The sequence below is a fragment of the Edaphobacter sp. genome (assembly GCF_035532915.1).
Classification (GTDB): domain Bacteria; phylum Acidobacteriota; class Terriglobia; order Terriglobales; family Acidobacteriaceae; genus Edaphobacter.
Genome location: NZ_DATKQC010000198.1, coordinates 1 through 57,671, shown reverse-complemented (window position 1 = coordinate 57,671; position 57,671 = coordinate 1). Strand labels below are relative to the sequence as shown.

General features: G+C 59.8%; 49 protein-coding genes and 3 tRNA genes (1 of these 52 running past the window's edge). 27 read left to right on the top strand and 25 right to left on the bottom strand.

What is annotated here, in order from left to right:
• The 4 genes from VMU57_RS09795 to VMU57_RS09780 all read left to right on the top strand — a co-directional run.
• On the top strand, nt 1-446 hold the 3' portion of the coding sequence (locus VMU57_RS09795) for a glutathione peroxidase (protein ID WP_325382886.1). 124 nt of this gene lie to the left of the window's left edge; 446 of the gene's 570 nt are visible here — the last part of the coding sequence; its start codon lies beyond the left edge, outside the window; the stop codon is at nt 444-446.
• Nucleotides 447-531: 85 nt separating this feature from the next.
• Nucleotides 532-2,469, top strand: a complete 1,938-nt coding sequence (locus tag VMU57_RS09790) for a M61 family peptidase (RefSeq protein WP_325382884.1) — start codon at nt 532-534, stop codon at nt 2,467-2,469.
• Nucleotides 2,470-2,627: 158 nt separating this feature from the next.
• Nucleotides 2,628-3,737, top strand: a complete 1,110-nt coding sequence (locus tag VMU57_RS09785) for an alpha/beta fold hydrolase (protein ID WP_325382882.1) — start codon at nt 2,628-2,630, stop codon at nt 3,735-3,737.
• Nucleotides 3,738-3,761: 24 nt separating this feature from the next.
• On the top strand, nt 3,762-5,030 hold the full coding sequence (locus VMU57_RS09780; protein ID WP_325382881.1) for a cation:proton antiporter: 1,269 nt from the start codon (nt 3,762-3,764) through the stop codon (nt 5,028-5,030).
• 3 nt (nt 5,031-5,033) lie between these two features.
• Here the strand turns inward: VMU57_RS09780 and VMU57_RS09775 are convergent, their stop codons facing one another.
• A complete protein-coding gene (locus tag VMU57_RS09775; protein ID WP_325382879.1) occupies nt 5,034-5,930 on the bottom strand; it encodes a hypothetical protein in 897 nt (298 codons plus the stop codon).
• A gap of 40 nt (nt 5,931-5,970) precedes the next feature.
• On the opposite strand from VMU57_RS09775, the gene VMU57_RS09770 reads away from it, so the two are divergent.
• The 3 genes from VMU57_RS09770 to mnmA all read left to right on the top strand — a co-directional run bounded on the left by VMU57_RS09770 (nt 5,971) and on the right by mnmA (nt 9,015).
• The gene (locus tag VMU57_RS09770; protein WP_325382877.1) at nt 5,971-6,420 is read left to right on the top strand and encodes a c-type cytochrome; all 450 of its coding nucleotides are present in this window, start codon (nt 5,971-5,973) and stop codon (nt 6,418-6,420) included.
• A 483-nt stretch (nt 6,421-6,903) separates the two neighbouring features.
• The gene (locus VMU57_RS09765; RefSeq protein WP_325382875.1) at nt 6,904-7,749 is read left to right on the top strand and encodes an isocitrate lyase/phosphoenolpyruvate mutase family protein; all 846 of its coding nucleotides are present in this window, start codon (nt 6,904-6,906) and stop codon (nt 7,747-7,749) included.
• 141 nt (nt 7,750-7,890) lie between these two features.
• Complete coding sequence (mnmA, locus tag VMU57_RS09760) at nt 7,891-9,015, top strand: tRNA 2-thiouridine(34) synthase MnmA (protein WP_325382873.1); 1,125 nt, start codon at nt 7,891-7,893, stop codon at nt 9,013-9,015.
• A 12-nt stretch (nt 9,016-9,027) separates the two neighbouring features.
• Here mnmA and VMU57_RS09755 read toward each other — a convergent pair whose 3' ends face one another.
• Nucleotides 9,028-9,612, bottom strand: coding sequence for a hypothetical protein (locus tag VMU57_RS09755; RefSeq protein ID WP_325382871.1), 585 nt, complete (start codon nt 9,610-9,612; stop codon nt 9,028-9,030).
• 78 nt (nt 9,613-9,690) lie between these two features.
• Nucleotides 9,691-10,083 carry a YtxH domain-containing protein gene (locus VMU57_RS09750; protein WP_325382869.1) on the bottom strand — a complete coding sequence of 131 codons (393 nt, stop codon included), beginning with the start codon at nt 10,081-10,083 and terminating at the stop codon, nt 9,691-9,693.
• Nucleotides 10,084-10,451: 368 nt separating this feature from the next.
• Here VMU57_RS09750 and VMU57_RS09745 point away from each other — a divergent pair, with 368 nt between their 5' ends.
• From VMU57_RS09745 to VMU57_RS09700, 10 genes are all read left to right on the top strand, one after another.
• Nucleotides 10,452-11,570, top strand: coding sequence for a BON domain-containing protein (locus VMU57_RS09745; protein WP_325382867.1), 1,119 nt, complete (start codon nt 10,452-10,454; stop codon nt 11,568-11,570).
• 184 nt (nt 11,571-11,754) lie between these two features.
• Nucleotides 11,755-13,593, top strand: a complete 1,839-nt coding sequence (locus VMU57_RS09740; RefSeq protein WP_325382865.1) for a 1,4-alpha-glucan branching protein domain-containing protein — start codon at nt 11,755-11,757, stop codon at nt 13,591-13,593.
• A gap of 69 nt (nt 13,594-13,662) precedes the next feature.
• Entirely contained in the window at nt 13,663-14,574 is a 912-nt protein-coding gene (locus VMU57_RS09735) for a hypothetical protein (protein ID WP_325382863.1), read from the top strand.
• Nucleotides 14,571-15,233 carry a class I SAM-dependent methyltransferase gene (locus VMU57_RS09730; protein WP_325382861.1) on the top strand — a complete coding sequence of 221 codons (663 nt, stop codon included), beginning with the start codon at nt 14,571-14,573 and terminating at the stop codon, nt 15,231-15,233. Before VMU57_RS09735 ends, VMU57_RS09730 begins: the two co-directional genes overlap by 4 nt.
• Nucleotides 15,234-15,296: 63 nt before the next feature.
• Nucleotides 15,297-15,381: transfer RNA gene (locus tag VMU57_RS09725), tRNA-Leu, on the top strand.
• A 47-nt stretch (nt 15,382-15,428) separates the two neighbouring features.
• Nucleotides 15,429-15,752 carry a DUF3467 domain-containing protein gene (locus VMU57_RS09720; RefSeq protein WP_325382859.1) on the top strand — a complete coding sequence of 108 codons (324 nt, stop codon included), beginning with the start codon at nt 15,429-15,431 and terminating at the stop codon, nt 15,750-15,752.
• A gap of 4 nt (nt 15,753-15,756) precedes the next feature.
• Complete coding sequence (locus tag VMU57_RS09715) at nt 15,757-17,373, top strand: ArnT family glycosyltransferase (RefSeq protein WP_325382856.1); 1,617 nt, start codon at nt 15,757-15,759, stop codon at nt 17,371-17,373.
• A gap of 24 nt (nt 17,374-17,397) precedes the next feature.
• On the top strand, nt 17,398-19,086 hold the full coding sequence (locus tag VMU57_RS09710) for a tetratricopeptide repeat protein (protein ID WP_325382854.1): 1,689 nt from the start codon (nt 17,398-17,400) through the stop codon (nt 19,084-19,086).
• Nucleotides 19,083-20,402 (top strand): nodulation protein NfeD, encoded by a 1,320-nt coding sequence (locus VMU57_RS09705; RefSeq protein ID WP_325382852.1) that lies wholly within the window; start codon nt 19,083-19,085, stop codon nt 20,400-20,402. Before VMU57_RS09710 ends, VMU57_RS09705 begins: the two co-directional genes overlap by 4 nt.
• Nucleotides 20,403-20,495: 93 nt before the next feature.
• The gene (locus tag VMU57_RS09700; RefSeq protein WP_325382850.1) at nt 20,496-21,191 is read left to right on the top strand and encodes an outer membrane beta-barrel protein; all 696 of its coding nucleotides are present in this window, start codon (nt 20,496-20,498) and stop codon (nt 21,189-21,191) included.
• Between the two features lie 84 nt (nt 21,192-21,275).
• Here the strand turns inward: VMU57_RS09700 and nadB are convergent, their stop codons facing one another.
• The gene (gene nadB / locus VMU57_RS09695) at nt 21,276-22,838 is read right to left on the bottom strand and encodes an L-aspartate oxidase (RefSeq protein WP_325382848.1); all 1,563 of its coding nucleotides are present in this window, start codon (nt 22,836-22,838) and stop codon (nt 21,276-21,278) included.
• A 54-nt stretch (nt 22,839-22,892) separates the two neighbouring features.
• Here nadB and aroB point away from each other — a divergent pair, with 54 nt between their 5' ends.
• From aroB to VMU57_RS09675, 4 genes are all read left to right on the top strand, one after another.
• Nucleotides 22,893-24,029, top strand: a complete 1,137-nt coding sequence (gene aroB, locus VMU57_RS09690; RefSeq protein WP_325382846.1) for a 3-dehydroquinate synthase — start codon at nt 22,893-22,895, stop codon at nt 24,027-24,029.
• Nucleotides 24,029-24,862 (top strand): ubiquinone/menaquinone biosynthesis methyltransferase, encoded by an 834-nt coding sequence (locus VMU57_RS09685; protein WP_325382844.1) that lies wholly within the window; start codon nt 24,029-24,031, stop codon nt 24,860-24,862. Before aroB ends, VMU57_RS09685 begins: the two co-directional genes overlap by 1 nt.
• Nucleotides 24,863-25,357: 495 nt before the next feature.
• Nucleotides 25,358-26,815, top strand: coding sequence for a cation diffusion facilitator family transporter (locus VMU57_RS09680; protein ID WP_325382842.1), 1,458 nt, complete (start codon nt 25,358-25,360; stop codon nt 26,813-26,815).
• 19 nt (nt 26,816-26,834) lie between these two features.
• Complete coding sequence (locus VMU57_RS09675) at nt 26,835-27,647, top strand: PASTA domain-containing protein (protein WP_325382896.1); 813 nt, start codon at nt 26,835-26,837, stop codon at nt 27,645-27,647.
• Nucleotides 27,648-27,664: 17 nt separating this feature from the next.
• Here VMU57_RS09675 and VMU57_RS09670 read toward each other — a convergent pair whose 3' ends face one another.
• From VMU57_RS09670 to VMU57_RS09640, 7 genes are all read right to left on the bottom strand, one after another.
• Nucleotides 27,665-29,008, bottom strand: a complete 1,344-nt coding sequence (locus tag VMU57_RS09670) for an RsmB/NOP family class I SAM-dependent RNA methyltransferase (protein WP_325382840.1) — start codon at nt 29,006-29,008, stop codon at nt 27,665-27,667.
• On the bottom strand, nt 29,005-29,940 hold the full coding sequence (fmt, locus tag VMU57_RS09665) for a methionyl-tRNA formyltransferase (RefSeq protein ID WP_325382838.1): 936 nt from the start codon (nt 29,938-29,940) through the stop codon (nt 29,005-29,007). The genes VMU57_RS09670 and fmt overlap by 4 nt, the downstream gene beginning before the upstream one ends.
• A gap of 55 nt (nt 29,941-29,995) precedes the next feature.
• Nucleotides 29,996-30,547 (bottom strand): peptide deformylase, encoded by a 552-nt coding sequence (gene def, locus VMU57_RS09660; protein WP_325382836.1) that lies wholly within the window; start codon nt 30,545-30,547, stop codon nt 29,996-29,998.
• Complete coding sequence (gene aroC, locus VMU57_RS09655; protein WP_325382834.1) at nt 30,548-31,720, bottom strand: chorismate synthase; 1,173 nt, start codon at nt 31,718-31,720, stop codon at nt 30,548-30,550.
• A gap of 68 nt (nt 31,721-31,788) precedes the next feature.
• Nucleotides 31,789-33,099, bottom strand: coding sequence for a class I SAM-dependent methyltransferase (locus VMU57_RS09650; RefSeq protein WP_325382833.1), 1,311 nt, complete (start codon nt 33,097-33,099; stop codon nt 31,789-31,791).
• Between the two features lie 87 nt (nt 33,100-33,186).
• Nucleotides 33,187-34,164 (bottom strand): 3'-5' exoribonuclease YhaM family protein, encoded by a 978-nt coding sequence (locus VMU57_RS09645; RefSeq protein ID WP_325382832.1) that lies wholly within the window; start codon nt 34,162-34,164, stop codon nt 33,187-33,189.
• A gap of 88 nt (nt 34,165-34,252) precedes the next feature.
• The gene (locus VMU57_RS09640) at nt 34,253-36,109 is read right to left on the bottom strand and encodes a peptidylprolyl isomerase (RefSeq protein WP_325382830.1); all 1,857 of its coding nucleotides are present in this window, start codon (nt 36,107-36,109) and stop codon (nt 34,253-34,255) included.
• A gap of 265 nt (nt 36,110-36,374) precedes the next feature.
• Between VMU57_RS09640 and VMU57_RS09635 the strand changes: the two genes are divergently transcribed.
• Nucleotides 36,375-37,994 carry a S41 family peptidase gene (locus VMU57_RS09635; RefSeq protein ID WP_325382828.1) on the top strand — a complete coding sequence of 540 codons (1,620 nt, stop codon included), beginning with the start codon at nt 36,375-36,377 and terminating at the stop codon, nt 37,992-37,994.
• Between the two features lie 105 nt (nt 37,995-38,099).
• Here VMU57_RS09635 and VMU57_RS09630 read toward each other — a convergent pair.
• The 7 genes from VMU57_RS09630 to ispD form a co-directional block, all read right to left on the bottom strand.
• A tRNA-Gly gene (locus VMU57_RS09630) sits at nt 38,100-38,174 on the bottom strand.
• 724 nt (nt 38,175-38,898) lie between these two features.
• Nucleotides 38,899-38,974, bottom strand: a tRNA-Ala gene (locus VMU57_RS09625).
• 94 nt (nt 38,975-39,068) lie between these two features.
• A complete protein-coding gene (locus VMU57_RS09620) occupies nt 39,069-39,344 on the bottom strand; it encodes a hypothetical protein (RefSeq protein ID WP_325382826.1) in 276 nt (91 codons plus the stop codon).
• Complete coding sequence (locus tag VMU57_RS09615) at nt 39,341-41,233, bottom strand: M14 family metallopeptidase (RefSeq protein WP_325382824.1); 1,893 nt, start codon at nt 41,231-41,233, stop codon at nt 39,341-39,343. The genes VMU57_RS09620 and VMU57_RS09615 overlap by 4 nt, the downstream gene beginning before the upstream one ends.
• 58 nt (nt 41,234-41,291) lie before the next feature.
• Nucleotides 41,292-41,906, bottom strand: a complete 615-nt coding sequence (gene ispF, locus VMU57_RS09610) for a 2-C-methyl-D-erythritol 2,4-cyclodiphosphate synthase (RefSeq protein ID WP_325382822.1) — start codon at nt 41,904-41,906, stop codon at nt 41,292-41,294.
• Nucleotides 41,897-42,169, bottom strand: coding sequence for a GxxExxY protein (locus VMU57_RS09605; RefSeq protein ID WP_325382820.1), 273 nt, complete (start codon nt 42,167-42,169; stop codon nt 41,897-41,899). Before VMU57_RS09605 ends, ispF begins: the two co-directional genes overlap by 10 nt.
• The gene (gene ispD / locus VMU57_RS09600) at nt 42,166-42,894 is read right to left on the bottom strand and encodes a 2-C-methyl-D-erythritol 4-phosphate cytidylyltransferase (RefSeq protein WP_325382894.1); all 729 of its coding nucleotides are present in this window, start codon (nt 42,892-42,894) and stop codon (nt 42,166-42,168) included. Before ispD ends, VMU57_RS09605 begins: the two co-directional genes overlap by 4 nt.
• 119 nt (nt 42,895-43,013) lie before the next feature.
• Here ispD and VMU57_RS09595 point away from each other — a divergent pair, with 119 nt between their 5' ends.
• Together VMU57_RS09595 and VMU57_RS09590 are read left to right on the top strand one after the other, a co-directional pair.
• Nucleotides 43,014-44,750, top strand: a complete 1,737-nt coding sequence (locus VMU57_RS09595) for a MutS-related protein (RefSeq protein WP_325382818.1) — start codon at nt 43,014-43,016, stop codon at nt 44,748-44,750.
• 81 nt (nt 44,751-44,831) lie between these two features.
• Nucleotides 44,832-45,782, top strand: coding sequence for a catalase family peroxidase (locus VMU57_RS09590; RefSeq protein WP_325382816.1), 951 nt, complete (start codon nt 44,832-44,834; stop codon nt 45,780-45,782).
• 21 nt (nt 45,783-45,803) lie between these two features.
• Here VMU57_RS09590 and VMU57_RS09585 read toward each other — a convergent pair whose 3' ends face one another.
• The gene (locus tag VMU57_RS09585; protein ID WP_325382814.1) at nt 45,804-46,286 is read right to left on the bottom strand and encodes a GNAT family N-acetyltransferase; all 483 of its coding nucleotides are present in this window, start codon (nt 46,284-46,286) and stop codon (nt 45,804-45,806) included.
• A gap of 281 nt (nt 46,287-46,567) precedes the next feature.
• Between VMU57_RS09585 and VMU57_RS09580 the strand changes: the two genes are divergently transcribed.
• The 3 genes from VMU57_RS09580 (at nt 46,568) to VMU57_RS09575 (ending at nt 50,717) form a co-directional block, all read left to right on the top strand.
• The gene (locus VMU57_RS09580; protein ID WP_325382812.1) at nt 46,568-46,690 is read left to right on the top strand and encodes a hypothetical protein; all 123 of its coding nucleotides are present in this window, start codon (nt 46,568-46,570) and stop codon (nt 46,688-46,690) included.
• On the top strand, nt 46,669-46,977 hold the full coding sequence (locus VMU57_RS23015; protein ID WP_414648622.1) for a hypothetical protein: 309 nt from the start codon (nt 46,669-46,671) through the stop codon (nt 46,975-46,977). The genes VMU57_RS09580 and VMU57_RS23015 overlap by 22 nt, the downstream gene beginning before the upstream one ends.
• 221 nt (nt 46,978-47,198) lie before the next feature.
• Entirely contained in the window at nt 47,199-50,717 is a 3,519-nt protein-coding gene (locus VMU57_RS09575; protein ID WP_325382810.1) for a TonB-dependent receptor, read from the top strand.
• Nucleotides 50,718-51,196: 479 nt separating this feature from the next.
• Here the strand turns inward: VMU57_RS09575 and kdpC are convergent, their stop codons facing one another.
• From kdpC to VMU57_RS09550, 6 genes are all read right to left on the bottom strand, one after another.
• The gene (gene kdpC / locus VMU57_RS09570) at nt 51,197-51,757 is read right to left on the bottom strand and encodes a potassium-transporting ATPase subunit KdpC (RefSeq protein WP_325382808.1); all 561 of its coding nucleotides are present in this window, start codon (nt 51,755-51,757) and stop codon (nt 51,197-51,199) included.
• 8 nt (nt 51,758-51,765) lie between these two features.
• Complete coding sequence (gene kdpB / locus VMU57_RS09565; RefSeq protein WP_325382892.1) at nt 51,766-53,799, bottom strand: potassium-transporting ATPase subunit KdpB; 2,034 nt, start codon at nt 53,797-53,799, stop codon at nt 51,766-51,768.
• A gap of 20 nt (nt 53,800-53,819) precedes the next feature.
• Complete coding sequence (gene kdpA, locus VMU57_RS09560; protein ID WP_325382806.1) at nt 53,820-55,583, bottom strand: potassium-transporting ATPase subunit KdpA; 1,764 nt, start codon at nt 55,581-55,583, stop codon at nt 53,820-53,822.
• Nucleotides 55,583-55,669 (bottom strand): K(+)-transporting ATPase subunit F, encoded by an 87-nt coding sequence (kdpF, locus tag VMU57_RS23010; RefSeq protein WP_414648623.1) that lies wholly within the window; start codon nt 55,667-55,669, stop codon nt 55,583-55,585. Before kdpF ends, kdpA begins: the two co-directional genes overlap by 1 nt.
• Before the next feature lie 273 nt (nt 55,670-55,942).
• Entirely contained in the window at nt 55,943-56,662 is a 720-nt protein-coding gene (locus tag VMU57_RS09555; RefSeq protein WP_325382804.1) for a response regulator transcription factor, read from the bottom strand.
• Nucleotides 56,659-57,671 (bottom strand): histidine kinase (locus VMU57_RS09550; protein ID WP_325382802.1); only part of this gene is annotated, 1,013 nt, incomplete at its 5' end. The genes VMU57_RS09555 and VMU57_RS09550, both read right to left, overlap by 4 nt.

The window sequence follows — 57,671 nt, the reverse complement described above, 5'->3', positions numbered from 1 at the left end:
AATATGACGCACTCGAAAAGCTTTACACCCGCTTCAAGGACTCCGGCCTCGAAGTCCTCGGCTTTCCTGCCAACGACTTCGGCTCGCAGGAGCCCGGCACCAACGAGGAGATCCAGAGCTTCTGCCGCAGCACCTTCGGCGTCAACTTTCCCATGTTCTCCAAGATCGCCGTCACCGGCCCCGACACCCATCCCCTCTACAAGTCCCTCATCGAAGCCCAGCCCAAAGCCACCGGCGACGGCCGCGCCGCTATGCGCGAGAACCTCAATGGCTTCCTGGGCAAAAAGCACAACTCCACCACCAACCCCGAGCCCGGCATCCTCTGGAACTTCGAGAAGTTCCTCGTCGGCCGCAACGGCAGCGTTGTGGCTCGCTTCTCCCCCGAAGTCGTGCCCGACGACCCCGCAGTCGTCGCCGCCATCGAGTCCGCCCTCGCAAACTCGTAACTCGCAGTTGTAAGCTGGATGAGTCAAAGGATTCTCCGCGCTCATCCAGCTTTCCACTCCGATTTACTGACAGAGGGCCCCGATCTTGAACCTTCGCATCCTCCCCTTCGCGTTCTCCGTCCTCCTCGCCTTCCCCGCCCTCGCGCAAAAGCCTCCCATTCGGATCACCGCCGATCTCTCCGAGGCTCCCCGCAAGCTCTACCACGCCGAAGTAGAAATCCCCGTCACTCCCGGCCCCCTCACCCTCATCACGCCAGAGTGGATTCCCGGCGAACACCGCGCCACCGGCCCCGCCGAAGACATCACTGGAGTCGTCTTCACCGCCAACGGCCAAACTCTGCCCTGGCGTCGCGACGACACCAATCTCTACGAGTTCCACCTCATCATCCCCGCCGGAGTCACCACCCTCCACGCTCACCTCGACTGCATCGTCACCTCCCGCGTCACCTCCAAATTCGCCGTCCTCGAGTGGGAAAAGCTCCTTCTCTACCCCGCCAACACTCCCGTCGCCGACATCCCCGTCGAGCCCTCCGTCACCGTCCCCGCCGGCTGGGGCATCGGCACCGCGCTCACCCCCATCGGCACCGGCGCACCCGCCGCCCCCAACACCGGAGTCGATGAAGCCGACCACACCACCACCCCCGGCGCGACCACCACCCACTACGCGGCCAACACCGTCGAGCAGCTCGAAGACTCTCCCGTCATCACCGGCCAGTACTTCCACGAGTTTCCCCTCGCCCCCGAGATCACGCCCAGGCACTACCTCGACGTCGTCTCCGACCTCCCCGAAGACTCCCAGCTACGCCCCGAATTCCTCACCGAAGTCTCCAACCTCGTCCGCGAAGCCAGCGCCATGTACGGCTCGCACCACTATCACGTCTACCACTTTCTGCTCACCCTCTCCGACGCAACCGACGGCGAAGGCCTCGAGCACGGCCAGTCCTCCGACAACGGCGTCGACGAAAAGACCTTCTCCGACGCCGATCACCAACTCATCGACTCCGACCTCCTCTCCCACGAGTTCACCCACTCCTGGAACGGAAAATACCGTCGCCCCTTCAACCTCTACCAGACCGACTTCGCCACCATGCAGCAAGGCTCTCTGCTCTGGGTCTACGAAGGCATGACCCAATACCTCGGCAACGTCCTCGCCGCCCGCTCCGGCCTCAAATCGCAAGCGCAATACCGCGACCAACTCGCCATCTCCGCCGCCAACCTCGACTACAAACCCGGTCGCGTCTGGCGCAACACCGAAGACACCGCCATCGCCGCCAGCATCCTTCGCCACGGCAATCCCACATGGTCAAACTGGAAGCGTGGCCAGGACTACTACCAGGAAGGCGAACTCCTCTGGCTCGACGCCGACACCACCATCCGCAAACTCACGAACAACAAAAAATCACTCAACGACTTCGAGCGTATCTTCCTCGGCAAAGGCGGCAACACCGGCCCGCTCATCGTTCCCTATCACTTCGACGAATTAGTTCAGGACCTCAACCAGGTCGTCCCCTACGACTGGGCCACCTTCCTGCACACCCGCATCACCACCCTCTCCGCACACGCCAACCTTGAGGGCATCGAACAAGGCGGCTACAAGCTCGTCTACACCGACAAGCCCAGCAAATCCGAGACAACCATGTACTCCGCGAGTCGAAGCCATCCCGGCCCCGACGTCTGGTACTCCCTCGGCCTCCGCATCAAGAACGACGGCACCATCTACGACGTCCTCTGGGGAGGCCCCGCCGACAACGCCAAACTCTCCCCCGGCCAGAAGATCCTCGCCGTCGATGGCCGCATCTTCTCCCCCGAAGCCCTCAAGGTCGCCATCCAGCAAGCCAAGGGCAACACCACGCCGATCCACCTCATCCTGCAAACCGACCAGTTCGTCTCTCTCGCTAACATCGACTACCACGGCGGCGAACGCTACCCCTCCCTCCAGCGCGTCGAAGGCACCCCCGACTACCTCGACGACATCACCAAGCCTCTCACCAAACCCCAAACCGCACCGTCAAAATCCGAATAGCAAACCCATTGGGTGCCCCATGTCCCGATTCTGGGACATGGGTTTCTCCAAATGTTATCCACCCCAGGCCATGAAGCGCATTTCATTGCCCTCACGGTTTTTCTTGCCTTTACTCTTCCCTTCCGTTCCAATGGAACCCTCTGACTGAGGAACCCCTTATGCGCCTCGCAGCCGTTGCCCTCTTCCTCTTCTCGGCCCTTGCTGGCTCCGCGCAAACCATGTCAGCGCCCGCCGCGCAAACGCCTCCCGCCACCATCACATGGCCCACACAAGACGGCACTTACATCATCCAAAATTTCCGCTTCCGCACCGGCGAAACCCTCCCCGAGCTGAAGCTCCATTACCTCACCCTCGGGACACCGCACCGCAATCCTGCAGGACACGTCGACAACGCCATCCTCCTCCTCCACGGCACTGGCGGCGACGCCCACTCCCTCCTCGCCCCGCAGTTCTCCAACATCCTCTTCGGCCCCGGCCAGCCCCTCGACATCACGAAGTTCTACCTCATCCTTCCCGACGACATCGGCCACGGCCAGTCCAGCAAGCCCAGCGACGGCCTCCGCACCCGCTTCCCTCACTACGACTACGACGACATGGTCGCCAGCCAGCACACCATGCTCCTCGAAGGCCTCCACGTCAATCACCTCCGCCTCATCTTCGGGACCTCCATGGGCTGCATGCAGTCCTTCGTCTGGGGCGAGACCTACCCCGGCTTCTCCGACGCCCTCATGCCCATGGCCTGCCTTCCCACCGAGATCGCCGGACGCAACCGCATGATGCGCTACATGGCCATCGAGAACATCAAAAACGATCCCGCATGGAAGAACGGCGACTACACCACCGAACCCGTCGTCGGCCTCCGCGCCGCCAACGAGCTGCTCCTCGTCATGGGCTCCAGCCCACTGCAGATGCAGAAGGCCGTGCCCACCCGCGCCCAAGCCGAAGCCTACGCCGACCGCTCCCTCGCCCGCAGCACCGCCCGCACCGACGCCAACGACTTCATTTACTACCTCGACGCCTCGCGCAACTACGATCCCAGCGCCCGCCTCGGCACCATCACCGTTCCCGTCCTCTGGATCAACTCCGCCGACGACTTCATCAATCCACCCGAGCTCGGCATCGCAGAAAAGATGGTGAAGCTCATGCCCAACGCTAAGTTCATCCTCATCCCCATCTCCGACGCCACCCGTGGCCATGGAACCCACACCCAGGCCGCCGTCTGGAAGAACTACATGGCCGACTTCCTCCGCCAGACCCAACCCAAATAACCCATAGCAGTTAGTCTGTAACCTGTGACTCTAACGCTCACCAATTTCTTGGGATTGGTCGGCGGCCTGCTCGTTCTGGCCTTCGTGACCAATCGTTTCTCCCGCCGCACCCGCGTGCCCGACGTCATCGTCCTGCTCGGCTGCGGCATCGTTTTGGGCCCCGTGCTGCACTGGATCAACGCCGAGCGATTTCCTGACCTCATCCGCGGAGTCGGCACCGTCGCCCTCATCCTGATCCTCTTCGCCGCCGGTCTGGAGCTCGACCTCCGCCGCGCCCTCAAGCAGTTCACCGCCGGCATGACACTGGCGATCTTCAGCTATGGACTCACCTTCGCCGGCGTCGCCTACTTCTGCATCCACGCCCTCGCCATGGAGAAGATGTCGTCGCTGCTCGTCGCCGCGGCACTGGCCTGTATGAGCAGTTCGATCATCCTTCCCACCCTCGACCAGCTCGACCTCCGCCACGATCTCAAAACCACCCTCGTCATCGAGGCCTCCTTCGGCGACGGCCTCGGCGCCATCGGCGTAGGCGTCCTCCTCGGCCTGGCCAACGGTGGAAGTATGTCTCTCCACAGCAGCGGCGGCGCTATCCTGGGCAGCGCCTTCGCCATGTTCATCTTCAAATTCGTCCTGGCATTTATCGTCGCCATCGTCGCCGGGTTTCTCTGGGTGCGAGTGCTGCCCAGCGTCTCCGACAAGCAGTTCTGGCAGGTCCTCACCTTCGGCGTCGTCCTGATCGTCTACTCCATCACCGACGCCATCGGCGGCAGCTCCCTCTTCGCCGTCATGGTCTTCGGCGCGACGCTCGCCAGCCTGCTCGATCCGCAAAACTCCATGCAACAGTTCGGATTCGAGATCCTCGCCGCGGGCGAAGGCGACAAGATCCACTCCTTCCACTCCGAACTCGCCTTCCTGGTCCGCAGCTTCTTCTTCGTCCTGCTCGGCGCTATGATCCAGTTCCACGGCCTGAAAAAACAGCTCCTGCCCAGCCTGGGGATTCTCGGCGTCTTTCTCGTCGCCCGCTTCATCGCCGTGCTGTGCAGCCGAATCGTATGGCGGGGAACCTCCTACCGCGAGCGCGAACTCGCTGCTCTCTTAATCCCCCGCGGCCTCATCACCGCCGTCCTCGCCCTCGAAGTCATCCAGGCCCACCCCGCGGGTCTCGAGTACTTCCCCACGCTGACCTTCGCCGTCATCCTGTTAACCAACGTCCTCATCCTTCCCGCATCCATCCGAGCCCGCGCGCTCGTCGCTACAGCAACTCCGCCTGTCAGCGAGCTGTCCTCGTCCTGATCGTCAACGACCACCCGCAACATGCATCGACATCGGCATCACGCCGGAGCTGCCGCCGCCCTTCCCCTTCAGTCCCCATGTCCAATAAAGAGACAGATAGCTATATGTCTCCGGCTGTCCCGCCACGCTTCGTCCCGCCGCAAAAAGCAAGTCGAACCCCGGCTTAAATTCATACGATCCACCAAGATCGGCCATCGTCGAAGACCGCGTGCTGGTCGCCGCCTCTCCCTCCGCGCCATGCCCAAACAACTCCACGCCCAGCATCAGCTTCTTGTTCACCTGCCGCTGCACCAGCCATCCGGCAAACGGATAGTTCTTATACCCATCCTGCGGCACAACCGCCTCGCCTCCCCCGCCGTAACTGGTCCACGGCCCCCAGCTCTTCTGTATCCAAAGCGGCAACCGATACCACGTCGTCCCCACCCCTAATCCATTCGCTGCACTTCCGCTGGGCAACTCGAAAAAGGGAAAGATGCCCACCTCGGGCAGCCGCCTCGTCTCCTTGACAAATCGCACCTTGGCTCCCAGCTCGGTATCGCCGACGCCGTAGTGCACCGGCCCTCCATTTGGAGCAAAATTCGCTCCCACCGGGACCACCAGATGCAACTGAACATTCGGGACCACACCCCAGTTCACCTCAAAGCTTGGAACCTCCAACGTCGTCCCGCCCTGCACCGTCCCATCGGAGAGTTCAAAGACGTAAGCCTCAAAGTGGCGATAAGCCACAGGGTCAGGATCGTCCGTTTGAAACGGCGGTCCGGCCAGCGCTGCTCTTCCCCCCGCCAAAAACAACAGCAGCCAGCTCCACCTGCGAAGCCCCTGCACCCATCTGCTCCGATAAAGCCTTCTATGCTGCATCCGTCCTCCCGCCGAGCCATGAGTCATAGTATTCTGCGGCATTCAAAGATAAAGCTTCCCATCGGTTCGGTTGAGGCATAGGATGCCCTCGACAAGTAAGGTGGCTCGTATGTTGAAGCCTTTGTTGGCTCTTCCCGCTCTTCTGCTCTTCGTTCCGTCGCCACAACAACCGGCTCCTGCAAATATGCCTGCAACTGCCGCTGCGGCTCCGGCCATGCCGGCGGACGCCAAAACTCTGGTCAATCCGGTAAAACCCACGGCTGAATCCCAGGCGCAGGCAAAGAAGATGTACGGGTACGACTGCGCCGTATGCCACGGCGAGAACGGCAATGGCAAAGGCGACCTCGCCGCCGACATGAAGCCTCCACTTAAGGACTACACCGACCCGGCAGCGCTCAAAGACCTCACCGACGGCGAAATCTTCTACATCATCAAGAACGGCAAAGGCCAGATGACCGGCGAAGGCCCCCGTTTGAACACAGACGGTACCTGGAACATGGTCATCCTGGTGCGCTCCTTCGCCAAAAAGTGACGCCGCATTCGCCGCTCGAAGAACCACCCCCGTACGTCATCTCGACCGAAGCCCACCCCAAGCCAAAACTGCACGTCATCTCGACCGGAGCGAAGCGGAGTGGAGAGACCCCTGTATTTTGCTTTGTCCTCCATCGCCAACCCTGGACCGAAACAGATCTGGCAGAAGCTGGGATAACCGAGTCCATCGCGACCGAAGGACAAACCACAGATTCCATTGGACATTCCCCCCTCAGCTTCAAAAAACACCAGCAAAATGTCTGTCAAGCCCCAAAAGCGTCTAACCATAACAAAATAGACAAGATAGAGATTGCAGATTAGTTCCCGCCAACTCTATAAAATAGAACCAGCAGACAGACTGAGAGCAACAAGCAGCAACTCCGCCCGTAACTCCTTTCGATGGAAGACTTTGCAAATAAGTTCCCTGTAATCAAGACTTTGCATACTTAGTATAGGGGGGAGGTACCCCTAAAGGAGACAAATCATGACCGACATTGCCACCCGCCGTTCCACATTCCGAAAGCTCCATGAGAGCGGCTGCTTCGTCATTCCGAACCCGTGGGATGTAGGCTCGGCGCGCTACCTCCGCAGCCTCGGCTTCAAGGCGCTGGCGACCACCAGCGGCGGCTTTGCCTTCTCCAGCGGTCTGCCCGATGCGCACTGGGCCGTCTCCCGCGACAAGGTGCTCGAACACATTGCCGAGATCGTCGCCTCGGTCGATCTTCCCGTCAATGCCGACTTCGAATCCGGCTACGCCAACGAGCCCGAGGACGTCGCCGAGAATGTTCGCCTCTGCGTCGAGACCGGTGTCGCCGGGCTCTCCATCGAGGACGCCACCGGAGATCGCGAAGAACCGCTCTACGATCTTCCGCTCGCCGTCGAAAGAATCAAGGCAGCTAAGGCGGCCATCAAAGCCTCCGGCGCAGACGTTCTGCTCGTCGCAAGGTCGGAGTGCTTCCTGCTCGGCCATCCGCGGCCGTTGGCCGAAGCCATTCTTCGCCTCCAGGCCTTCGCCGAAGCAGGCGCAGACGTGCTCTTCGCACCCGGCGCAACCAAACGCGCCGACATCGAGGCAATCGTCAAGGCGGTTCACCCCAAACCAGTGAACGTCTTGCTCACCTCCAGCGCCGGGCTCAAAGTTCCCGAACTCGCCGACCTCGGCGTGCGCCGCATCAGCGTAGGCTCCGCGCTGGCCCGCACCGCATGGACCGCCTTCATCCGCGCCGCCCGCGAGATCGCAGAGCAAAGCAGCATGGCCGGAATGGACAACTCCATCGCCTTCGCCGAGCTGAACGGCTTCTTCCAAAAGGATCTCGCCCAGCGCTCCTAGAGCTACTTCCTCTTAGGTATAGCTTCCTTTGTTTGTCATTCCCGAAGGGAATCTGCGTTTTGCTCGAATCACCAAAACTACACCCGGAGGAGAACCGCTATAAACCCTCAATCCGGCGATATCTGCGAAAATAGAAGCAGTATGCCCGAGCACCCCAATAGCGACCAGACCATCGCAGTAGCCATGTCCGGAGGAGTCGACTCCTCCGCTGTCGCCGCGCTTCTGCGTTCGCAGGGCTACACGCTCGTCGGCCTCACCCTTCAGCTCTGGAACCAGCGCCGCCTCAGCGGCCACGAAGGAATGCCCGAAGCAGTGCAGGGCCGCTGCTGCTCCATCGATGACGTCTACGACGCTCGCCACGTAGCCGAGCAGCTCGACATACCTTATTACGTCGTCAACCAGCAGGACCGCTTCGAAGCCGACGTCGTCAAGCCCTTCGTAGCCGAATACCTCGCCGGACGAACACCGATTCCCTGCACGCTCTGTAACAACCATCTGAAGTTCGACCAGCTTCTGACCACCGCTCGCCAGATCGGCGCCGACCGCATCGCGACCGGCCACTACGCTCGCAACCACTTCGACGAGACTCGCCAGCGCTGGATTCTCTCCCGCCCCGCGGATCACACGAAGGACCAGACCTACTTCCTCTTCGGACTGACGCAGGAGCAGCTCTCGCGCACGCTCTTCCCGCTCGGCGAGATGCAGAAGCCGGCCGTCCGCGAGATGGCCTCCGACGCTGGCCTCAACGTGGCCTCGAAGCCCGACTCGCAGGAGATCTGCTTCATCCCCGGAGGCGACTACAACGTCTTCCTCAAGGCCTACCTCGACGAGCAGGGCGAAGACCTTCCCGATTCCTCCGGCGAACTGGTCTCCAGCTCAGGCGAGGTCATCGGCCGCCACGAAGGTATTCAGAGCTTCACCGTAGGCCAGCGCAAGGGCCTCGGACTCACCTCGTCCGACCCCCTCTATGTCCTCGCCATCCATCCCGACAGCCACCGAGTCACCGTTGGCTCGAACGACCAGTTGATGTCCACCGACCTGCGCGCCAACCGCCTCAACTGGATCTCCATCCCCGAGTTGACCGAAGACACTCGCGTCACCATCAAGGTGCGCCATCGCCACACGCCCGCCTCAGCCACCCTGAGCCCAGGGCCTGACGGAACCGTCACCGCCACCTTCGACGAGCCCCAACGTGCAATCACCCCCGGCCAGGCCGCCGTCTTCTATCAAGAAAACGAGGTGGTCGGGGGTGGTTGGATCTTCTAGAATTTTGCTTCGTTACAAATCGATGTCGTTGCTGTCCCGATAGCTCGGGCGAGTACGGCTGCTGCCGAAACCTCTCGTGCGGCCCACCAGAACATCCAGTCCAGCCTTCAGTCCATTCATCAGCCCGTTGAACTCGCGTACCGGGACGCTGATGCCGTGCTGAACAGCATTGACGACTTCCGCCGTGCCAGTCAGGATTGTGGTGACGATATCGTCCGCTCTCGCTGCCTGCACACGCGCTTTGTTATTGACGTCGCTCAAGGTCGCGTCGAACTCCACAGCCTTGCTGCGAACCACGTTGCTGGTCTCGACCAGGTTCTCGGCCAGAGTGATCATCTTCGGCGCTGTATTCGCGATAAAGTCCTGCGTGCTTTCAAGCGCAGGCATCGCCTTTGCGCGAACTTCCTCTGCGATTGCCAGCACCCGCTTGCGCGCCTTGGCAGCGCCGACAGCCATCACCACAAGCGCGATCGCCTGCACCACCAAAGCAGCCGCAACCATGCCGACAAAGATCATCAATAGTTTCGAGTTGCCCGATGAGATCGAGTCGGCATCCTGCAGCCACATCCCCGACAGAATAAATTGTGCCGCTATCATGCAGCCTCTCTTTCAAATTCAATCTCAAAGAATTGCGGGCCTGATCTCCATCCACGAGAGATCAGGTCCCGCCTACAGCTATGCCTTGCCAAGATCTTTCGTGGCGCTGGCGTAAGCGTCCTTACCGGCATCGATCGCAGCGGCAACCTTACCCTGCTGCTCCTGCACCAGACCCTTGCCCTTTTCCACATACTCGGCCCACTGGTTACGGCCACGGTCATAGTAATCCTTGCCGCGATCGACGTATTCGCCAACCTGCTGCTTACCCTGCTCCGCGAGATCGGCCGCACGCTCTCTGCCCTGTTGCGCCAGCGCGGCGGCCTTTTCCTTCGCGTCCATCGCACCGGCTACTAGATCATCGCGTGTCTCCTTGCCGGACTTCGGAGCATACAAGACGCCTACAAGAGCGCCTACGCCAAGACCCGCCAAAAACCAACCCAATCCACCTACACCATTGTCGTTATCTGACATATCGTTTTCTCCTGTCTTCTGTAAATGCAAACTTTTGCTCTCCGCTTTCCTAGTCCAGCGGACAAAATAAACTCATGGTCACTGCCGAACATCAAGCATACCTTTAACCCAAAGCTAAAACATTGTTAACGTCAGGCAGCCTCTAGGGAAAGATGCCCTCCCAATGGAATAGGTTGCGCCATCTGCATTGGCGGCTCCTCAACCTTTCCACCGCCGACCTCACGCTGGCGCCCCGGCATTCGTCTATGAATCAGCCCCTCTTCGGCAGTGGCTGCAGCTGTTTGTACAGTCATTGGCCTCAATCAAAGCATCTGATACGAGTAGAGTGAGTTACAGTGATTTCGAAGTTCTATCCCCAACGAGGTTCCATGCACGAGTCCCATACTGTTTCCTTCCCGCGCGCCATTACGTTTGCCGCCGTCTTCGCTGTGGCCCTGAGCTTTAGCGGCTGCAAGAAATCCTCTCCTCCCCCCGACGATGCCGCTCTGACCACCGCGGTGCAGACCCGCCTCGCCGCAGATAGCGCACTTCAGCCCGAATCCATTCAAGCCACGGTAGAAAACGGAGTCGCCACGCTCAACGGCACCGTCGGCAACGAAGCCGCCCGTTCGCTGGCCGCGTCGGACGCAGCCCAGGTCGCTGGCCTTAGGACCGTTATCAATAACCTCACCGTGCAGCAAGCGCAGCAGCCGGCACCGGAGTCAGCGCCTCAGGCAGCCGCAGTCGCTCCGCCTCCACCACCTGCACGAGTTCGCAAGGAAGAGGCAAAGAAGAGGGAGCGCCGCCCCGGGCCGGTGGAGCACACCTCCGCTCCCATCGAGCGCATTGCCCCGCCCGCGGCGGCTCAGGCCGCGCCGCCCCCACCGCCTCCGCCGTCTCCGGCGAGACCTGTGGCTCCCGCCTTCCGCGACGTTACGATTCCGGCGGGCACCACGCTTCCCATCCGCATTACCCAAACGCTCGATAGTGCCAGCACCCAACAGGGCGACAGTTTCAGCGGAACCGTGGCCAGCGATGTCGTCATCGACGGCGCTGTCGCCATTCCGCACGGAACCGCGGTCTCCGGGCGCGTCGATGCAGTTCAGGAAGCGGCTCACTTCAAGGGCAACTCGCTGTTGACGATCGAGCTGACCGGACTTCGTCACCGTGGCAGCAGCGTGGCCCTCTCCACCGAGCCCTACAGCCTGGCGGGCAAGGGGCGCGGCAAGAACACGGCAATCAAAACCGGTGGAGGCGCAGCGGTAGGAGCCATCCTGGGCGGCATCTTCGGCGGCGGCAAGGGCGCTGCCATCGGCGCCGCCGCGGGAGGTGGAATCGGAGCCGGAAGCAACGCCATTACCAGGGGGGAACAGGTGCAGATTCCATCGGAGAGCCTCATCCGTTTCCATCTCACCAATTCCATCTCGCTCCGCGTCTCGAACAATAACTCGCGAAATGATTCCAATAACCCTAATCTCCAACAGCGTCCGGACTACCAGCAGCAATAGAAGACGCATCCAACCAGTTAGTTCCGTTTGATTGGTCTTACACAAGTGGCGGCAAGCATTCGCCGCCACTTGTTACCTCAATTTCCTTTGATATCCTTCGTGTAAACTTGGTATCAGCGGGCCAGATATTCCACGCACGACGCTTCTTTTACCGAAAGAAATTACTTCCTTGAGGTACTCCGTCTTGACGAAGGCATCGCCCCAAATAGCGGCCAACACGACAAAGAAGCCGTCAGGGTTTCTAACCTTCACCCTGCACGCTCATCTGCCTTACGTTGTCAATCACGGCACCTGGCCGCATGGCATGGAGTGGCTGCACGAGGCCGCTGCCGAAACTTATCTGCCGCTGCTTCGCGTGCTCAAAGATCTTGAACGCGACAACATCCGCTTCAACTGCAACCTCAATCTCTCGCCTATCCTGCTGGAACAGCTCTCGCACCCTGTGTTCATCGCGGAGTTTCCGAATTATCTCGGGCGAAAGATCGTGGCCGCGCAGGAAGACGAGGCATTCTTCACGCAGTCCGGCGAGGCCCACTACGCGGAGACCGCGCGCTTCTGGCACCGCTTCTTCTCCCAGGCGCTCGAAGACTTCAACCACTTCGACCAGAACATCATCAAGGCCTTCTGCCACTTCAACGACATCGGCCTCATCGACATCATCACCTGCGGCGCCACCCACGGCTATATGCCGCTGCTGGGAACCGACGAGAGCGTTCGTGCCCAAATTCGCACCGCCGTCTCCACCCATATCCGCCACATTGGCCAGCATCCCAAGGGCATCTGGGCGCCAGAGTGCGGCTACCGTCCCGCAGGCTTCTGGAACTATCCCGTGGCCAACGCCGACGGAACGCCCACGCCTCCGGGCTTCGACCGCATCGGCGTGGAGCAGGCGCTCTCTGAATCCAACATCGATTTTTTCTTCGTCGATACCCATCTCGTCGAAGAGTCGCACCGCGTTCCCTCGCCTTACGAACTGAAGAACGGTGCCGTCCCCACCGACGAGCAGACCGAGCAGATGACGCACCGCGACTATCGCCGCCTCTACCAGCCCTACTACGTCGACGGTCCCTACGATAAGAGCAACGCCACCACCATCTTTCCTCGCGATCCGCGTACCGGCGTCCAGGTCTGGTCCGGTGACAGCGGCTATCCCGGTGACGGCACCTATCTCGACTTTCACAAGAAGCGCTGGCCCGGCGGTCATCGTTACTGGCGCGTGACCGGCTCCAAGGTCGATATGGGCGACAAGCAGCCCTACTATCCCCAGGAGGCCGCAGAGCGCGTGAAGTCTCACGCGGCCAACTATGTTCACCTCGTATGGGAGGCGCTTCAGTCCGGCTTCAACGACACCATTCCACCCATCCTCTGCTCTCCATTCGACGCCGAGCTGTTCGGACACTGGTGGTTCGAGGGAACGTTGTGGCTCGAAGCCGTGGCGCGCACTATTCACGACCACAACACCGGGATTGAGCTGATCAGTTGCGCAGAATACCTCGAACGTTATCCCCGTGCCGGTTTCATCGCCATGCACGAAGGCTCATGGGGAGCCCAGGGCAACAATCACGTCTGGATGAACCCAGAGACCTCGTGGACCTACACCCATATCTATCCCGCCGAACTTTACACGCGTGACGTCTGCACGGCCGGGCACTGGCGTAACTCTGCACTGGGCAAGCGCATCATGCAACAGCTCTGCCGCGAATTACTTCTGCTAGAGTCCTCCGATTGGCAGTTCCTCATCACTACCGGGGCCGCTCGCGATTACGCCGAGATTCGCTTTCTCACGCATAACGATCAGTTCAATGAGGTAAAGGCTATCTGGCAGGGGTTTGAATCGGCCGGCTCACTGACTGCGACTCAGGAGGCGCGGCTGGCGGAGATCGAATTGCGCGACGGTGTCTTTCCGGACGTTGATCCCGGATTGTGGGTCGCCGGAGCTCATCAGGTTCGCGAAGCAGAAGATCAGGCGAGGATTCCCGCAGAAGCAGCACCTGCACCTTCCGCAGATGCTGCGACCGCTTAATTACGTCACCAACAGAGAAAGGAGCGGCTCCCTTTGAGCTGCTCCTTTTTTCGCGCCTAAAATAAAGATGTGGCTCTCGCATCGTCAATCTCGACGCAACCAACGCTGTCGCCAGCCACAAAGCCCCCCTCTCGAAAACAGCGCTCTGTTCTTGGGCTGTGGCATCTGCTCTCGCTCGATGCTCCCACTATCGCCGCTCTCTGGGTATGGTTTATCGCTGCCGCCGACCACATGCGCCTTCCCCTCTCTTCCATTGCCGCGATGTTTCTCGCCGTCTGGATGCTGTACGCGGCGGATCGGCTGCTCGACACCCGGATGCTCGATAGCCAGTCGCCGCAGGAGCAACACCTCGAAGCCCGCCACTACTTCCACCACCGCCACCGAACCGGCTTCCTCACGGGAATACTGCTCGCCTCGGCGGGACTCGCGCCGTTACTGCTTCGCCTCTCGACGGGAGCCATCCATCTCTATCTGATCCTGGGCGGTCTGCTCTTCGGATACTTCATTCTCATCCACGCCACCCGCAGCGCCCACCGCTTTCCCAAGGAGATCGCCGTCGGCATCTTCTTCGCCGCCGCCACCTTCATCCCTACTGTCGCGCGTGAGCCCAGCCTACGCCTTGTCCTGCTGCCCTCGGCGCTTCTCCTGGCGATGCTTTGCAGTTTGAATTGCCTCTTCATCTACGCGTGGGAGCACGATCCCGAGCGGCCTTCCGCTCCCGACCATCCCGCCCACGCCACCACCCGATTTGCGCTGCGCCATCTTCCGCTCTTCGCAGTTGCCATCGCTTTCGCGGGAACGATTCTCAGCGTCCTCTTTCATCGCGCTCCATGGCAGATTCCTCTCGCCACCGCTGTCTCTGCCGCTCTTCTGCTGGTGCTGCACCATCGTCGTCGCCGCATCGCACCGCTTGCTCTCCGCGCCGCCGCAGATCTTGTGCTGCTCACTCCCCTGCTGCTCATTCCCTTTCTGCGTCGATGAACCCTGAACCCAACTTCAACCCCATCGCCCGTCCTTACCGTTGGCTCGAATACTTAACTCTGGGCCGCGCGCTGGAACGGTGCCGCCTGCACTTCCTCCCCAAGCTGCTCAATCAGAAAAAGGCCCTTGTGATCGGCGATGGAGACGGCCGTTTCCTCGCGGCCCTCATGGCCGCCAACCTCCGCATTCATGTCGACGCCGTAGACTCCAGCGCGACCATGCTTCAACTCTTAAGGCAGCGTTGCGAAGCCAGCGCCACACGCCTCGAGACCCACCACACCAGCGCACTCTCCTTCGCGCCCACCGAAGCTTACGATCTCGTCGTCACCCATTTCTTTCTCGACTGCCTTACCCAATCCGACGTGGAAGCGCTCATCGACCGCATCGCTCCTACGCTCACGCCAGACGCTCTCTGGCTCATCTCCGACTTTCGCATCCCAGAGGGACACATGCGTCTCCCCGCACGCATCCTCGTCCGCTCTCTCTACCTCGCATTCCGTATCATCACCGGCCTGCGCACCACCCACCTTCCCGACTATGCATCCCCCCTCGCCAAAGCCGGACTGACACGCCTCGCCCACCACCACTCGCTCGCGGGTCTGCTTACCACCGAACTCTGGCAGATCGAATCAAGTCCCATTGCATTAGCCCTGCCTTAACCAGTACGCTGTTGATGGCACATCCAAACCGCGCAGCCAGCAAATGAGCAAGCCCTACACAATGCGAAAGTGGCGAAATTGGCAGACGCACCAGACTTAGGATCTGGCGGAGCAATCCATAGGGGTTCAAGTCCCCTCTTTCGCACCAAATCTTTACCATCCGCCCCACAGAGTAGTCTCTCGAAAGCGATCCAAATGAGCCAGCCCAAGACCACGGCCAACCAGCCGACCGAACAGCCCGCACTCCGACTCTCCAACACCGAGAACTATCGCGAAGACTACGCCAACAGCGTGCAGGTCCGCATGAGCGTGTGGGACTTCTTCCTGGTCTTCGGCACCATGACTCAGGACACTCCCGAAGAGCTGCACGTCAAGAACTTCGAGGGCATCTATCTCAGCCCGCAGCAGGCCAAGGCCCTATGGAACGTCCTCGGCCACAACCTCGCCCAGTACGAGCAGGCCTTCGGGCAGATCACGCTGGAGCAGGTCCCTCCGCAGGCCAACGGCCCCGTCCACTAAGAGAGTGCGAACCCCGAAGAAATTCAGCGCAAGACCTGGCAACTCCACACCGGGCGACATCCCCCTCTGGATGCTCTTCCCGCTCTTCTTCGCGGTTGTCTATCTCTCGCATCTCACCCTGCTTCGCCTTCCCTACTTCTGGGACGAAGGCGGCTACTATATCCCTGCCGCGTGGGACTTCTTCCGCACCGGCAGCCTCATCCCGCAGACCACCATCACCAACGCGCACCCGCCGCTGCCTTCCATCCTGCTGGCGGCGTGGTGGCATCTCTCGGGATTCGTCGTCAGCGGCACGCGCACGCTGGTCTGCATCGTGAGCGCCTCGGCCCTGCTCGGCGTCTACAAGCTGACGCGCACCCTCGCTGGGGCCATCGCTGCCCCGGTCGTGACCGTGCTGACCGCGATCTATCCCATCTGGTTCGCGCAAAGTACGCTCGCGCACGCCGACATCTTCGCCGCTGCCTTCACGCTTTGGGGCCTGGCCTTCTCCTTCGACCGCGACGATGCAAACCAAAGCACGGCAAAGAATCAAATTCTCGCGGCAGTCATGTTCTCCCTCTCCGTTCTCTCCAAGGAGACCGCGATCATGACTCCTGCGGCGCTCGCGCTATGGGAGGTAATCCTCTTCCTTCAATGCCGCGCCACAAACAAACGCCAGAGCTTACGCTGGATAGCTGCCCTTCTCTTCCCCATCGCACCGCTCGTGGCCTGGTACGCCTACCACTACCACCGCACCGGCTTCATCTTCGGCAACCCTGAGTTCCTTCGCTACAACGCCACCGCGAACCTCAGCGCCTATCGCATCGCGCTCTGCCTGTGGCACCGGTTTCTTCACCTGACGATGCACATGAACATGTTCGTCCCGGTCGTCGCTACGGTGGCTGTCATCCTCATCCCTGTCACTTCTGCGACGGCTCCACGAGCGATTCGCAAATCGGCGCTCAAGGCCATCGCAGTCATCCTTCTGGCTAACTGGATCGCCTTCTCCATCCTTGGCGGAGCGCTGCTCACACGCTATCTGCTGCCGATGTATCCTTTGGTGCTGCTGCTCTGCGTCTCGACCTGGCGCCGTCATCTGCGCCAGTGGTGGCTCATCGCCGCGCTCAGCGCTGCGGCCTTCCTCAGCGGCATCTGGATCAATCCGCCCTACGCCTTCGCGCCCGAAGACAACCTCACCTACCGCGACATGATCGTCCTGCACCAGCAGGCTGTCCACTTCATCGAGCGGAACTACCCGCAAGCCACCGTGCTGACAGCATGGCCTGCGACCTCGGAGCTGGGCCGACCCGAGATCGGCTATACGCATCACCCCATCAAGACCGTGGCCATCCCCAATTTCTCCATCGAGCAGATGCAGAAAGCGGCAGCCGACCCCGGAGCCTACGACACGGCCTTTATCTTCTCCACCAAATGGGAGCCGCCGCCCGGCACTCTCAATCTCGGCAAACCCAACGAATCGGAAGACACGAAGTTCTTCGACTTCCACCACGATATGCATCCCGCCGCAGCCGCGGCCCTTCTGCACGGCGAGGTCGTCTGGCAGGCGCACCGCAAAGGAGAGTGGGCCGCCGTGCTTCGCTTCCCCCGTATCGTCGACGCTTCTCTCAGGCTGCCGCGCTGACACGCAAGCTCTATACTCATAGCTGTGCTGAGACCGTTCAACCCGCGCTCGATTCTCCAAAAAACATGCCTGCCCGTAGCACTCCTGCTGTGCTGCTCCCTTAGTTTCGCGCCCCGCGCCCGCGCTGCACAGAGCGCACCAGACGGTGACGCGGTTCAGGCCACGGGACGAGTCGTTCTGGTTCTGCCCTTCGACAACCGCTCCGGCCAGCCTAATCTCGACTGGATCGGCGATTCGTTTCCGGACACGCTTAATCAGCGTCTTGCGTCCGCCGGGTTTCTCACCATCTCGACCGACGACCGCCAGTTCGCGCTCGACCATCTCGGCCTTCCTGTGGACTTCAAGCCCAGCCGCGCCACCACCATCCGCATCGCCCAAACCCTCGACGCCAACTTCGTGATCGTAGGCAGCTACACCGTCAGCAAGGGCCGTATCAACGTTCAGGCGCAGATCCTTAATGTCGACAAGCTGAACCTCTCGCAGCCGCTCGACGACTCCAGCGAGCTGCCCCGCCTCTTCGATGTTGAAAACTCCATCGCCTGGACGATCGCGAAACACATCGATCCCCACTTCAATGTCGCCCAGCAGACTTTCCTCTCCGCTGCCGGAGGAGTTCCCCTCAGCGCCTTTGAGAACTACATTCGCGGCATCAGCGCATCCTCGCCGCAGGAGCAGATCAAGCGCCTGCAGATGGCCACTACCCTTGCGCCTAACTATCCTGCGGCTCTGCTCGCCCTTGGAAAAGTGCAGTTCACCCAGCGCGACTACGATCATGCGGCCACGACCCTTGCCAAGGTGTCCCATAACGACCGCCGTGCGCTCGAAGCCGGTTTCTACCTTGGCCTCGCCCGGTTTAACTCCGGAAAATATGCCGACGCTGAGGCGGCGTTTGCGTTCGTCGCCAGCCGTCTTCCCCTTCCCGAAGTCGTCAACAATCAGGGAGTGGCGGCCAGCCGTCAGGGCCACAATGCGATTCCTCTCTTTCAGCGGGCCTCCACCGCCGACCCCAACGACGAGGACTACCACTACAACCTCGCGGTGGCTCTGCTGCGCCAGGGCGATTTCGCCGGTGCACAGCGAGAGGTCGACGAGGCATTGAAGCTTCGCCCCACCGACAAGGAAGCGACCATGCTGAAGGCCCGCGTCCGTTCCGGCAGAAGCCTCAAGCCGTCTCAGGCGACCGCGGCCAAACCCGACACCGCCAATGCTGCAACGTCATCCACGGATGACTCCGACTTCGACCCGCTGGAGCGCATCCGCAGGACGTACTCGGAGGCCTCCTTCCGCCAGGCGGCCTTTCAGCTCGACCAGATGCGCGCCATGCGTCTGGCTGGACTGCCCCCCGCCAAACAGGCGGTCGAATACACGCAATCCGGCAACGACTACTTGACACAAGGACTCATTCCCGAAGCCGAGCAGGAGTTCCAGGCCGCCATCGCCGCCGACCCCTCCAGTCCCGCACCGCATACGGGACTCGCCAAAGTGCGCGAGCACACCGGCAATATCGACGACGCGCGCTCCGAGGCGCAGGCTTCGCTGAAGCTCCAGCCAACATCAGGGGCATACGTCGTTCTCGCCAAGATCGAGCTCGAAGCCAAGCAGATGGACGCCTCTGCGGCGGATGTCAGCAACGCTCTGAAACTTGACCCCAGGGACCCGGCAGCCCTGGCCCTGCGGCAAACCCTGCTCGCGCGCGGACAACGCATCCCATGAAGACCTCGCTGAAGTTCCTCTTCGCGCTCGTCTGCCTGCTCCCGTGCCTTCTGCCCGTGGCCGCGCGCGCCGACACCGCAAAGCCCGTCGTCGTGAAGCTAATCATCCACGACACCGTTCAGCCCATCACCGCCGATTATCTCCAGCGCGGCCTCGACGCGGCAGCCCGCCTCCACGCCAGCGCGGTCATCGTCTCTCTCGGCACACCGGGCGGTCTGCTCGAATCGACCCGCGTCATGGTCGAATCCATCGAAAAATCTTCTGTTCCCGTCATCGTCTATATCTCCCCTACCGGCAGCCGCGCCGGTTCTGCAGGATTCTTTCTGCTCGAAGCCGCAGATATAGCTGCCATGGCCCCCGGAACCAACGCCGGGGCCTCTCATCCTGTCACCGAAGGCCGCGAGCCCGACGCCATCCTCAAGCAAAAGATCGAGAACGACGCCGCGGCCTTTCTCCGCTCCTACGTCTCTCGTCGCGGGCGCAACGTGCAGGCTGCCGAAGACGCCGTTCGTAACTCGAAGTCCTACAGCGACGAGGAGGCACTCAACCTCAAGCTCATCGACCTGATCGCCAGCAACGACCAGTCGCTGCTGTCTTCGCTCGACGGCCGCGAGATCAAGCGCTTCGACGGCAGCTCCACAACCCTGCACCTGCAGGGTGCGACCATCACCGAAATCGCGCCCTCCCTGCGCGAGCGTCTGCTCACCCGGCTTACCGATCCCAACCTCGCCGTTCTCCTTCTTGTCCTCGGCGGGCTGCTCATCTATCTCGAATTCAACGTTCCCGGAACCATCATCCCCGGCTCCATCGGAACCCTGCTGGTTCTGCTCAGCCTCTTCGGCCTGAACCTCCTGCCCATCCGCCACACGGCGGTGCTGTTGCTGATTGCAGCCCTCGTCCTGATGGTGCTCGAAACCAAGTTCGCCAGCCACGGCATGTTGGCCCTCTCTGGAACAATTTGCCTTGTCTTCGGCCTGGCGACGCTGGTCAACACCTCCGTGCCCGAGATGCAGGTGCACACGGGGACAGCTCTCGGCGCGGGTATCGGCTTCGGGACCATCTCCTTCGGACTCGCCTGGATTGCCCTGCGCGCCCGTCGCGGCAAAGTCCTGACCGGCCCCCAGGCCATGGTCGGAGGCGTCGCAATTGCCCAGACTCCACTTACCCCGAACGGCCAGGTCGAGATTCGCGGCGAGTTGTGGCAAGCGTCTCTTCGCAACCATGCCGCGCTGCCGGCCGGGGCCGCTGTCCTTGTGCGCAGCGTCGACGGCCTCACCCTCATCGTGGAGCCCACCGGAGATTCAGTCCAGTCCTGAGGCGCACCACTGCGGCAACCGGGGTAAACTGAAAGCACTGCCGTTTGCTTCAAAAGTATCGTCCAAAGTTTTGCTCAAGGGAGTTTCGTCTCGATGTTGAATGTGTCCCGCCTGTCCTGTGTCTGGAGTATTACGCTTTGCCTGCTCGCAACTCTGGCGGCACCAACCGCAAAGGCTCAATCCCCCGCCCTCCAGAAACAGCTCGATCGCATCGACTTCAGCGTCAGCGGCATCGGCCAGTTCAACGGCAGCGGCAGCGGCATTCCCAAAAGCGGCCCCACCGACGCCAATGGAACCCCGCTCACGGTCAATCTCTCGACCGGCAACACCCTCGGCGCCTTGATAACGATCCGTTACATCAAGTCCCCCTACGTCGGTTTTGAAGGCAACTACACCTACGCTCGATATACCGAGACCTTTACTCCCTTCGGCTCGCCCTCAAGCGGTGGCGCCGCCAGCGCCGGTGTCCAGACCAATGCCTCGGAGTACACCCTCGGCTACGTCGCCCATACACCGAAGCTGTTCACCTTGAAGCCATTTCTCTCCGCCGGACTCGGCACCATCGCCTTCCGCCCTACGACCTTCGGCGGCCAGTCACTCCGCGAACAGGCCCGTGCGGCCTATTATTATTCGGCCGGAGTCGATGACGCGATCTCACCTCACTTCGGTCTCCGCGCCCAGTTCCGCCAGGTCTTCTTCCTCGCCCCCGACTTCGGCCAGAACTACCTGACCATCCTGCACCGTACCTCCACCTTCGAGCCTGGTGTCGGCTTCTACCTCCGCTTCTAAAATTCAAAATCATCGACCACGGATTACGTGGAAAACACGGATCAAGCTTTGTCTTTCATCCGCGTTTATCCGCGTAATCCGTGGTCAGTTGTTTACGAACTCCAACCGCCCCTTCGCCATCACCGAGTGTCGCGCCGCAGCGTGTCTCTCCGGAAAATCATTGCGGTAATGCGCTCCCCTGCTCTCTTCGCGGCCCAGGGCCGCCGCCACGATCAATCCAGCCACACTATGCAGGTTGCGGGCCTCCAGCGCTCGCCGGAACATCCCTTGCGGCATCGTCACCGCCAGCGCGTCCAGCCTCCGCTGGGCCTCCCCCAACCCCGCCGCATCTCGCAGCAAGCCGGCATACTTCCACATCAGATCGCGCAGCTCCGCAATCCATCGCTCCGTGGCTTTCTCTCCGGTAGTTCCACCCCTAACCGAAGTCACCACGTCCGCCGCCTGATCCCTGGTCCCTGGTCCCTGGGCCCTGTCGTCATCGGCGAGCATCGCCTCTGCAGCCAACACCCCGAAGACCAGCCCCTCCAGCAGAGAGTTGCTGGCCAGCCGATTCGCTCCGTGGACTCCCGTGCACGCCACCTCGCCCGCCGCATAAAGCCCAGGCAGAGAACTCCGTCCATGCACATCCGTGCGTACGCCACCCATCAGGTAGTGCGCCGCCGGACGCACCGGAATCAGGTCGCGTCCCAGCTCCAGCCTGTACTTCGCCAGAAACTTTGAGATCCCCGGAAAGCGCGTCTGCAGATCCTTCTTGATTCCGACGCCGCGCATGTCCAGATAGACTTCGCCGTCCATGCCCTCATGCGTGATCGCCCGCGCCACCACGTCCCGCGGAGCCAGTTCCAGCAGCGGATGATACCGCTCCATGAACCGCTCACCTTTGGCGTTCACCAGATAAGCCCCCTCGCCCCGCAACGCCTCGCTCATCAAAAACCTCGGCGCACCCGGCGCGCTGAACGCCGTCGGATGAAACTGGTAGAACTCCATATCGCTGACCTCGGCGCCCGCCCGGTAAGCCATCGCGATGCCGTCCCCTGTAGCCACCGCCGGATTGGTCGTGTCGCTATAGACCTGCCCTGCCCCACCACTGGCCAGCAACACCGCCTTCGCCCGAACCACGCGCACGCCGCCCTCGCCATCGAGCAGCGTAGCCCCCACCACGCGCCCGCCTTCCACCAGCAGATCCACGCCGGTCGTCCACTCCATCAGCTCAATCGAATCCATCTCGCGCACATGCCGCAGCAGCGACACGGCAATCTCTTTGCCCGTAGCATCGCCATTCGCATGCAGAATCCGCGACCGGCTGTGCGCCCCTTCGCGTGTCCGCATCAGCTCACCATTCTCGCGGTCGAACTTCGTTCCCCACGCCAGCAGCTCCTCCACCCGTCGCGGCCCCTGCTCCACCAGCACCGCAGCAGCCTCGCGGTTCACCAGCCCATCGCCCGCGCTCATCGTATCTTCGAGATGCAGCGCGACGTCCTCCTCGCCGCCCATCGCCACCGCGATGCCGCCCTGCGCATAAGCCGTATTCGACTCCGCCAGCTCTTCCTTGGTGACGACCATCACCCTGCCCACCCGCGCCAGGCAAATCGCCGCACTCAGACCCGCAATTCCCGCACCGACTACAAGAAAATCAACTTGTTCCATCCTTCGATGCTACTACTCCAGAATCACCGCAACACACGATACCATGGAGATATCGTGCCCGTCATCTCCCTCAAGACGCCCTCCGCCGCCTACGACATCACCATCGCCTCCGGCCTCCTGCGCACTCTCGCGCCGCGCCTCAACAAACTGGCAAAGGGCAAGCCGTTCCGCCCCTTCATCGTCACCTCGCCCGAGATCTGGGGCCTCTGGCACAGGCAGGCCCTCCCATCGTTCAAGCAGCCGCCCACCGTCCTCTTCCTGCCCAGCGGCGAAGCCCACAAGCGCCTCGCCAGCGTCGAATCTCTCGCGCAGCAGCTCGCCACCGCCGGGGCCGACCGCGACTCACTACTCATCGCCTTTGGTGGTGGCGTGATCGGCGACATCACCGGATTCCTCGCCGCCATCTACATGCGCGGCATCCCCTACATACAAATTCCCACCACACTCCTCGCGCAGGTAGACTCCTCCATCGGCGGCAAAACCGGAGTCAACCTCGTCGCTGGAAAAAACCTCGTCGGCAGCTTCAACCATCCCCTCGCCGTCCTCGCCGATACCGACATACTAGCCACCCTGCCTCCGGCCCAGCTCCGCGCCGGGCTACAGGAGTCCGTCAAAGCCGGAATCATCCGCGATCCCAGGCTCTTCAAATACATGGAGCAGAACGCCGACGCCATCCTCAAGGGAGACGCCAAAGCTCTCACCCACGTCGTCACCGCCAGCGTCCGCGTCAAGGCCGACGTCGTCGCCAACGACGAGCGCGAGTCCGGCCTGCGCATGATCCTCAACTACGGCCACACCATCGGCCATGCCATCGAAGCCGCCACCAGCTACAAGCAGCTCCTCCACGGCGAAGCCGTAGGCTGGGGCAGCATCGCCGCCACCCATCTCGGCCTGTCGCGCAAACTCATCACGCAGGCACAATCCGACCGCATCATCGCGCTCATCCTCCGCTACGGACCGCTCTCGTCCTTCAAGGCGACAGCCGCAAAATTAGTAGCACTCACCTCCAGCGACAAGAAGAACCGCAGCGGCACGCTCTCCTTCATCCTGCCCACCGGCATCGGCACCGTGAAGATCGTCCGCGACGTCACCCAGCCCGAACTCCTCGCCGCCGCCGAATCCATGCTCGACCTCATGCGCCAACACACTACAACACCCAAGCCCGCATCGACACGAAAGCGCAAGCGGTAATGGCAACACAGCAAAACACATCGGAACACACCATCGGAGCCCGTCCCACCGGCACCACCACCGATCAGGACGCCGCCGCGAACGTCCAGCAGATGTTCGACACCATCGCGCCGAAGTACGACCTGCTCAACCATGTCCTCTCCGTCGGTATTGACCGCTGGTGGTGGGCACGCGCCGCCCGCACCTTCCGCCCTATCCTCCAACGCCCCGAGTCCGTAGCCCTCGACCTCTGCTGCGGCACAGGCGACATGACTCTCACCCTCCTCAAACACCGCCCCAAATCAGCACAGAACCGGGTGCCCCATGTCTCGATTCTGAGACATGGGATCGAAGCGCCACCAAATCCCAAGCCCCCTTCCCCCATTCTCGCCGTAGACTTCTCGCACCAGATGCTCTCCCGCGGAGCCGAAAAGTTCGCCCCGCACAACATTATCCCCATCGAAGCCGACGCCCTCCACCTCCCCATCGCGTCCAACTCCATTGACCTCGTCACCTCCGCCTTCGGCTTCCGCAACCTGAGCAACTACGAAGCAGGCCTTGCCGAACTGCACCGCATCCTCCGCCCCGGTGGCCAGATCGGCATCCTCGACTTCAACCAGCCCACCGGCCTCACCGGTGCGCTCTACAACCTCTACTTCAAGCAGATTCTGCCTCGTTTCGGCGGCCTCATCTCCGGAGACCCGGCAGCCTACACCTATCTCCCCGACTCCGTTGCCCGCTTCCCCAGCCCGTCGCGCATGATCGAACTGATCCAACAGGCTGGCTTCACCGACGCCAGTTGGACCAGCTACACCTTCGGCACCGCCGGTCTCTATCGCGCCACCAAACCCTGACGGAAACCCGGCAAAACTCCATGTCAAGCCCCATCATCCTTGAGCTATCCCGGCATCTCCAACAAATAAAATGACTTAGACCTAAAAAATAAATCTTCAAAAGCTGCAAAACAGTTTCACCCAATTCGCTAAACTTGAAACAGTTAACAAAACAGAACCCCAATGACCGCAATACCTTGCCTGTAAGCCATTTAGAATCAATATTTTGATATCTAACCCTTGAAGGATGAATATTTTGCGAAGATCAATTCCAGTAACTTGATGAATCATAATAGTTTACGGGAAAGATACCCCGGGGGGGTGCCCCCAGACTCTAAGGAACCCTCCGATCAAGTCTTGGTTTTGAAAGGGCGCGGCTTCAGCCGCGCCGTAACTCATTCTTATGAAAAGAGGCTTTAGCCTCTGAGGGAATCTTTGGGGACATCACCAGACTCTGACGACTCCCGCAAGTCAGTTAGGCATCATCTCCCCTTAAACCCATGTAGCATCTTTCCCATGGCCCTTGTTACGACGCCCGAAGAAGCAGCGCACACACACGCCGCCAAGCGTTCCGCCGCGCTGTTGTCCGTCTTCGCCGCGCTCATCATTACTTTGCTTAAGCTGATCACCGGAATCTTTACCGGCTCCCTCGGCATGCTCTCCGAAGCGGCCCACTCCGGCATCGACCTCTGCGCCGCAGCCATCACTTTTTTCTCGGTACAGGTCTCCGACCGTCCCGCCGACGAAGACCACAACTACGGCCACGGCAAGATCGAAAGTCTCTCTGCCTTCGTCGAAACCGTGCTGATGCTCGGCTCCTGCATCTGGATTCTCACCGAGGCCATCCGCCGCATCCTCTTCCACCAGAACCTCGCGCTCACCTTCTCCGTGTGGCCCTTCGCAGTCCTTCTGCTCTCGATCACCGTGGACTACTCCCGCTCCCGCACCCTCCACCGTGTCGCCGTCCAACACAACAGCGAAGCGCTCAAAGCCGACGCTATCCACTTCCGCACCGACATCTGGTCGTCCTTCGCCGTCCTCCTCGGCCTTGCCGCAACCTACGCGGGCAAGCACTGGCACCTTCCCTTCCTCGAACTCGCCGACCCCATCGCGGCCCTCATCGTCTCCGGCATCATCCTCCGCGTCAGTTGGCAGCTCGCTCGCCACACCATCGATGCCCTTCTCGACGCCACACCCGCCGAGACCCGCGCCCAGACCCGCCGCGACCTCATCCTCGACCTGGCCGCCATCGACGGCGTTCTCTCCGTCGATCGCGTCCGCACCCGCCGCTCCGGCTCCAGCTACTTCGCCGACGTCACCCTCGGAATGCCGCGCAAGCTCACCTTCCAACGCTCCGAACAGATCACCGCAGCCGCCACCACAGCCGTGCAGCGCCATCTCCCCGGTGCCGACGTCGTCGTTCATTCCGTTCCCACCGCTTCCATGGCAGAGAGCGTCCACGACCGCATCCGCGCCGTCGCCGCGCGCTCCAACCTCACCATCCACGACGTCAGCGTGCAGGAGTACAACTATCAACTGCATGTTGAACAGCATCTCGAAGTGGACGAGACCATGCCTCTGCGCGACGCGCACGCGCTGGCTACCCAGCTTGAATCCGACATGCGCCGCGAGATCCCCGGCATCGCTACCATCCTCACCCATATCGAGAGCGAACCGGCCACGATTGAACGTCCCGCCTCGCTCGAGCGCGACCGCCAGCTCGAAGTTCGCCTTCGTCGCGCCGCCGCAGTGTTCCCCGAGATACTCGATATCCACGAGGTCTTCGTCACCCGCATTCCCAACCCTGGAAGCGACCGCATCCAGGTGAGTTGCCACTGCACCCTACCTGATGATCTGCCGATGGCCGAGGTTCACGCCGTAATTACCGCGCTCGAAGGAGCTTTCAAGTTGGACGCTCCCGAGGTCAACCGGCTGTTAATTCATCCCGAACCTGCCACCGATAATCGCGGCTGAAGACTGTATCCTGACGTTGATGAAGATCTCCAGCATCAACCGATTTTTCAATATTCTTCTCGGTGCGATGGCGATGCTTGCGGTTGCGCTCATCTCCGCGTTCCTTACCATGCGCCTCGCCATTCATGGCCGCGAGGTCGAGGTCCCCAACCTCTCCGGACTCACCATCGCCGAGGCCAGCCAGGCGGCCAGCTCGCAAGGACTCAACCTCAACGTCGAGAACCGATTCTATTCAAACGATGTTGCTCCCGGACATATTCTTGCCCAGTCGCCTACCTCTGGAGCCACCGTCCGACGCGAATGGACGGTGCGCGTCACCGAGAGCCTTGGGCCACAGAAGGTATCCGTGCCCAACCTGATCGGACAGACGGAGCGGCCAGCCTCCATCCTGATGCGTCGCCTCACGCTCGACATGGGGACAGTTGCCCAGCTTCCAGTTGATGCCGAGAATGGGGTTGTGCTGGCCCAGACGCCTACACCGAATGCCTCGGGCATCGACCGCCCTCGCGTAAGCCTGCTGCTCAGCGCACCGCAAGATCCTGACGCGACAGCGTATGTGATGCCTTCGCTTACCGGCCTGACCCTGGCCAGCGCCGTAGCCCGCGCGGCTGCGGCTGGGGTTCACATCGCCAGCATAGAGGACGTCAACCTGCCTGCACCCCCGGTACCCACTGCTCCGACAGCTCCTGCGATTCCGGCAGCTTCCGGAGCGCCTGTCGCGGCTGTCCCAGCAACAGCGGCGGTGCAGCCGGGTACGGTGGTGGACCAGAGTCCGCTGGCTGGATATCGCGTGGTGAAGGGCGATGCCGTTCACATCACGCTGACTCACTAGTCTTTTTTGAGCTAAACCTATTTCGCAGCTTCGAACACGGCTGCGTAGAAGCCGTCACAGGCGTGGACGCCGGGAAGCGTTCGTAGCGCTCCGTCACGCACGGCGGAGGTGAGATCGGCATCTTGCCGGAGAGTGCCTGAATCCGATAGCTGCTTCATCAGAGCTTCAATCGGAGTTCGGACGATATTTGTTCCGGCAATAACTTCCGCTACGATCTGTTCGCACTCTTCCGGCTCCAACGAACAGGTGGAGTAGACCAGCTTGCCGCCGGGAGCAAGCTGCTTCAGCGTAGCCTTCAGGATTGCCTTTTGCCGCGCTGCCTGACGAGGAAAATCTTCAGGCTTGAGGCGATGGCGAATCTCCGGGTTTCCGGCTAAAGTGCCGGTGCCGCTGCAAGGCACATCGCAGAGGATTAGATCGAAGCTCTGGTTGCCGGAGGGAGTGGTGGCATCGGCGACGGCGCAGCGGATGCGCTCGGCATAGGCGTAGCGGCGAAAGCGGGCTTCGGTCTGGGCGAGTCGCTTTGCGCTGACATCGCTGGCGGTGATCGCCGATGAGGCCAGCCGATGGGCGAGGATGAGAGTCTTGCCACCGGGCGCAGCGCAGCAGTCCCATACGGTCTTTGCGTGCGGCGCGGCTGCTGCGGCAAGCTCGGCTACCAGACGGGAGCCGTCGTCCATCTGCGGCAGGTCGCCACCGTTTTCGGTGAAGAGTGAACCTTCTGCTGGCTCTTTCTGGTCGGCCTCGCAGATCTTCAGCGCGGCCTCACGGCCATAGGCGGCGACCCATCGCTCGACCAGCCATTGCGGATGACCAAGGCGCTCGGAGAAGGCGGCGGTGGATTCAAAGACGCGCTGGCCGGGCTTTTGTGCTGCCGCCAGCTTGCGCAGGACTGCGTTGACCATTCCGGTGGCGTGAGGCTGGCCAGCGGCGCGGCATAGCTCCACGCTCTCGCTGAGGGCAGCGTGAGCGGGGATGCGGTCGAGATGAAGAAGCTGGAATGCGCCCAGCCGCAGAGCCAGTGAGATCGGTTCGGCCAGCCGCTGCTCCGGCCTTTGCAGCAGGGTGCGGATGCGAGCGTCGAGGGCGATCTGCCAGCGCAGAACTCCCATGACCAGCGTCGTGGTGAGGTTGCGATCTTCGGGCGAGAGCGATTCGATACGCGGGGAGTGCAACAGCTCGTCGCTGTGGCCTTTGCCCTCGCCTACAAGGGTCAGAATTTCAAATGCTGCCAGACGGGCCGGGGTGATCTTAGCGATGGCCGCTTCGGCGGTGGCAGTTGGGCCAGCAGAGGCTGGGCGCTTCATCACTGGGGCGCGTTTTGTCTTAGGAGCCTTTGGCTGGGCTGGCTTGTTCTTCATATTCCCAGCCGTTCGCCACTCTTGACCTGATAGCCGTTTAGAAACTCGGCGGCGGTCATGCGGCGCTTCCCTTCGAGCTGTACCTCGTCGAGGTAAAGGGCCGTGCCGTTGCCGCAGAGGGCCATCACGGCATCGCCATCGACGACAATCGTTCCCGGCTCGCCTTCGGCGGCTTGAGACGACGCGCGCATCCTGTGGACGATCAGCTTTTTGCCGCGCAGAGTGGTGTGCGCTCCCGGCCAGGGCTGGAAGCCGCGCCAGCGGTCGTAGAGATTGTGCGCCATGCGAGAAAAGTCGATGAGGCCATCGTCGCGCGTGAGGATAGGAGCAAGCGTGGCCAGCGCGTGATCCTGCTGCTGACAGAAGAGCGACTTGTCGGCAAGTCCGCAGAGGGTTTCGACCATCAGCTCGGCTCCAACGGCAGCCAGGCCCTCGTAGACATCGACCGCGGTCTCTTCCTGCGCGATGGGGACGACCTTGGCCAGAAGCATGTCGCCCGTATCGAGGCCTGCATCGAGCCGCATGGTGGTGACGCCGGTGACGTTCTCCCCGTTGGCGATGGCCCATTGAATGGGGGCAGCTCCGCGATACTTCGGCAGCAGCGAGCCGTGCAGGTTGATGCAACCGCAAGGCGGCAGGTCGAGCATCCACTGCGGAATGATGCGGCCGTAGGCAACGACGAGGATGGCTTCGGGGCGGATATCTTCAAGCTGGGTGCGGAACTCGAAGTTGTTCTTGATCTTCTCCGGCTGAGCGACGGGAATGCCATACTCGAGCGCGACGCGCTTGACCGGCGGCACCTGCGTCTCCATGCCTCGGCCTGCGGCGCGGTCGGGCTGCGTGACCACAAGGGCCACTTCATGGCCAGCGGCGAGGACAGCTTCAAGGGTAGGGACAGCGAATTGAGGAGTGCCACAGAAGACGAGCTTCAAAATTTGGTTCTCCTTTAAGGCTTAGCACTGATGGCAACGAGGAAGGGGTTGAGAGCTACCACTCGCCGTTCTTTTGCAGTTTCTTGATCTTGCGGACGACGAAGTCACGCTTGAGGCGGCTGAGGCGGTCGATGAAGAGGACGCCGTCGAGGTGGTCGATCTCATGCTGCATGGCGCGCCCCAGCAGTTCTTCGCCCTCCATCTCGATCGGATTTCCGTTGACGTCCTGCGCGCGGACCTTAACCCAGGCGGCGCGAGAGACTTTTTCGCGAATCTCAGGCAGGCTCAGGCAGCCTTCTTCCTCGACCTGCTTGCCCTTGCGCTCGATGATTTCTGGATTGATGAGGACGACTTTTTCGTCGGGGTTCTTTTTGAAGCTGCAATCGATGACCGTGATGCGCTGTGAAATATTGATCTGCGGCGCGGCCAGGCCGATGCCTTGAGCGGCATACATCGACTCGAACATCTCTTCGACCAGCTTTTTGAGCTTCGCGTCGAACACAGTGACGTCTTCGCCGCGCTTTGCCAGCACCGGGTCGGGCCACTTTACGATTTCGTGGATTTTTCCTGTTGCTTGACTCGTCGATTTGCTTACGGATTGGCTCACTTAATATTCTCGAATCTGCTCACAATAGCCGTTGAAGTTGCGCTGCATCTCACGTAGAGAATCGCCGCCAAACTTTTCTACCACAAGCCTCGCGATGGCCAGCGCTACCATGGCCTCCGCCGCCACGCCTGCCGCGGGGACGACACAGACGTCGCTGCGCTCATAGGCTGCCTTGACTGGCTCGCGGGTCTCGAAGCTGACCGAGCCGAGCGGACGTCGCAGCGTCGAGATGGGCTTGAGATAGCCGCGCACTACGATGTCTTCGCCGTTGGAGATGCCGCCTTCGATGCCTCCGGCGTTGTTCTGCTCGCGGGAGAATTTGGTGAAGCCGCCCTCGCCTTCGTAACCGATGGCGTCGTGAACGGCGGAGCCAAGGGATTCGGCTGCGGTGACTCCCCGCCCGATCTCGACGGCCTTGACCGCCTGCAGGCTCATGACTGCCTGGGCGAGAAGGCCGTCCATGCGCTCGTCCCAGTTGGCGTGGGTGCCGACGCCCGGAGGCAGGCCGTGGACGACGACCTCGAAGACGCCGCCGATAGTGTCGCCGGTGCGGAGGACGGCATCGACTTCGACCTTCATGGCGGCTTCGCTCTCGGGATCGACGCAGTTGAGGAGGACTTCGTCTTTCGATTGCAGGGCTACGATCTCCTCCCATGTGGCGGGGCGAGACAGCTCGGCCTTGCCTACGCGGATGACGTGGCTGGCTACGCCTACGCCTAACTCCTTGAGCAGGAGCTTGGCAAAGGCTCCCGAAGCGACGCGGGCGGCGCTTTCGCGGGCGCTCGCGCGCTCAAGAACATAACGAGCATCTTTGAAGTCGTACTTGAGGGCACCGGCGAGATCGGCGTGACCGGGACGCGGCGAAGCTACAGCTTTGTGCTTTTCGGGATCGCCCTCTTCAACGGGCAGGATCTCGGTCCAGTTCTTCCAGTCGTTGTTGGCCAGGGTCATGGCGATGGGCGAGCCGATGGTCTTGCCATGGCGTACGCCGCTGAGGACGTGCGCGGTGTCGCGCTCGATGCGCATACGGCCGCCGCGGCCATATCCCTTCTGGCGACGCCATAGCTCGCGGTTCACAAACTCAAGATCGACGGGAACGCCGGCCGGCATTCCACTTACCATGGCCACGAGGCTTTCGCCGTGACTCTCTCCCGCTGTCGAAAATCGAAGCATTTCCCTCACTGAAGCGGCGCGAAGGCACGCTGACGCCGCAAGTCTAATTGTAACAATCGTGAAGGCGCTTAATGGGCGTCGGCGAGTTGTCCCTGTGGCGGCAGCAGCCAGTCTTCGCGGGTAGACGGTAGAACATGGTCGTCGCTGCCGGGGTTGGAGAGCAGGATCTGGTAGACGCTGATCTTCGCCTTGCGGAAGGCCTCGGCGGAGCCCGCCATGTAAAGCCGCCAGACGCGGTAGGTCTCGGGATCGACGTAGTTGAGCAGGTCGCGCTTGCAGCGCTCAAGGCGGTCGACCCAGCCGTGGAGGGTGCGCTCGTAGTGCTCGCGGAGGCACTCGACGTCACGCAGCTCGAAGCCAGCGTGCTCGGCCTGGGTGGTGACGATGGGGAGCGTGGCGAGGGTAGTGTCCGGGAAGACGTATTTGCGGATGAAGGATGGCCCGTGCTTTTTGTACTCGTCCAGCGAGGAGACGATGCCGTGGTTGAGGAAGGTTCCGCCCGGCTTTAGCAGCTTCCTGACGGTGTCGAAGTAGGTGCCGAGGTTCTGCCAGCCGACGTGCTCGAACATGCCTACGCTGGAGATCTTGTCGAAGGAGGGAGCGGCGTGGTCGAGCTGGCGGTAGTCGCAGAGGCGTACCTCGCAGTGGGCGGCAAGGCCCTCCTGCGCGATGCGCTGCCGGGCGAAGGCGAACTGCTGCTCGCTGAGGGTGATGCCCAGGGCGTGGACGCCGTAGTGCTTTACGGCGTGGAGAATAAGGCTGCCCCAGCCACAGCCGATGTCGAGCATCTGGTCGCCGGGTTGGAGGCGGAGCTTCCTGCAGATGAGGTCGAGCTTGTTCTGCTGGGCGTCTTCGAGGGTCTCGGAGCTGCGGCAGAAGTAGGCGCAGGAGTAGACCATCGTCGGCCCGAGCCAGGGAGCGAAGAACTCGGGCGGCTTGTCGTAATGGAAGGAGATCGCCTGCCGGTCGCGGCGCAGGCTGTGGGTGAAGAGATCACTGACTGCGTATTCGAGATGGTGCCAGGCTCTGGCGGCGGAGATGGCCAGGCGGCGAACGTAGGATGGGCTTTCGACGCCGTGAGCGCGGCTGAAGACGAAGTCGGCGAACTCGAACATGGCAAAGATGTCGCCTTCGACCTCGAGATCGCCCTTGACGAAGGCGTCACCGAGGGAGATCTCGTTAGGATCCCATAGAAGGGCTTTCAACACATCGAGCGATTTAACGGTGATGGTGAAGCGGGGATTGCCTGCGCCATAGTTTGCGCCGGTGTCGTCCCATAAACGCAGCTCGAAGGAGGGGCCATGATAGGCCTCGAGCTCATGGGTGAGTCCAGCATAGAGTTTGTGAGAGAGGGCGTTAGTTCTGGTGACCGTCGGCATGACTTACTCCCGAATGATCAATTCCCCGATTCCGGGCAACACTACCTTCGATGCCGATTCGGCTGGATTCGATGCCAGAGGACAGACTCAATCCTTCAGGTAGCTGCGGGAGTCGAGCAGCGGGCGGTCCATGCTGCGGACCCACTCCGTCATCTCTCCCGCCGACTTTCCGCTGGCCTCGGCGGCGGCGAACTCGTTGCGCAGCACCTGCATCTTGGCTTCGAGGTCGTCGAGCATATTCAACAGCAGGGCCTCTGCGGTCATGGGCAGCTTAGGCGAGCCGAACTCGTACTTGCCGTGGTGGCTGAGGATCATGTGCTCAACCAGAACGCGCAGCTTCTCGGGGAATGGTGCCAGCTCCTTCACTTTTTCCAGCAGCATTCCCTGGGCGATGCTGATGTGGCCGATCAGTTGGCCTTCGAGCGTGTAGCCGAAGCTGTTCTTCCAGTGAAGCTCGCGGGTCTTGCCGATGTCGTGCAGGATGGCTCCGGTGACGAGCAGGTCGGAATTTACCTCGGGATAGAACGGGGCAGTGGCGAGGCAGACGCGCACCAGGGTGACGACGTGCTCCAACAAGCCGCCGAGCCAGGCGTGGTGCAGGCGTTTGGCCGCCGGGGCGGTTCGGAAGGCTGACGCAATCGCCTCGTCGTCGAGGAAGGCGAAGACCAGCCGCTCGAGGTCGGGATTGGTGAACTGCGAGACATAGCCGCGAAGCTCGGCCCACATCTCATCGACGTTATAGAGGGTCGCAGGGAGATAGTCGGCGGGGTCGATCTCGCTCTCGGCGGCATTGCGCATCTTTTGCAGGGTGATCTGGAACTTGCCCTGATACTTGCTGACCTGCCCCTGCACTTTGACGTAGCATCCCTCGGAGCAGCTTGCCAGCGCATCGGCGATGTCGTCCCACATGCGGGCTTCCATGGTTCCGGTCTTGTCGGTCAACGTAAGCGCGAGGTACTGGCCGCCCTGCTTCTTCTCGCGCACCGACAAGGAAGACAGCGCGAAGTAGGAGGTTACATTGTCGTTATCGAACTTCGCGGCGTCGGCAATAAAAAAGTCTTTCATGCACCTCAGGATAACGCGGAGATGCCTGCTGCGCAGACAACGACGCGAGAGCCATGGCTCTCGCGTCGTTGACAGGCGGTGCTTGCAGCTAGTTCGGCTGTGTCGAAGCGGGTGGAGTTGCCGGCGTAGCTGGCTGGGCAGGCGCGAGGCCTTCTCCAAGCGAAGGGCTCACCGTCGGTGCAGGCGCTGGTGCAGGCGCTGTCGATGGCTTCGGCTTGTTCTCCAACCGTTCCTTCCTGGCTCCCTTCACCTTCTTCTTTTTCTTCTTCTTGACCGTATCGCCGTTCAAGCCGAGAGGGGCGCCCTGCGCCTTCAGGTCTGCCTTCTCCTGAGTGGACTCTGCCTCCGGCGTCGCTGCAGCTTTCTCTTTGGCCTTTCTCCTTCGAGCGGCCTTCTTTTCCGCCAGAACGACCTTCTCGCGGGAAGCGAAACGCGTCTTCTTCGTGGGCGCTTCAACCGTAGGCGTTAGCGGATTGACATCAGCCGCCTGCGAAGCGCTCTCCTCGAGGTTGGTCATCGCGGCCCCAGGCGCGGCCGTAATGGCCGAAGCCGAGGCAGCTCCTGCCCCCACGTCGCCGCCGACTGCCGTCTGTTCCGGTCCGGCGGGTAATGCGGTGCGAGGAGCCTGTCCGAAGCGGATCTTCTCGCGCCTAACCTTCTTCTTCTTTTTGTGCTTGCCGTTGTCCGAGGATGCAACCGCCGCTGCCGGAGTGGCGAGAGGAACCTTGGCGTCTGCTGCCGACCGCTTCCCCTGCGCCGCAAACCGGCCCGTGCCGTTGCTGGTCTCGTAGCGCCGCTTCTTCTCAACCTTTTTCTTCTTGGCCACAGGAGGAGCGTAGGCAGTAAATACCGGCTTGCTTTCGTTGGGGCTGGCGCCGGAGTCCACGAAGCCGGGCGCGATGTCGATGAATGCCTCTTCACGCAGCTTTGTGAGGTACGTACGAAGCGCAGGCTGCAACTGCTCCATGTACATGGCTTCCTGAACCTGCGGCTCGATATCCTTCAACGCCGGTGTGCCAGCGTACTGGTGCTCAATGACCTTCAGGATGAGGTAGCCCTGGCGGGTCCGGATCGGCGCAGTCACCTGTCCTGCCTTAAGGCTGAAGGTTTGGTCTTCCAACAGCTGCGATTTCAACCCGCCACGTTTATACTCTCCGAGATCGCCTCCCTGGGCTGCCGTCGATCCGCCGGACTCGGTCTTGGCCAGTTCATCGAACTTGGCACCGGCCTTGAGCTTTGCTTCCACCTCGTCGGCCTTGGCCTTTGCCGTCGCCAGAGCCGCGTCGTTTGCGTCGGCTGGCGTGGGAATCAGGATCTCACTCAGCCTCACCTGCTCCGGCTGGGAGAAGTCCTGCTTATGGGCGTCGTAGTAGGTCTGTTCCTGCACTTGCGTCATCTGCAGACGGCGGCCTACTTCGTCGCGCACCACCTGCTGGGTGAGGATGCTGTCGCGGATGTTCGCTTTGAAGTCCTCAAAGGAAACTCCCTGCGCCGCCGCGGCCTTCTCAAGTGCCTCCATGGAGTCGAGGTGGTTCTGCTTGCGGATCTCATCGAGCCGGCGGATGACCTCGGCGTCGGCGTTTAAACCAAGCTCCTTAGCCTTGGAGAGCAGCAGCTGCTTGTCGATCATGTCGCGCAGCAGATCTTTTTGCCGCTGAGCAGCATCCGCAGGAGCGGCATTGGACTGCTGGTCCTCGCGGATAAGCTCCTGCTGGGCGCGTTCGACATCGCTGCGGTTGATGATCTGGTCGTTCACGCGTGCGACCACATCCTCCACCACTGTGGCGTTGGGCGTAATGGGAGCCGGAGTCGGCAGCGACAGTTGCGGCTGCGGCGTCTCCGGTACGCTTACAGGACTCTGATACCGTGGCATTTGCGCCACACCCGGCAATGCCAGCACGCTTAGCCCCAACACCACCGCAAACTGCGAAATTCTAAAGGTCATCGTCACTCGTATCTTCAATTAACATCCGCGAGGCCACGGCCATCGCACGGGTGCCAGCACTGCTTCGTTTGACTGTCCGCAGCATTGGACGGTATCCGCTCACCATTCTAACTGTCCCGCCCCTATCTAGCGAATCCCCTTTATCGCCAGCGGCCGCTCACCCCCCGATGCTATACTCCGTCCAAAGAGGGCGCGCCATAGTACGCATTCCCTTGCGTAGATATTGAGCACTGTTTCCCGCTTTTTTTTGAGGTAATCCAAGCAAATGGCTCCACGCACCCGTCGCGCACTCTTTATCGCTACCCTCTTTCTGTCCAGCTGCGCCGTGCTCGGGACCTTCATCAACCAGAAGGTCGATGCCCAGTCGGCGACGGACGAGTCCACGCTCCGCGACTCCCTGCACTCTTTTACCGACGTCTATGCCCTGGTCGAACAGAACTACGCGGAGCATCTCGACTCCGACAAGGTAGATAAAGCGATCTATGACGGCGCCATCCCGGGGATGCTGCACACGCTCGACCCACACTCCAGCTTCCAGGACCCGAAGGCCTTCGCCCAGATGCGTGAAGACCAGCACGGCAAATACTACGGCGTCGGCATGTCGATCCAGCCGCAGCCCGACCCGACCGCAAAGAATGGCCTGAAGATCGTCGTCCTTACCCCTTTTGAAGGGACCCCCTCCTATAAAGCCGGCATCCGCCCAGGCGACGTGATTGTAGCCGTCGATGGGAAGTCCACCGCTGGCATGGACTCGGCAGCCGTCGCCTCCATGCTCAAAGGGCCGCGCAACACTTCTGTCTCGGTCACAATGGACCGCGAAGGCACCCCTAAGCCCATCGTCTTCAACCTGATCCGCGAAGAGGTTTCCCGCCCGTCGGTCGATCTCGCCTTCATGATACGGCCGGGCATCGGCTACATTCACGTCACCAGCTTTATGGAAACGACCAGCCGCGAGGTTGGCGATGCGCTGGACAAGCTCGGGGACATCAACGGCCTCGTCATCGACCTGCGCGGCAACCCCGGCGGACTGCTGAACGAGGCTGTCGGCATGGCAGACAAGTTCCTGCAAAAGGGACAGATCGTCGTCTCGCAAAAGGGCCGCGCCTTCCCCGATCAGGTCTATCGCGTCGCCAATGGCGAAGAGGGCAAGAAGTATCCCATCGTCGTTCTCGTCAACCGCAATACTGCCTCCGCGGCGGAGATTGTCTCGGGCGCGCTGCAGGATCACGACCGCGCCCTGATCGTCGGCGAAACCACATTCGGCAAAGGGCTGGTCCAGACCGTCTTCCAACTCAGCCAGGCCACCGGCCTCCTGCTGACGACCTACCACTACTACACGCCGTCGGGCCGCCTGATTCAACGCAACTACAACGGTGTTTCGCTTTACGACTACTACTACGTTCGCGACGATGCGGCAAAGCCAGACAAGAGCAACCTCGAGGTCAAGCTGACGGACTCCGGTCGCACCGTATATGGCGGCGGCGGAATCACGCCGGATGAGCCTATCACTGAACTGAAGGCGAATGATTTTCAGGGAACTCTTCTGCAGAAGTATGCTTTCTTTAACTTCACCAAGCACTATCTGGCCACCCACACCGTCAGCAAAGACTTCGTGGTCGATGATGCTGCGATGAAGGACTTCAAGGACTTTCTGAAGGCGCAGAGCATCGACTACACCGATGCTGACATCGCCAACAATCTCGACTGGATCAAGGAAAGCGTGAAGAGCGAACTTTTCACCTCGCAGTTCGGAGAACAGGAAGGGCTGAAGGTGCGCGCCGACTGGGACCCGCAGATCGCCAAGGCAATCGGCTTCCTGCCCCAGGCTCAGGCGCTGGAAGACCATCTTGCAGCAGCAGAGAAGACAACGCTGGCCAACCGCTAACGTCCTACCGCTGTAAACGACGCCTCAATTACAAAACGCATCGGCCTCATGGGCGATGCGTTTTTCTTTGCGCTTATCTCTTCAAACTTGCAGGCTGTTGACTTTTGGAGCGGGAGACGGGGATCGAACCCGCAACCAACGGCTTGGGAAGCCGCTACTCTACCATTGAGCTACTCCCGCCTCTGAGTTGAATTATACCTTGCAAAATCGATGCGGTGCGATCCGCGCTCGCGCTGCCAGCACACACAATTACGCTTGTGACTTCACTGACGCGAACTCCCGCCAGTAGGGCGAGTCATCATATCCCCGAGAGCCTGGTCCTTACGATCCTTCCTCTGATGCAGCAGCTTTACTCTAGCTAATTCCCTATCCGCCTGTGTCTTGTCTCCTATCGCCTGAAAAAGACGCGCCAGGCGCCGGTGCGCCATCGGGATTTATATCGATGGCCTTCTTAAACTCGATCTCTGCATTTGCGTTCCGGCCTGCTGCGGCATTGAGGATGCCCATATCGAGGTATGCCAAACGATTGATTCCAACCGCGCCCTGCGCGCACGGTCAAGACGATATGTCAATACTTCCAAATTGCCGTTAGTGCGCCAGTTTCAAACTGACGCACTAACATCGATGTACTGGTTCCAGGTTCCATTGAAATTGCTGAAGAAGAGCAGGTAGTCCTATTTCAGCGACTCGCGTTTCTGCGTATCACCGAGGAACGGGAATCGATCGCGAGGAATGATGACCCAACGCGCAAACTCCATGAAAGAGAGAGTTTACGCAATGAATGCCATTGCGCCGATGCGTCCATGGAAGACATGGATTCTACGTCTGATTTTCTTCGTTTTGGCGAAGACGCTACTAGCTTGCTTCTTCTTGTGCCCAGATTTTCAGGTTAAATGCTTGATTTTGGTGGAGCTGAGCGGGATCGAACCGCTGACCTCCTCGTTGCGAACGAGGCGCTCTCCCAGCTGAGCTACAGCCCCCCACCAGATGCGCGCTGAATCACCGTTCTCACGGGCATGCGCACTATCAAACGACATCTCCGAGTGTAACAGCAAGCAGCCTGCGGCTCAAACATCAAATTGCGTTCACGCGCGCCGTCACCGCAGTGCCCGCGGCCAGCGGCTTTTCCACCACATGCCATACCTCTCCAGCAGCATCTACGGCGATGCTAAGCACCGGGACTATGAGTCTCACCCCACTGGGCGCAACCGCTTCGAGCGCTCCTACATCGCCCGCGCCAAACTCCGTCCGGTCAAGCGCCATCTGCCAGCGCTGCCTCCCCGCCACACGCGACTCCTCGCGAATATCCACTACCACTGCCGCAAACTCCACACCAACTCCTACGCTCATTTCAATGCTCCAAGCTGTTGCACATCATCCAACCTGCCCACCGGATACAGGCCCACGCGATTGGCCGCAAACCACGGCGACCGCTCATAGAAAAACTCCAGCCGCGCATTAGCGTTTCCGGCAAATACCGGATCGCTCGATACCTTCTTCTCAAACTCTTCCTTCAACTTCGGGTCTTTGGCCATCATCTCCCGCGCCAGAGACTCAAGCACATAGGCCTCGCCATACTCCTTCTGCTCGAAGATCGAATCGAAGAACCCCCACTGCAACGCTGAATCAGGCGCAGCCGGTTCCAGCCACTCCATCACCACCTTCGACAAGCGCTGGTTAAGCCGCACTACTGCAGACCCCGCCGGAAAGCTCATCTTTTGACGTATCAACACGCAGCTCCCAAACTTGCCGGGATCGTGCGTAGCCTCTCCATTGAAGGTCGGATGCCGTCCTTCATACGGAGGTTCCTGCCATACCATTCCCGCACATTGATACGTCTCGACATCACCTGTCCACGCCCTCGTCGTCCGCTGCATCACCACCTGGTGCGCCGCCAGCACCCCAATCACATCCGTCCACGGTGCAGGGATGATGTAAGCCGCCGGAGGAGCAATCTCCGCCGTCACCTTGTACCCGGCCTGTATTGGCAGCGAGACGTTCCACGGCTCATGCGAATACTTCACCCACATCGCTCCCGAAACCGCGCTCAACTCGCGCTTGTACTTGTACCCCCGAAACAGCACCGGCGTCGTCTGGCCGCCCCATCCCAGCGCAAGCGGAAACTTTACGTCACTCAAAGGATGCGCACCAAGGCTCTCAGCCTGTTGATCCGCCGCAGCATTCAGCGCAATCACCTTATATGCATCGTGGTTCATCAAATCCATCAGGCCCGCGAGAATCTCGTAGTTCCCCGTTACCCGCGTCTTATAGTCCTTCAGCATGTGCAGCTCGACCAGCATTCCTGGTCGCCCTTCCAGCACCATATATCCGGTAGAAAAACGTGGTGGGTCATCGTTGAAGCCCAACCCCTGCGATGGATCATTGTCATTCACAAGGTTGATGTAGTTCGGGAATGCCAGATGCCCATGCGCATCCACATACTTCTCCAAGGTGGGATTGGCCACGTCATCGATCCACTTCACCGTAGCCGCTGGCAGATTCGGTCCATCGTCAATGGTGAATGTGACATCGTACTGATAGTCTGCGCCGTCGGTCACGTGGTCATCGACAAAAAAATCCGGCAGCCAACGATGGTACATCGCCATAAAAGCGCGAGTCTCTGGCGCATCTGCCTTCAGATAATCGCGATTCAGGTTTAGGTTCGTTCCGTTGCCGCGCCACCCCATCTCCGCGGGACCGTCCTGGTTGATTCGGTTGTACGCACTCCGCCGCTCATGCCCGTCGGCGTTATACATGGGGATGAACACAAACACCGCTCGGTCCAGCAGCGCCGCCTTCGTTTTATTGATGACCATGTCGCGCAGCAGCGCCAGACACGCATCCTTGCCGTCCATCTCACCAGCATGAATGGAATTCTGCACCAACACGATCGGCCGCTTCGCTGCATGAATCGCCGCCGGATCGAACACCCCGTCACGCGAGGCGATCACGATATCCAGCTCGCGCCCTTCACCCGTCTTCCCGAAGCCTTCGATCTTCACCTGCGCCGGAGCGGCGGCCTGAACTCTCCGCAGATAAGCCATCGTGTCGTCGTAGTCTGGCGTAGTGGCATAGCAGCTCTTCTCCGCCGGCGTCAGCCATTGTGCATCGCCGCTCAGCACACATGCGGCAGTCGAAGCTGCACGCGGCTGCAGGCTGCTATCCGCGACCGTCTGCGCCATCACACCAACCGGCCCCACGCACAAGAGCAACACGGCAAAGCGCGCAAAAGAAGTCAAAATCGCCCTCCTGATAATTCGGCATCACGGTGCCGTCGCTGTTCGGTATCTCGCAGTCCTAAGTCAGATCATCCGCATCGAAGGCCGGCCGTTTTCGCCCCAGCGCCGACGCATCCGGAACTCCCTGCACCAGGCTCTCTACCACCTGATTGACCTCATCCACATCCGCAGTCGCCGACAACTTCTTTACCGGCTCAGGAACCGACAGGCTCTCCAGGAGAACCGTCACATGGGCAACAGCAACATGGTCCTGATTCAAACCCTCCGGCGTTTTGGCCTTGATGCCGACCTCGCCCGGCTGCACCCCCAGCAACTCCGCCACGCGCTCCCGCAGCTCATTGGCAATGGGCACGATCTTGGGCCGTGCCATCACCAGAACCGTGTCGATATTGACGATTTTGTATCCCGCCGTAGCAACTTCTTCCAGCGCCGTCTTCAAAAACACGCTCGAAGCCGCGCCCTTCCAGCGTGGATCGCTCGGAGGAAAAAATGTCCCAATGTCACCCGCCGAAACCGCTCCGAGCAGCGCATCGGTAATCGCATGGAGCAGCACATCACCATCCGAGTGGCCAGCCAGCCCCTCGCTATGCTCAATCGCCAATCCGCCGATCACCAGCGGCACGCCCGCCTTAAATGCGTGCGAATCAAACCCATATCCAATTCTCATACCCATTCGCGATTCCTCAACGTATCGACCACGGATTCACGCGGACCAACACGGATTTTTTTCCTGTCGTTCTCTAGTATGAACCGCTTGAACTGTGCTCTGGGGCCAAAGCTCAAAAGAAGGCCAACTTCCAGATTTGTAGCTCGAAGATAATGCAACAATTGCCCTTCATGCGCCGGATCAAAAGCCGATACGGCCTTCAACTCAAGAAGTACGCAATCATTCACAACCAAATCCGCGCGGAACTTTAGCTTTTCATCCGCATTCATCCGCGTAAATCCGTGGTCGATCTTTGCAGATAAAACTCCGCCAGCTCAATATCCCCTGGCTGCGTGATCTTGAAATTCCGCGCCGAACCCAGCACCACGGCAACCTCAATTCCTGCCCGCTCCAGCACGCTGGCCTCGTCCGTGCCTGCAAAACCATCCGCCTCAGCCTCTTTGAAAGCCTTGCGTAGCAGCCCAAACCGCGCACCCTGCGGAGTCTGCGCCAGCACGACGCGCTCCCGCGGAATGGTCGAGGTGATAATCGCTCCGTCCGCCGTCCGCTCCACCTGCTTAATCGTATCGACTGCGGGCAGACCGACAATCGCCGCACCATGCTTGATGACCGCTTCAATCGTCCGTTCAATCGTCGCAGGATCAATCAGCGGACGCACCGCGTCATGCACCAACACCACATCGTCGTCGGTGCACTCCAAAGCCGCGAGCGCATTGCCAACCGACTCCTGCCGGTTGTCGCCGCCTGCAACCATCTTCACCCGGTCGCCCAGCTTGTACTCCTTCATCTGGGCCTCGAGGCGGTCTCTCTCCTGCGGTCGCACCGCGACACACACCGCGTCAACTCTCGGCACCGCAAGAAACGCCTGCACGGAGCGCACCAGCACCGGCACGCCACCGATCTCGAGAAACTGCTTCGGCGCAACCGCCGTCGCTCCATGCGCGGCCATCCGCGTCCCAATCCCTGCTGCCGGAAGAATCACAAAAACTCGCATAACCACCGGAGTATACAAGATAGGCGCCATTGGTAAGTGATAATAACCACGTGCCCTCACCTACCATACCAACACCGTCAGAGGAATACAGACAACGCCAGCAGGCCCGCGAGACCTCGGTGGAACAACTTGACGGAAGGCATCGCACGCTCGGGAACATGCGTCTTCTGCTCGTCATCGTAGCTCTGCTGATCGCATGGTGGGCTGTCTACAGGCACGATATCTCCGCATGGTGGCTGTTACTTCCAGCCGCAGCATTCATCGCAGTTGCTACCTACCATGCAGCCATCCTTCGCAAAAAATCCCTCGCCGAGCGAGCCGTCGACGTCTACCGCAAAGGGCTGGCGCGCATTGAAGACCGCTGGATCGGCAACGGCCAGCAGGCCCCGCGCCCCGATGCGACCACCAGCCTCTACGCAACTGACCTCGATCTCTTCGGAGCTGGCAGCCTCTTCGAGCTGCTCTCGCAGGCGCGCACCTGCATGGGCGAAGACACGCTCGCCCACTGGCTCCTCTCCCCATCTCCAGTCAGCGAGATCATCGAGCGCCACGCAGCCGTCTCCGAGCTCCGCAGCCGCCTCGACCTCCGTGAAGACATGGCCATCCTCGGCGAGAACGGACAGAAACTGAAGACCGGAGTCCACCCCAAAGCTCTCCTGCAATGGGCCGAGCAGCCAACCCAGCTCAAGCAGCAAAACCTTCGCTGGGCCGCACTGCTGCTCGCCCTTCTCGCCATCGCCGGAGCTATCGTCTGGGGCGAAACAGGAATCAAGACCCCCTTCCTCCTCGTCCTTGTAGTCGAGGTCTTCATAGCCTTCTCGCTCAAAGAGCGACTGAATAAAGTCTTCGCCGGAACTGACCGCGCACTCGCAGACCTCGAGTTGCTTTCATCCCTTCTGGCCCGGCTTGAACGCGAGCCATTCACCTCTCCCCGGCTTCTACTCCTCAAGCAAGAGCTCGCCTCGCACGCCATCCCCGGCTCGAAAGCCATCGCCCATCTAAAGACCATCGTCCAGTACATCGACTCGCGCGACAACCTGTTCATGCGCCTGCTCGACAAACCTCTTATGTATTCCGTCCAGGTCGCCTTCGCCGCCGAGGCATGGCGGCGCGCCCACGGCAAAGCGGTAAGCTCCTGGCTCAATGCCGTAGGAGAAATGGAAGCGCTCCTCTCCATCGCCGCCTACAGCTACGAGCATCCAGCCGACCCCTTCCCCGAGTTCGTGGAAGGACCGCCCTCCTTCTACGCTGAAGAGCTGGGCCACCCCCTCATCCCCATCGCAAAATGCGTCCGCAACACCGTCAGTATCAGCGGCAAAACGCGAGCCCTGCTCATCAGCGGCTCCAATATGTCCGGCAAAAGCACGCTCATGCGTGCCGTCGGCATCAACACCGTTCTCGCCATGGCAGGCGCTCCTGTCCGCGCCCAGCGCCTGCAACTGACGCCACTCCACGTAGCCGCAAGCATCCTCGTCAACGACTCGCTGCAAGAAGGCAGCTCGCGCTTCTACGCCGAAATCACCCGCCTGCGCCACATCTGCGATCTCGCCGGGCAGCGTCCGCCCGTCCTCTTCCTTCTCGACGAGCTGCTGCAAGGAACCAACTCCAAGGACCGCCTCATCGGAGCCGAAGCCGTCGTCAGCGAACTGATCGACAACGGCGCAATCGGCATCATTAGCACACACGACCTCGCCCTGACCGACATGCAGCGCTCCGGCGAAGGCCGCCTGCAAAACATGCACCTGCAGGACGAGATCGAAGACGGCAAGATGAAGTTCGACTTCAAGCTACGCGACGGCGTCGTCACCAAAAGCAATGGCGTCGAACTGATGCGGCTTATCGGCCTCAAAGTCTGAGATTCACATCCACCTCTTCATGACGCTGCATAATAGACAGATCCAACGGCTCCCCACAACCACAATCTCAAGGAGATCCATATGCCGCTTCCCTCAGACGAAAAGCTCATCGCCCTCGGCGACGACCTGCTGCAGCAGTTCGAGACCATCTTCGGCCAACACCCCGGCTTCCGCCCCGCCCACGCCAAAGGGACCATTTTGACTGGCACCTTCACACCGGCGGCCAACGCAGCTTCACTCTCCCGCGCCCCGCATCTTACCCGCCCCTCCACTCCCGTCTCGGTACGCTTCTCGAACTCCACTGGCCTTCCTCTGATCCCCGACAACGACCCCAACGCCAGCCCGCACGGCCTTGCCATCCGCTTCCACCTCGCCGAGCACTCCCACACCGACATCGTCAGCCACTCGACCGACGGCTTCCCCGCTCGCACTGGCGAGGAGTTCCTGGAGTTCCTCCGCGCCATCGCCGCCAGCGCATCCGCCACTTCACACCCCACACCAGTTGAAGCCTTCCTCGGCAGCCATCCCGCCGCGCTTGCGTTCGTTCAGGCAGCCAAGCCCAACCCCTCCAGCTTTGCGCGCGAATCCTACTTCGGCGTTACCGCCATGCACTTTACCAATAAGGATGGCGACAGCCGTTATGGCCGCTATCGCATCCTCCCCGAAGCGGGCAACGACTTCCTCGACGACGCAGGAGCCGCCGAGAAGTCTCCGAATTACCTCTTCGACGAGATCGCTGAAAGAGTCGCCAAAGGCCCCATCAAATTCCGCATCTTCGCTCAACTCGCCAACGATGGTGACGTGGTGGACAACGCCACCATCCACTGGGCCGAAGACCGCGAGCAGTTTGAATTAGGCACGGTCGAGCTAACCCAACCCGTAGCGGACAACGCTCACGAGCAGAAACAGATCATCTTCGATCCCATCCCGCGCGTCGACGGCATCGAGCCTTCAGACGATCCGCTGCTCGAACTGCGCGCCGCCGTCTACCTCATCAGCGGACGCAAACGCCGCACCGCGCCGGAACAGTAGCCGCAAAGCGGATGTGGCGGATCAAATTTCATCGCCCGCCACATCCTTCTCACTCCATAAGATCATCTCGTTCGTAGGCTCGAATCCATTGCGCTCGTACAGCGGCCTGCCAAACTTCGAGGCATGAAGTGACACCACCTTAATCCCTCGCTGCCGGGCATCGTTCACCGCCATCACCAACAGCTCCCGAGCCAGCCCGCGACCGCGAAACTCCGGCTCGACATAGACATTCAGCAGATAAGCCCTCACAGGCTCCGAGTCCATCCAGTGCGGCGGAAAATCCATGAACAGAACTCCCGCACCAGCGACCACCCGTCCATCCTCCGCCGTCAGCCATCCCACATAGCGGCCATCGATCAGCCTCTCCCGCACCCACGGAACGAAGTTGTCTGCTACATCTTTCAGCCGCGCCTCATTACCCTGGCCGGAGTCCACAAACATCTGGCACCGCTGCTCACTGATAAGCTCCGCATCCGCCTCTGTCGCCAATCTCGTCTCAAACATCGATCCAGTATAGAAAACAGGCTTAGCCCGTCCGCACCTGTCCACTCAGCGACCGCAGTCCCGAACCCGCTATTAGTCCAAGGGAACGCAAGAAACTCCCGCAAACCGCCACCGATCCTCTCCCGAGCGACGCATCGATAAGCCATAGCCCGGAAGCTGAAACGTCATCGGCTGCGATCCGGCACAGATCGCATTTCCGGAATAGGGATATCGGCATAGATGGCTCCCAACATCTAATGCACCGGGAAAACCAGGACTTTCGTGCCGCAGGACTCCGCTGGATGACCTCATTTGTACAGGGTAAGAACAATCTAAGGGTCGTCGCCTCCAATGCGGCAACAACAGTCACCGACGAGATCGACTTCCTCTACCAGATAGATAGATGGAAGACTCCGTCTATTTGAAGTTGACTGAGACAGCACGAAGCACGATCGACGGCAAAGAAGCGATCACCGTCGCGGTCAGATTATACGATGCCAACGGGAATCTGTGCCTGAACGCAAATAATTTGGTACATTTCACGGTTGTAGCCCCAGGCGCACTGATCGATAATCGCGGCACATCGCGAGGCTCCCGGGTCGTGCAGACGTACAACGGCAGGTCAGAGATCTCTGTTCATTCAAACAATGGCGGATCCCTCGTAGGGCCGGGGGTCGCTGGTATCCGGACCGCCTTCTACACACTAAGCTAGCCCATCCTCCCGTTCACCCTCCTATTTTGGCAATCGTGAATAATTTTAGACAAACGTTATTCTTATAGCTTGACATTTGTTTTCTGTGCGAATTATGGTTCAGAGGATTCGAACGCATCCCGATTGAATCCATACATCTCTCAGCGATAGCAATGTCCGGCGGTTCAGACTGGTCAGCTCCGCAGATGCAGATAAGTCCTTAAATTGAGAGGCAGGTCCAAATGAGCACGACCCTACGTTCCACTGGTTGGAAACTTCTATTGCTGCTGTTATTCGCGGCATTCAGTACGACTGGCCACGCACAACTGACAACAGCCACCATGGTTGGTACCATTTCCGATTCCACCGGCGCGGTCATTCCCCATGCGATAGTCACGATGACCCAGACTGACACAAACTTCACTCGCACCATTACGGCGAAGGACGATGGCTCTTTTCGAGCCCAGTTCCTCCCAGTCGGCCCCTACAAAATCTCCGTTGCGGCAACAGGATTCAAGACGCTGGAACGCACTGGCATCGTCCTTTCTGTCATGCAGGACGCCACCCTGAACTTTGCTCTGGAGAATGGCACTGCGATGGAGACAGTCAACGTGACCAGTGATGTGCCCCTCGTCAATATGGGGAGCGCCACTTTGGGCGACACGGTCTCCAATGTCGAAATCGATAATCTCCCACTCGTCAACCGCAACGTAGATCGTCTCCTCCAACTAGTTCCTGGCGTTCAGAAGGTCGATACAGTCAACAACCTTGGCTATCAGGAGATCAAGGTTCTGGTCAATGGCTCGACCGATGGCTTCGTCGGGCAGGTTTCCTACTACCTTGATGGTGGCCTCAATATGACCGGCCTCCGTAACAGCGGAAACCAGGTTCCCAATCCTGACGCGGTAAGCCAGTTCAATGTAGTCACAAACAACTACAGCGCCCAGGTTGGCAAGTATTCAGCGGCTGTTGTCAGCATCGTTACCAAAGACGGCACCAACAGTTTCCATGGTTCAGCCTTTGAATTCTTCCGTGACAGAAACTTCAACGCAGTGGGTCACAATGCTGGCGCGAATGCTGTCAAAACTCCGTACAACCTGCACCGGTTTGGGGCCACGCTTGGCGGTCCAATTCGCCACGACAAAGACTTCTTCTTTGGCAGCTTCGGTGGATATCGTTTCAGAACCGCCGCCACTAACAGCGGCAATCTTCCAAGCGCAGCCCAAATTACTGGAAATTTCTCTGAAAACCTTCCTTCGGACATCACGTCATGCACCCAAACGCCTTCCGCGGCAGACAACAAGAACCTTAAATTTCTGGTTTGCAATCCAGCGACCCGCAAGCCTTACGCGAACAACACTCTTCCTTCAGTCGATCCTACCGCCGTCAATATCCTGAACTACATCACAACAGCCCTGAAGAAAGAAGCCAAACAGCCTTTCCGTACCGGGGATACTCCTTACACCTACCGTGTGCTCGAATCGACGCCTGAACAGAACGAAGAATATCTAATCAAGACCGATCATCAGATCACGCCGTCGCATCGTTTAACGCTGAGCTACTTCCTGTTGAACTACAGCATCCTCCAAAATCTCGGCGGTTTCACGCAAGCATGGTCGCACTCTAACTATGCCAACAAGCAGCAGAATGCCAACGTCAGCGATGTCTGGACGGTCAACTCTCGCACTGTCAATCAATTCTGGGTGAACTACACGCGCCAGAATGGCGGACGCATTCCAGTGAGCGGCGATCCCAGTAAAAAAACGCTAGCCGACTTCGGCTCGGATTTTGGGGTTGTTGGCACACCCTCGCTCTCAAATATCAGTGTCGGCGGAGTAGAGGGATTTTCGTTGACCCAGGCGATCACCGGCCCCAAGGCAGGCGCCAACGTTTATGGTGTTCGTGACGTACTGAGCACGACCCGTGGCAAGCACTCGCTCTACCTGGGCGGCGAAGCAGGTTTGGAAAAGGATTTCCAGCTTACTTCACTCAACAATTACGGCTCGTTCACCTTCTCCACGACTAACGGTGCCAGCAGCGCTCGTACGACTAACGGCTTGTCGGACTTTCTCGCAGGCACTCCTGCCAGCATGGGACAGGACACCGGACTCTATGCGAACGCCAATTGGTACAGCTACGGTCTTTTCGCACAAGACGACTGGCGCATTCGACCCAATCTGACCCTTAACCTTGGCATTCGCTACGACCGGCAGCAAGCTCCCACCGATCCCCAGCACATGCAGACAAACTTCAAGCCAGGGGTACAGTCTCACGCTTTCCCCAATGTTTCGATCGTCGGCAAAACCGGTCCCCAACTTGCTCCCCTTGGGATGCTCTTCCCTGGTGATCCCGGCGTGCCTGTCGGCGGAGTCTACACGCCGAACAATCACTTCTCGCCACGCGTAGGTTTTGCCTACGATCCCTATGGGACCGGCAGGACGGTTTTTCATGGCGCTGCCGGTCTTTTCTTCGGCGGTATCTCCGGCAACGAATGGGAGTTCCCTTCCAACTTTGCTCCCTACGCCGTGCGTAATAGCGGCTATAACAAGGTCACTTCTTTGACCCATCCATACTCGAATGACCCAACCGAGTTCCCTACCGGTTCCAATCCGTATCCAGAGCTGGCCTTCAACTACAAGCAAGGATCTGCAACGTTCTTACCCTTCAACCAGATCGTGGCCTTCGACCCGAACTATCGCTGGCCATACTCGATTCAATTGAACTTCGGCTTCCAGCAGCAATTTGGGAGAAGCCTGGCCCTAAGCGTGAACTACGTCGGCTCGCTCAACCGCAAGTCGCCGCTGTATAACGACATCAACGGACCGCAGTTCAACATCACCGCGACCGGCACCAGCGGTGCAAGCTGCAAGGATCTAACTCAGGCTTGTGGCTATGACAACAGCAGAAGCACCATCAACAACCGTCGGCCTCTCAACTCTATGTTTGGCGCGTCGGCGACTGTTCCTCTCTACAGCAACGTGTGGATCATCCGCTCCAACCAGAACTCCAACTACAACGGTCTGCAAGTCACATTGGAGCAGCGCATCACCCACCACGTCAGCGCCAAGGGATACTATTCCTGGAGCAAAACCCTGCAAAGCAATGCCCTCGACAGCACCAGCGGTTTGAACGGAACCTTTGTCGACTCAAACTATCCGCAACTCGAATATGGCCAGCGTTCAGACCAGGACCGCCGTCACATGATGACGATGTCCTTCGTCTGGAAGCCCGACTATTTCGACCACTACAATCGGTTTGTCAAAACCGCGTTGAATGGCTGGACCGTTAGCGGCATCTGGACCGCGAACAGCGGTCAGCCCTTCACCGTAACCACCGGCAACGACAACTACTTCTCTGGCCTTGGCAACAATCGCCCGAGTGTAGCGCCAGGCAAAACTCCTCACACCATCACCAGCCGTTCGCGCAGCGCCGAGATGAAGCAGTGGTTCGATAAGACGGCCTATTGCAGGCCCGGTGTCGATGCCGGTTGCCCAGGCGTCGGCCCTTTGGGCCTGCTTGGAAACACCCGTCCCGCACAACTTGACGATCCCGGTTATAGAAATGTTGACGCGTCGCTATTCCGGTCCTTCAACATTCACGAATCGTTCAGGTTTCAGTTTCGCAGTGAGATCAGCAATGTCTTCAATCTGACCAATCTGGGCACACCGTCAACCGCGATGAACAGCTCGACCTTCGGCCAAATCACCGGCAGCGGAGGCAGCAACCGCATCATCCAGGTTGGTGGCCGGATCCTCTTCTAAACGTTACCTCCACTTCCCAGAGCACCTGGAGGGTCAGGTGCTCTGGGACTTTTTTATTCAACTAACCTCCCTCTTCTTTAGCCCGACCGTTGTGATCCTGCGCCCGCGAGACCTTTGACCGCTGGCTCACTGACTATAACGAATCCAAACTACCCATGGTCCTGCTTCGACCCTACGAATCAGAAGGGATAGGCATGACACCGGCCAACAGACTCGTTGGCAGGTCACGCTTCCGTTTTGACACCTAACATTACCTCGGACGTAAGCAGAATCCGCAGGAACCGGTGAACGACCGCTTGGGATGTCTCTTCCCCGAGACTTCGAGTAACGGTAAGGCCTGTTAGCGCCAGTTGGAGCCATCAGTGTTTGGGCCATACAGGGAATGCCCCCACGTTCCTACCCCCGACTTGCCGATACTAACCATAGCGGAACTTTGAAACTCAACCAGCGCAAGACAGCAAACGAAAAGTCTGGCAGAATTACCGTGCTTTCATCTTCTCGAGCGCCATGTTGAGCGACAGCACGTTTACTCTGGGCTCACCGAAGAGTCCAAATTGCCGTGGCGTGATCGTATCCATCACAACGCGGCGGACCATAGCCTCACGCAGGCCACGCTCGCGAGCGACCCTGGGTACCTGATACAGAGCAGCAGCCGGACTGAGGTCCGGGTCCAGCCCGGAGCCAGAGGCTGTGACAAGGTCAATGGGCACCGGAACGTCTGAGCTCTCTGCTTTCACACTGGCTTCGACCCGATTGACGAGTTGTGTATTTGTGGGACCCAGGTTAGATCCTGCGGAGGCGGAGGCGTCATAGCCCGCACCGGCTGCTGATGGCCGGCTGTGAAAGTATCCTGCTCCGGTGAATGGCTGTCCGATCAGCTTCGACCCGATGACCTCTCCGTTGCGGACGATGAGTTGGCCATCGGCCTTATTCTGAAAGGCCAGCCTTGCCAATCCAGTGATAAGCAGCGGATAGGCCAGACCCAGAAGGACTGTCGTAACTACCGTGTATAGGCAGGCAGTAATGATGTGCTTTTTCATAATCTCCTCTAGGCCAAATGCAGGGTTGTGATCACGATATCGATCAGCTTGATTCCGATGAACGGAACAATGAGACCGCCGACCCCATAGATCAACAGGTTGCGGCGCAACAGGGCAGCCGCGGAGATAGGCCGGTACCCCACTCCGCGCAATGCAAGAGGTATGAGGCCGACGATTATCAACGCATTGAAGATAACGGCGGAGAGAACGGCCGACTCCGCATTGTGCAGGTGCATGATATTCAAGGCGTTCAGCACCGGGAAAACGCCTGCGAACATCGCCGGGATAATGGCAAAGTACTTGGCCACATCGTTGGATATAGAAAAGGTGGTGAGCGCGCCACGCGTCATGAGCAGTTGTTTACCGATGGCGACAATCTCGATCAGCTTGGTTGGGTTCGAGTCGAGGTCGACCATATTGCCGGCCTCTTTTGCCGCCTGCGTGCCCGAGTTCATGGCCACGCCGACATCGGCTTGTGCAAGCGCCGGGGCGTCGTTCGTTCCGTCTCCGGTCATGGCTACAAGCTTGCCATCTGCCTGCTCGCGGCGGATGAGATCCATCTTGTCCTTGGGTTTAGCTTCCGCCAGAAAATCGTCGACGCCTGCTTCGCGTGCAATCGCCGCTGCTGTGAGTGGGTTATCCCCGGTGATCATGATGGTGCGAATGCCCATGGCCCGCAGTTGTTCGAAACGCTCGCGCATGCCGCCTTTCACGACATCTTTCAGGTGAATGACTCCGAGTGCGTGCCCATTCTCCGTCACAACCAGTGGTGTTCCTCCACTGCGCGAGATTGTGTCTACGCTGTTACGCACTTCAACTGGCATATGCGAATTGTGCTCTTCCAGATAACGAGTGATGGCGTCGACTGCGCCTTTGCGGATGCTTCGGCCGTCCACCTCGATGCCGCTCATGCGCGTTGTGGCGGAAAACGGGACGAACTTCGCATTGAGAGAGGCGAGTTCGCGGCCACGCAGGTTGAACTGTTCCTTGGCAAGTACGACAATGGAACGGCCCTCAGGCGTTTCATCCGACAACGACGAGAGTTGTGAGGCATCGGCCAGATGCTCTGTGCTGACGCCCGGCCCGGCAATGAACTCGGCAGCCTGGCGATTGCCAATAGTGATTGTTCCCGTCTTGTCTAGGAGCAACGTGTTCACATCGCCTGCAGCTTCGACCGCGCGTCCCGAGGTGGCAAGCACATTGTGCTGCACCAGGCGGTCCATGCCTGCAATACCGATCGCCGAGAGTAGGCCTCCGATCGTGGTTGGGATAAGGCAGACGAGCAGCGCAATCAGCACGAAGATCGTCTGCGGCGCGCCGGAATAGATGGCAAAAGGCTGCAGCGTCACGACAGCGAATAGAAAAATAATTGTGAGGCCCGCGAGAAGAATATTGAGCGCAATCTCGTTGGGGGTCTTCTGCCGCTCCGCTCCTTCGACCAGCGCAATCATGCGATCGAGGAAGGTCTCGCCAGGATTGGACGTGATGCGCACGGTGATGACGTCGGAGAGAACACGCGTGCCCCCTGTCACAGCAGAACGGTCCCCTCCGGCCTCACGAATTACGGGTGCCGATTCGCCGGTAATGGCGGACTCGTCCACGGAAGCGACGCCTTCGATGACTTCGCCGTCGCCGGGAACAATGTCGCCTGCAGAGACGCGCACGATATTGCCGACGCGTAGCCGGGAACTGGGAATCTGTTGCACAACACCTTCCACAAGCATGTTGGCGCAGGTCTCAGACTTGGCCTGCCGAAGTGCATCGGCCTGGGCTTTACCACGGCCTTCGGCCATAGCTTCCGCAAAGTTCGCGAACAGGACGGTGAACCATAGCCAGAGCGTGATCTGCAGGTTGAAACCGAAGTGTCCCTTATGTGTCGCGGCGTTGACCAACAGCAACACTGTGGTGAGCGCACTTCCAATCTCCACGACGAACATCACGGGGTTTTGCATCATGGTGCGCGGGTTTAGCTTGGCCAGAGCATCGATGAGTGCTCGGCGAACGATGTCGGCGTTGAAGAGAGAGCTGCGATGACCGTGCATAGACATAAATTCTTAGCTTCCTAAAAGGCGTGCCCAGCACGCAGCAGCAGATGTTCGAGAATGGGACCGAGACTCAGCGAGGGAAAGAATGTGAGAGCGCCAACAATCACAATCACGCCGATCAGCAGCATCGTGAACAATGGTGTGGTCACGGGGAAAGTTCCTGACGAAGTCGGGGCGATTTTTTTGCCAGCAAGGTTTCCGGCGATCGCCAGCATCGGCACGATCATCATGAAACGGCCGAAGAACATCGCGATTGCAAGTGAGTAGTTGAACCAGTGAGTATTGGCATTCAATCCTGCGAAAGCTGAGCCGTTGTTCCCGGTCGCGGAGGTATAGGCATATAAGACTTCGGAAAGGCCGTGCGGCCCATGATTGGCGAGGCTGCTTAGGCCGACGTTCGGCATCAGCAAGGTGATTGCTGAAAATCCAAGAATGATGAATGGAAAGATAAGCAGATACAGCATGGCCATCTGAACGTCATACGACTCGATCTTTTTCCCAAGGTACTCCGGAGTTCGACCAACCATGAGCCCCGCGATAAAGACCGTCATCACGATAAAAACGAGCATCCCGTACAGTCCCGCTCCCACCCCTCCAAAGACAATTTCCCCGAGCAGGATATTGGCCATCGGCACCATGCCACCGAGGGGCATGAAGCTGTCATGCATGCTGTTGACGGCGCCACAACTTGCGTCCGTAGTCACGGTGGCAAAGAGCGCCGAGTTGGTTATGCCAAAGCGGACTTCCTTGCCCTCCATATTTCCTCCGGATTGCATCAGTGAAGTCTGCTGGTCGACACCATGCAGCAACGGATTGGGTTGCGATTCCGCCCAGTAACAGGTGAGCGTGCCGACAAACCACAGCACCACCATGGCCGCCAGCACGGCCCACCCATGTTTCGGCGAGCCCACCATCTCTCCTAGACAGAGCGCAAGTCCCGCGGGCAACAGAAAAATGGCAAGCATCTCGAGGAAGTTGGATAAAGGGGTGGGATTTTCAAAAGGATGCGCACTATTTGCGTTGAAGAAGCCTCCGCCGTTCGTGCCCAGCATCTTGATAGCTTCCTGTGAGGCAACAGGGCCCTGTGCAATAGTCTGTGTCGTTACGATCGTCGTTTTGCCGTCGAGTCCGGTAACTTTTTGCGGCTCCATCAGCCTGGCGGTGTCATACGGGCGGAAGTTCTGCACGACGCCCTGGGACAAAAAAGCCAGCGAGAACACGATGGAGAGGGGCAACAGAACCCACAGTGTGGCCCGCGTGACGTCCACCCAGAAATTACCCAGCGTCTTGGACTCGCGTCGGGCGATGCCCCGAACGAAAGCCATGGCGAGCGCCATGCCAACCGCCGCAGACCAGAAGTTATGGGTGGCGAGCCCAAGCATCTGCGTCAGATAGCTCATTGTGGTTTCGGGTGTATATGCCTGCCAATTTGTGTTCGTTGTAAATGAGATGGCAGTGTTGAATGCGAGAGCGGACTCGACCGCGGGAAGATGTTGCGGATTGAGTGGCAGCAGGTGCTGCAGTCGCTCGACAGCGTAGGTCAGGACGAGCGTTGCCGCGCTGAAGAGAAGTGTCGCGCCTGCGTACTCGGTCCAGCGCATCTCGTGATCGGAATCTACACCCGTGATGCGATAGAGCAAACGCTCACATGGGATGAGCACCGGATCAAGCCATGTCTTGCGGTGGCTGAATACGCGGGTGAGGTACCTGCCCATTGGCTGCGCAAGCAGCAGAACAGTCACGATAAAAACAGAAATCTGGAGCCAGCCATTGAGTGACATCAGAACCTTTCCGGACGCAGAAGCGCGTAGACGAGGTAGACAAGAATGGCAGCCGAAATAACAAGCAACAGAGAGTTGAGAATCATGATTGCTTTCCTTTCAGCCGCTCGCATCCCAGCACATAAGCCATGGCGAGAGCGAACAGCAGTACGAGTGAGACGAGAACTAGCACATCTGACATAGGAGACCTCCGGTTACCGTTGGTCCTGGCACAGGTGAACGTGCCAGAGACACTGACCGAAAAAAGTTTGATTGGAGAGAAGGCGTTGATACGCCGCGCGAGTGACGAAAGGAATTTTCATGCTGCCCTCAAGAAGCATTGAAGCGCTCAAAGGCGTTGAAAGTCCGTAGAAAAGGTGTTAAGAATTCGTAAGTTCGTCTGCCAGGCTGAGCGGCGCGTCCGTTTCAGGCGCGAAGCGATATCCAATCCACGGTTCGCTGTGGATGTATTTCTGCCCCACTTCGGATTCGATCTTCTTTCGCAACCCGGCGATCAGGACACGCAAATACTCCGGCTGATCTTCCGCACCGGGCCCCCACACGGCCCGTAGAAGGACCTTGTGGGTCAGCACACGGCGCGGGGCACGGGCAAAGTGAAGCAGTAAATCGAATTCCTTTGGCGTGAGGTGAACTGCCTGACCTCGCACCGATACGGTGTGCGCGTCGGCATCAATGACGAAATCTCCGGTCTCGATATGAGCTTCTGTGGCGACAGGCTCTGCAGCACGACGCAACTGAGCGCGAACACGAGCCAGCAACTCTGGCATACTGAACGGCTTCGTCAGATAGTCGTCGGCCCCTTCGTCAAGGGCCGTGATCTTCATGGCGTCCGTGTCCCGAACGCTAAGCACGATGATCGGAGTCTGTGAGATTCGCCGCACGGCCCGTGTGAGATCGAGGCCGGTCATCTCAGGCATGGCCAGATCAGAGATGATCAGGTCCGGACGGTCAGCTTCGAAGCGAGTATAAGCTTCCGCACCGTTGCCAGCCACAAGTACCTCATACCCGCTGCTTTGCAGCGAAGCGCGCAACATGCGCGTGATCTGCCGTTCGTCATCTACTACAAGAATCCGTTTCAATGGCTCTCCTTCGTGACGATGTGCAGATCCACGTTCGGGGCTTCAGACATGAACTTCTGTATAGCGAGGTAATAGAGATATTTACGCAGCCCATGCAGCGTGGAGCGACCCACAATCGCCTGCGTAATCCGATGCTCGCGAACATAAGCGGCGGTGACACGAGCGGTATCACTGCCATTGAGGGTCACTACAGTTGCTCCGAGATTCCGTGCAAACTGCAGGCTGGACTCCAGCGTTTGCTTGTGCTTCAAATCTGAGTCGAGTTCGCTCGCCACATGCAAAACGTAGAGTTCACCATTGAGCGCATCCGATAGCCTGGCGCCGCGTGCGATGAGATCACGCGCCTGTGTGCCGGAGCTGATGCAGACGGCAATCTTCTCTGCAACGGTCCAATGCGCCCCGAGTCGCTTGCGTTTCACATAATCGTCGAGAGTGCGATCGACCGCGCGCGTAACCCGTTGGAGAGCCATTTCGCGCAGGGCGATGAGATTGCCGCGGCGGAAAAAATTGGACAGCGACCGCTCCACTCTGTCCATGGGATAGATATCGCCTCGGCGCATGCGCGTGACAAGTGCTTCCGGTGTCAGATCGCTGATCACAATTTCATCCGCACGATCCAGCACCCAATCGGGAACCTGCTCCCGCACCGCGATTCCGGTCAGCGCCTGCACTCGTGATGCCAGGCTTTCTACATGCTGAATGTTGATCGTACTCAGGACATCAATCTTGTTGTCCAACAGGAGCAGAACGTCTTCGTATCGCTTGGCAAACCGGCTGCCTCCCACATTGGTGTGCGCCAGTTCATCGACCAGAACGACCTGCGGCATGCGTGCGAGGATCGCATCGACGTCCATCTCCGCGAACAGGGTTCCTTTGTAGTCGATCTCTCGACGTGGAACCTGCTCAAGCTTGGCGGCCAGTTCTGCGGTTGCATGGCGTCCGTGTGTTTCAACGATTCCTATGACCGCGTCCTCGCCGCGACTGCGACGGCGGATGCCTTCGCCGAGCA

What these genes read in the sequence shown, in the direction of transcription:
- VMU57_RS09675 (WP_325382896.1), top strand. Translation starts at nt 26,835, where the DNA reads ATGAAGATCTCCAGCATCAACCGATTTTTCAATATTCTTCTCGGTGCG.
- kdpC (WP_325382808.1), bottom strand. Translation starts at nt 51,757, where the DNA reads ATGAAAAAGCACATCATTACTGCCTGCCTATACACGGTAGTTACGACA.
- mnmA (WP_325382873.1), top strand. Translation starts at nt 7,891, where the DNA reads ATGCCCGAGCACCCCAATAGCGACCAGACCATCGCAGTAGCCATGTCC.
- VMU57_RS09585 (WP_325382814.1), bottom strand. Translation starts at nt 46,286, where the DNA reads ATGTTTGAGACGAGATTGGCGACAGAGGCGGATGCGGAGCTTATCAGT.
- VMU57_RS09640 (WP_325382830.1), bottom strand. Translation starts at nt 36,109, where the DNA reads ATGACCTTTAGAATTTCGCAGTTTGCGGTGGTGTTGGGGCTAAGCGTG.
- kdpA (WP_325382806.1), bottom strand. Translation starts at nt 55,583, where the DNA reads ATGTCACTCAATGGCTGGCTCCAGATTTCTGTTTTTATCGTGACTGTT.
- VMU57_RS09635 (WP_325382828.1), top strand. Translation starts at nt 36,375, where the DNA reads ATGGCTCCACGCACCCGTCGCGCACTCTTTATCGCTACCCTCTTTCTG.
- ispF (WP_325382822.1), bottom strand. Translation starts at nt 41,906, where the DNA reads ATGGGTATGAGAATTGGATATGGGTTTGATTCGCACGCATTTAAGGCG.
- VMU57_RS09765 (WP_325382875.1), top strand. Translation starts at nt 6,904, where the DNA reads ATGACCGACATTGCCACCCGCCGTTCCACATTCCGAAAGCTCCATGAG.
- VMU57_RS09730 (WP_325382861.1), top strand. Translation starts at nt 14,571, where the DNA reads ATGAACCCTGAACCCAACTTCAACCCCATCGCCCGTCCTTACCGTTGG.
- VMU57_RS23015 (WP_414648622.1), top strand. Translation starts at nt 46,669, where the DNA reads ATGGAAGACTCCGTCTATTTGAAGTTGACTGAGACAGCACGAAGCACG.
- VMU57_RS09745 (WP_325382867.1), top strand. Translation starts at nt 10,452, where the DNA reads ATGCACGAGTCCCATACTGTTTCCTTCCCGCGCGCCATTACGTTTGCC.
- kdpF (WP_414648623.1), bottom strand. Translation starts at nt 55,669, where the DNA reads ATGATTCTCAACTCTCTGTTGCTTGTTATTTCGGCTGCCATTCTTGTC.
- VMU57_RS09685 (WP_325382844.1), top strand. Translation starts at nt 24,029, where the DNA reads ATGGCAACACAGCAAAACACATCGGAACACACCATCGGAGCCCGTCCC.
- aroC (WP_325382834.1), bottom strand. Translation starts at nt 31,720, where the DNA reads ATGCTTCGATTTTCGACAGCGGGAGAGAGTCACGGCGAAAGCCTCGTG.
- VMU57_RS09775 (WP_325382879.1), bottom strand. Translation starts at nt 5,930, where the DNA reads ATGCCGCAGAATACTATGACTCATGGCTCGGCGGGAGGACGGATGCAG.
- nadB (WP_325382848.1), bottom strand. Translation starts at nt 22,838, where the DNA reads ATGGAACAAGTTGATTTTCTTGTAGTCGGTGCGGGAATTGCGGGTCTG.
- VMU57_RS09720 (WP_325382859.1), top strand. Translation starts at nt 15,429, where the DNA reads ATGAGCCAGCCCAAGACCACGGCCAACCAGCCGACCGAACAGCCCGCA.
- VMU57_RS09700 (WP_325382850.1), top strand. Translation starts at nt 20,496, where the DNA reads ATGTTGAATGTGTCCCGCCTGTCCTGTGTCTGGAGTATTACGCTTTGC.
- VMU57_RS09750 (WP_325382869.1), bottom strand. Translation starts at nt 10,083, where the DNA reads ATGTCAGATAACGACAATGGTGTAGGTGGATTGGGTTGGTTTTTGGCG.
- VMU57_RS09605 (WP_325382820.1), bottom strand. Translation starts at nt 42,169, where the DNA reads ATGAATGCGGATGAAAAGCTAAAGTTCCGCGCGGATTTGGTTGTGAAT.
- VMU57_RS09705 (WP_325382852.1), top strand. Translation starts at nt 19,083, where the DNA reads ATGAAGACCTCGCTGAAGTTCCTCTTCGCGCTCGTCTGCCTGCTCCCG.
- kdpB (WP_325382892.1), bottom strand. Translation starts at nt 53,799, where the DNA reads ATGCACGGTCATCGCAGCTCTCTCTTCAACGCCGACATCGTTCGCCGA.
- ispD (WP_325382894.1), bottom strand. Translation starts at nt 42,894, where the DNA reads ATGCGAGTTTTTGTGATTCTTCCGGCAGCAGGGATTGGGACGCGGATG.
- VMU57_RS09670 (WP_325382840.1), bottom strand. Translation starts at nt 29,008, where the DNA reads ATGAAGAACAAGCCAGCCCAGCCAAAGGCTCCTAAGACAAAACGCGCC.
- VMU57_RS09770 (WP_325382877.1), top strand. Translation starts at nt 5,971, where the DNA reads ATGCCCTCGACAAGTAAGGTGGCTCGTATGTTGAAGCCTTTGTTGGCT.
- VMU57_RS09785 (WP_325382882.1), top strand. Translation starts at nt 2,628, where the DNA reads ATGCGCCTCGCAGCCGTTGCCCTCTTCCTCTTCTCGGCCCTTGCTGGC.
- VMU57_RS09645 (WP_325382832.1), bottom strand. Translation starts at nt 34,164, where the DNA reads ATGAAAGACTTTTTTATTGCCGACGCCGCGAAGTTCGATAACGACAAT.
- VMU57_RS09575 (WP_325382810.1), top strand. Translation starts at nt 47,199, where the DNA reads ATGAGCACGACCCTACGTTCCACTGGTTGGAAACTTCTATTGCTGCTG.
- VMU57_RS09680 (WP_325382842.1), top strand. Translation starts at nt 25,358, where the DNA reads ATGGCCCTTGTTACGACGCCCGAAGAAGCAGCGCACACACACGCCGCC.
- VMU57_RS09580 (WP_325382812.1), top strand. Translation starts at nt 46,568, where the DNA reads ATGACCTCATTTGTACAGGGTAAGAACAATCTAAGGGTCGTCGCCTCC.
- VMU57_RS09650 (WP_325382833.1), bottom strand. Translation starts at nt 33,099, where the DNA reads ATGCCGACGGTCACCAGAACTAACGCCCTCTCTCACAAACTCTATGCT.
- VMU57_RS09755 (WP_325382871.1), bottom strand. Translation starts at nt 9,612, where the DNA reads ATGATAGCGGCACAATTTATTCTGTCGGGGATGTGGCTGCAGGATGCC.
- VMU57_RS09620 (WP_325382826.1), bottom strand. Translation starts at nt 39,344, where the DNA reads ATGAGCGTAGGAGTTGGTGTGGAGTTTGCGGCAGTGGTAGTGGATATT.
- VMU57_RS09590 (WP_325382816.1), top strand. Translation starts at nt 44,832, where the DNA reads ATGCCGCTTCCCTCAGACGAAAAGCTCATCGCCCTCGGCGACGACCTG.